We start from the raw sequence: 43824 nt of genomic DNA, 5'->3' as shown, positions 1-43824 counted from the left end.
TGTTCCGGGAGGTTACGGAAGAAACGCAATTTTGCGGAGTAGGCAGCGTAAAAACGAATTTCGGACATTTAATGAGCGCAGCGGGGATAGCGAGTATTATAAAGGTTGCCTTATCCATAAAAAATCAGATGCTCCCGCCGACATTACATTGTAAAACGCCAAATCCGCGTTTTAAATTTGATCAGTCGCCATTCTTTCCGAACACGTCTTTAAAAGAATGGCGTCCCAGAAAAGGGGTTTTGAGAGCCGGAATCAGTTCTTTTGGATTCGGGGGCACGAACGCACATATGATATTGAGCGACAGCCATCTCACATTAGGATATGGAGAGACAAAAAGACACCCGCTTTCTCCGGTTATATTCAATAAGGAACAATGCTGGATCGACAATGGAGAAACTCCAGAAAAGGAAGAGTCAGAATTGCTGATTCCTTTACTTGATTTCAAAGAATTATAAAGAAAAGAAAAGGAATGAGACAGGTGGCCAGTAATCAAAACTATCAGTTCACATTAACAATTAAACATACGGACTATATTGTCAGGGATCACCGAGTGCATGGCACCCGGATTATACCCGGTGTCACATTTTTAGATATGATATACCGTATGGCGCTGAGTAAAGGTTTGCCTATTGAAGAACTCGAGTGTCAGAATATTTTGTATTTGGAACCTGTAGCAACATCGGATACCTTTGACAGAGAAATCCGCATCCGTTTTCAGGGATTGGAACAGGGATGGGAAATCCAGGCGAAGAGCAGAAAGGTAAAAGATGACCGCATTCTGGATGAAAGCTGGGATGAGAATATGAACTGCAGGCTCATGCAGAAATTCCCGGAAAGCATGAGTTCAATTCATATCGATGAAATCAAACATGCCTCCGTCCGTGAAGCCGATATGGAGATATGTTATGACTATTTAAAAAAGGTTGATATAGAGCATTTTGAATTTATGAAGAGTCTGGGGAAGGTTTATGCGTCTGATCATTCTGTACTTGCAGAGTTGTCGCTCAGCCAAATTGCCAAACAATATACCGGCTATTTTCAATTACATCCCACTTTTCTTGATGCGTCTACCATCATATCGATCCTTTATCAGGCATGCCCCGAATATTTTACACAAGGATCTCCGGCAAGCCGGATGAAAACGTATATTCCCATTCATATTGAATCTTTCCGTATGACGAAGCGCCTGGAAGACAGGTGTTATGTGTACATAGAGAAGCAAGACCAACATCATGATTCAGGGGATGTCATCCAAGTCAGTTACGGTTTGTACGATGCACACGGGGAGATGATCGCTTATTTTACGCGGCTGTCTGTGAAACATATTCGCTCAAAAGATTTAATTGAAAACCTGAAGCAGACTCGTTTGGAAACTGAAGCGGCTTCTCAGCCAAAAGACGGCCTGATCAGAAAAGATTCCATCATAGATCGAAGCGAAAGCATTGAGACACACCTTAAAGAATTAATATCCGGGGTTTCAAATCTAGATCTGCGTGACATAAGGACAGACATTGGTTTTTATGAACAAGGCCTGGATTCCGCTTCTTTGCTTGCCATTGTCAAAGAACTTGAAAACAAAACAGGGGAACAGCTGTATCCTACACTCCTGTTTGAGCAGAAAACGATCCGGGAACTCGCCGCGTATATTAAAGAAAATAAAAAAATGTCCGATTATTTCTTAACGCAAAATCAACCGGCTGAACTGCCTGACATGAAAGAAAGTAAGAACGAAAATCTTTCCGCTCTTATAACAGAAGGAGACATTCAGCAGCTGATCGCAGACATCAAAGGGACTGCCCCTGAAACACTCTCTGTGGTAAAAGGTTTTTATGAACAAGGCCTGGATTCCGTAACACTTATGCAAGCCGTAAAAGCATTGGAAGAGAAAACAGGCAGGGAACTGTACCCTACTTTATTGTTTGAGTATCCGACGATTCAAAAACTTGCAAATTATTTTGCGGAGAGCGGCGAAAAGACTTCCGTTGACAAAGACCTCCCTCTTCATCATGGAGAGAATCATACGGCTCTGACCTATTTAACGCCGTATTGGAGACAAAAGGCTGCCGCTTGGGACCCGCATTGCGGAAATAAAAAGAAAAGAACATGTCTGCTGTTTCAATATAACAGAGAGCTTTTTCATTTTATGCGGGAAAATGGATTCGAAAATACACAGATCATTCTCGTTTTATCAGGGAATCGTTTCTCCTATCACGGAGACGGTGTTTATGAGATAGACCACAGGGAGGAAGCTCACTTTGACAGGCTTGCAGCTGATCTGAAAAAAAGGGGGCAAATGCCCGACACTGTGGTGTACGGGTGGCCGGAAGGATCATTTGCCGGCCCGGAAAAAATAAGTGAACAGCTTTCTAAAGGGGCTTACCCGCTATTCTTTTTCAGCCGGGCATTGATGCGCAGCAAGGCGGAAAAAAAGGTTGTATCGCTTTTCCTTTATCCGGCGGATCATAAAAATGATCAGCCGCTTTACGCTTCAGTCCATGGCGCAGGGCAGTCTATTTTGCTTGAGAACCCGAAACTGGCCCTTAAGACAATCGGGATATCAGTTTCAGACATGTCATCGTTGCCGGCTCTTACAGCTGAAATCATCAGATGCGAATCAACTGAAGCGCATCCGGGAGAAACCGATCTTTATTATGAAGGAAATGTGCGCTGGGTCCGTGCCTTACGGGAAGCAGAACCGGCACAAAACTCAAGTTTCTCCTTTAAAGAAAACGGAGTATACATGATTACAGGAGGGGCCGGCGGCTTAGGCCTTATATTTGCAGAACATATCGCAGTGCAAACGAAAGCCAATATTATTTTAGCGGGCCGTTCTGAACTGACGGAAGACAAAAAGAACAAAATCAGCCGAATGAAAGCAGGCGGTTCTTCGGTTCAATATATAAGAGGAGATTTTTCAGATAGCCGCGATGCAGAGCGAATCATAAAAACCATTAAAAGGCAATTCGGAGAAATCAACGGTGTGATACACAGTGCCGGTGTGACGCACGACGCTTTATTGATTCAAAAATCAAAAGATGAAATTCAGGAAGTGATCGCTCCGAAAATAAATGGGACGGTCTTATTGGACAGCTTGCTGCAAACCGAACCTTTGGACTTCTTTGTGATGTTTTCATCAAGCAGCTCGATGTACGGGAATATCGGACAGACGGATTACGCCCTGGCCAATAGGTTCATCGATCTTTTCGCTGAGTGGCGTGAAGGAATGAGGCGGAAAAAAGAACGCTCCGGCGTCTCAGTAGCCATCGGCTGGCCCCTATGGGAAGACGGCGGCATGAAAGTGGATAAACAAACTGAAAAATGGATGAAACAAAAAATCGGTATGGTTCCTCTTAGTAAAACCAATGGGATCAAAGCTTTTCAAGATTCACTCTCTCTGAACGCATCACAGCTGATCGTGTTTGAAGGTGACAAAGAAAAATTGGAATCTGCACTTCAAGATACCTTCATAGAGGATGAAAGCCGTGAGATCCAAATAAATGAAACGGCTGATATAAGGCATCAAGACATTGCCATTATCGGATTAAGCGGAAAGTATCCGATGGCTGAAGACTTACCTGAATTTTGGGAGAATTTAAAGAGCGGAAAAGATTGTATTACAGAAATCCCGCCTGACCGCTGGAATATGGATGATTTCTTCAGCGAAGACAGAGATATGAAAGGGAAGTCTTACAGCAAGTGGGGAGGTTTTATCAGCGGTGCCGATCAATTTGATCCGCTTTTCTTTCATATTTCCCCACGGGAAGCAGAACTTATGGATCCCCAGGAAAGGCTCTTTTTAGAAACGGCCAAAAATTGTTTTGAAGACTCAGGGTACCCGAGAAACATGCTGGAAAAGATGAAAGTCGGTGTATTTGTCGGTGCCATGTGGGGCCAATATCAACTATTTGAAGGAGAAGAAAACGGAGTGGCTTTCTCGCCGGCTTCCGTCTATTCTTCAATTGCCAATCGGGTGTCTTATTACTTTCATTTAAAAGGTCCGAGTTTGGCTCTGGATACAATGTGCTCTTCATCACTGACCTCTATTCATTACGCATGCCAAAGCATACATTGCGGAGAGAGCGATATGGCATTAGCCGGCGGAGTGAATTTGTCAATACATCCGAATAAATATAAGTTCCTCAGCATGGGACAGTTTCTATCAAGTGACGGCAGATGCCGGAGTTTTGGAAAAGACGGAAGCGGTTATGTTCCCGGTGAGGGAGTCGGAGCTGTATTGTTAAAACCATTGAAAAACGCAATAGAAGATCAAGATCAAATATACGGTGTGATTAAGGGAAGCGCCGTTAACCACGGAGGAAAGACGAGCGGGTATTCCATACCGAATCCGGATGCACAGGCGGAGGTCATTTCAGAAGCGCTTCGTAAAGCTGACATTGATCCGAACACCGTCAATTATATTGAAGCGCATGGAACAGGGACGTCATTAGGCGATCCGATTGAAATTCAAGGACTGAAAGATTCCTATCAATTGAACCATCCTTGCGCCATCGGTTCGGTGAAATCAAATATCGGACATTTAGAATCTGCGGCAGGAATCGCTGCGGTAACGAAAGTGCTTCTCCAAATGAAGAATAAGCAGCTTGTTCCCTCTCTGCATTCCGATATTGTTAATCCGTTTATAGATTTTGATCAGGTTCCTTTTCAAGTGCAGCGGAAAGCGGCTGAATGGAATATTCCGCAAAACAGCCATGCTGTTCATCCTTTAAGAGCCGGGGTAAGCGCTTTTGGGGCAGGAGGGACAAACGCGCATCTTATATTGGAAGCGTATGAGCCGCCAAAAGCTTTTGATCATCAAAGCGGCCGAGTGATCTTTGTTTTATCGGCTCAAGACAAACAACGGCTGATAAAATATGCGAAGGTTATGGCTGATTTTCTATCAGAAAATGAATCGAAGGATAACAATCATAAACTGCGTCTTCAGGATATTGCCTATACACTTCAGACGGGACGCGATCATATGGAAGAACGGCTGGCGATAGTGGCAGATTCCGGGCAGGTCATTGCTGAAGAGCTTTCAGCTTATACCAGGGGTGAAAAAAGCAGCTTAAGCTATACCGGTAATACATTCGAATCAGAAGTTCACAATGAAATGCCTCACGTTTGTTCAGATTACGCCGAAGCAGCATCCAAATGGGTAAACGGAAGAAAGATAGATTGGGAGACTTTTGAGGTGAATCGGAATGCCCGCAGGATTTCTATTCCGGGACAACCGCTGATCAAACAGCGGTATTGGATAGCGGAAAAAGGGGAAGCACTTGTTTCAGCGGATGTGAGTAAGACGGGTCACCCTTTCTTGGGGAGTAACACGTCCGATTTTAATCAGTTCAGTTTCACGAAAAAAATCAGCCGTAATCATCCGTTCGCACTAAGTCTGTCTGAAGGAAACGTGTCCTTTTTCCCTTATGCATCTTTGGCTGAAATGGCTATCGTCAATGCAGCGGCGGCATTTGGACAACCAGTTCAAACATTGACCGATTTATTGTGGACCGAAAGCATGAACGGAATGACAGATATACGGGAACTGATGATTACGCTGACGCCTGAGCGTGACTTTGCGCGGTTTGACATATATGCAAACACAAAAAATGAGAATAAAGTACGTCTTGCCAAGGGAAATGCGCATATGGTTAAGCCTGAAAGCGGTATGCTTCCTGAAGCGCTTGATATTGCTGAAGTCAAATCAGAAATGACTGAACATCCGGCTGAAGCGCCTTTTGTCATTGAATCAGCGAAAAACAGTTACGGAATGCTGTCGCTTCATTCAATGCCGGATGAGCTTTATGCAAAAAGAGAAAATTTTACGATTTCTCCTGAAGCGCTTGAGTCCGCGATTCAAGCCAGTGCGTTTTTTGTCAGCGGAGAAACCTTCCCGGAATTGATCGGAATGGGAGCGGCGGATGTCTATCAGCCTCTCGCTCAAAATTTTTACGTTTATACTCAAAAAGTGAACCGGCAGAACAGCCGTGATGTAACGTGTCATATGACATTTACAGATGGAAACGGAAGCATTCTGGCGGAGTGCAGAGATGTGAGATTCAGATATGGTCATGAAAAAGACACTGTTCAGACGGACGATGAACTCATTCGTCTCCTGCGTCAATTGGAAACCAATGATATTGATCAGAAGGCTGTATTGAAACAATTAATGGGGGAAGAATGATGAACGGAAAACGTGAACAAATCAGCGATATTCTTGATCTGATTCAAACAGGACAAATGTCGGCTGACGAAGGCTATGCCCGTGTGACATCCATTCAGAATCAAAAATCACGGGCATCGAACCATCCTCTTTTATATTACAAGCCGGAATGGACAGAATCGTTCATTCCGAGTACGAAGAGCGTACCCTTGACGGGATTGCTCCTGATTTTTGCAGAAAATGAACGGCAAATACAAGAATTGAGCGGTTTGTTTAAGGACTGCACTCTCTTGTTTGTCATCCGCGGAGAAGAATTTGCTGTTTTACATGATGATACGATTTGTATGAACCACGTGAAAAAAGACGATTATCTAAAGCTGTTCCGGTACATTCATGATCATTATCAGCCGCCCGAAAAGATTCTTCACTTGTGGTCTGATTCTCAGGCTGACATGAGTAAGGGAGGTATACAGAAACAATTGGAAAACGGATTGTTTTCTCTTCTGTATATTACACAGACGCTGATTGAATTAAAATGGAAAAAGATAATAAAACTGACGCATATTTTTCAAACTCAGAATAAAGAACAACTGCCGCTGCATCATGCTCTCGGCGGATTGGTGAAAACCGTTCACCAGGAACACCCCAATTTTCACTATCAGATTATCAATATCACTCAATCAGAGGGTGCGGGAGCCGCTCTTCCAGCAATAGCTGATATATATCAGAGAGAGTGTGACGAAAAACGGGATATCCATTTTGAAGTGCGCTATGAAAACGGCAGACGTTTTACGAAAAGCTATAATAAAGCCGGCTCATTCGATTTAACCCAGCCGCTGAAACATCATGGGAATTATCTGATTACAGGAGGCCTGGGCGGTCTCGGTTATATACTGGCAAAACATCTGTCGGAAAAATGGAAAGCGAATCTCATATTGACAGGGCGCTCTGATTTAACTGAAGAGCAGAAAAAAAAGATCGAATATTTAAGAAGCTCAGGTTCAACAATTGAATACATCCGATCTGATGTTTCAAAACAAAGTGATGCTGAACGGATGTTTGCTTTTGCAAAAGAGCAGTTCGGCATCTTACATGGAGTATTTCACAGTGCCGGCGTACTCCGTGACTCTTTTATCTTAAGAAAGACAAAAGAAGAAATCGATCAAGTCACAGGTTCGAAAGTTTATGGCACGCTCTGGCTGGCGGAAGAAATCAAAAAAATGAAAGTTGAATTACTTGTCTTGTTTTCATCTACATCGGCAGTCTTCGGCTCAGCCGGCCAATGTGACTATGCTTTCGCCAATGCCTTTTTGGATCAGTATGCAGCAGTTATGACCGCAAAAGAGTCTGCCGAAAGGGTGGTGTCAGTCAATTGGCCGCTATGGACTTCCGGCGGGATGAATATTGACGATGAAGGAATATCCTACATGAAACAGGAACTCGGCCTTGACCCGCTAGATGACGGTGACGGAATACAGGCTCTGGAGAACAGCTTGTGTCAATCATCTGAACAGCTGATTGCCCTGAAAGGCCGAAAAGAAAAGATTGAGGATGTGCTGAAGCGTGCCGGCACAATCAGCTTACATTCAGACCAGCAGGAAGATGCCGATTTGCAAAGCGATGAATTAAGACAAAATATCATCAGTTATCTAAAAAATATAATGTCAGAGGAATTGAAATTACCGGCCTCACTCATAGATGAAAAACAATACCTGGAGAAATACGGCATTGATTCAGTGATGATCATGCGTCTGACCAAAAAGCTGGAGCAAAGTATCGGCAGATTGTCGAAAACATTATTTTTTGAATATCATTCAATATCGCAGTTAGCCGAATATTTCCTGAGTCATCACAGCGAACGAATGATGAAACTGCTGAACCCGGCCGGCAGATCTGAACTTGTTTCATATCAAAAAAAGCAAAAAAGAAAACCAGTGGAAACAAAAGCGCCGGCACGCTCTGAAGGAGAAGATTCAAAAGAGCACATTGCGGCCGATCCCCTTTCTGCTGATATAGCCATTATCGGTGTCAGCGGCAGATACCCGGGTGCGGAAAACATCAGGGAGTTCCAGAATGTGCTGATGAATGGACGGGATTGCGTAAGCGAAATTCCTGATGACCGGAAGGAAATGCTCGAGGGAAGCTGCTATAAGTGGGGAGGTTTTCTGAAAAATCCAGACCGGTTTGATCCTTTATTTTTCCGGATATCACCGAAAGAAGCGGCTTTTCTTGATCCTCAGGAACGTCTCTTTTTAGAGACAGTGTACAATACCATAGAGGATGCGGGTTATAAACCTTCAGATCTGACCCGCAAAAAGGTCGGAGTATTTGCAGGCGTCACATATGGAAGCTATCAATTTTTCGGCGTTGAAGAATCACTTAAAGGAAATGAACTGGCCGTCGGGTCTCCATTTTCTGCAATAGCAAACAGAATATCGTATTTCTTTAATTTTAAGGGGCCGAGTATGGCGGTGGATACAATGTGTTCATCCTCTCTTAACGCCATTCACTTAGCCTGTGAAAGTATACGAAGAGGAGAGAGCACACTTGCTGTTGCGGGCGGAGTCAATCTTACACTTCATCCGAATAAATATACATTATTAAATCAAAGCCGCTTCTTTGCAAGTGATGGCCGATGCCGTACATTCGGCGAGGGCGGTGACGGTTATGTACCGGGAGAAGGAGTGGGCTCCGTACTTTTAAAGCCGGCGGCGGAAGCGGTAAGGGACGGAGATCATATTTATGCGCTGATTAAAGCGACAGCGGTCAATCACGGAGGGAGAACAAACGGTTTTACGGTTCCTAATCCGAATGGTCAGTCTGAACTGATACAGGACGCGCTTCAGAAAGCTTGTATTGACCCTCGTACAATTAGTTATATTGAAGCTCACGGAACGGGAACTGCTCTGGGAGACCCGATTGAGATCACCGGATTAACAAAAGCGTTTCGGGAATTTACGGAGCACACTCAATATTGTTCAATTGGTTCTGTCAAATCAAATATCGGCCATCTTGAGGCCGCAGCGGGAATTGCCGGTTTGACAAAGGTTCTTTTGCAAATGAAATTGAAAAAACTGTTTCCTTCCATACATGCGGAGACTTTGAATCCAAATATTGATTTTAAAGCATCTCCCTTTTATGTACAGCGGTCATTGCAAGACTGGAAGAAACCGAAACTGCAGGAAAACGGAAAAACAGTAACTGTTCCGAGAAGAGCGGGAATCAGCTCATTCGGAGCCGGGGGAACGAATGTTCATATTATTATAGAAGAATATGAAGAAACAAACGTCTCAACAGAACATGTTGAGAACGAACCGCATATTGTCCTGTTATCTGCCAAAGACAACGAACGTCTTCTTGAGTATGCCGAAAACATGAAAGATTTTATTCAGCGTTCACTAAGTCCTGGAGTAAAGGATAAACAGCCTGATATGAAAGAAAAGGTGAATGAAGTACTCAAACCGTTTGTTTCGGAATTGCTTCATATCCATCCGGAAGAAATTAATATTTCTGATCACCTGAGTGAATTTGGCGTAGGGCCTTTGGAATTAAGCCGGATGGCGGATTTTATTAACGAAATGTTTCATATTGAACTCACGATGTATGAATTAACGGATTGCCCCTCTATTCAAGCGGTTACTGAATACTTACTGAAGGAATATGCCGGAGCGATAAGAGACATGTTCCCGAATGAAGTGATGGAAGGCGGCCAATCGGAAAGCGTCGTTTTACGGGATCTGGCATACACTACACAATCGGGCAGAGAAGCGATGGAGGCCAGAGCGGCGATTACCGGTACCTCTCTTAAAGAAATGAAAGATAAATTATCTGAGTTTTGCCGCGGGGACAAGCAAGTTCCAGGCGTATATGTTAATCAGCAATCAGATGCATTTGCTGAAAAAATGAAGGCGTTAACGGAAGGCAGAGCAGGTGAATTGTTTGTAAAAACCATTATTGAGAACGGTGAAGCGGAAAAGCTGGCTCAATTATGGGTTTGGGGGGCGGATATCGACTGGAAATCCGTTCATCAACATTTACAGCAGCCGGGTAAACGGATCTCAATTCCGACTTATCCGTTTGCAAAAGAACGTTATTGGGTTCCGTTCAGGACTGAGAGGGCAGAGATCCCTCAGCATTCTTTTCAACATCACTTGCAAAAAAAATGGAGGGAGAATCCGTTTGTAAATCCTTCCGAAACAAAAGAGTACGGACTGACAGTTGTATTTGTGAATCAAGACACAGAATCAATTGCCCGCACCATTTGTTCGGATATAGATCAGGAGAATCTGATTGTCATAAAACATCACTCTTCATTTATAAAACACTCTGATCAAATGTTTGAGTGTTCTTTATTAGATGAAAACCACGCATACGACGTTATCTGTGAGGTCTTTTCGGGCGGTGAGCGGCAGGTCGAAAATATATTTGATTTCTCAGATATCGGAAACCAGAGTGAAAATCAGAACGGCATCCCATATGGTAAATTCTTATTTATACAAGAAATAATTAAGCGGAGTAAAAAGGAAACACCATTATCCATTTTACAACTAACCAATGGCTTGCAGGTATTTAAAGCGGAAAAACCAAAGCTGACGGGTGCAGAATCAGCTGCTTTTCTGAAAGCCCTTTCTGCGGAATACGGCTTTGTTCATGTGAAAACAATAGATATAGACAGCATGAAAGAAACGCATAAGCTGAAACAAATCTTTGAGATTGAAAGGGCGCAATGTACCGGAGAGAATGAAGTATGCTACCGCAGCGGCGTCAGGTATGTTCCGTATTTTGAAGAAGAAAGAATCCATACCGGCGGGCCGGTTTCATTTCCTGCGGATAAAGCCATCGTCATTACCGGCGGGACAGGGGGCATTGGCAGAGCAATAGCTGAAGATTTGGTGAAACGGGGAGTGAAAAAACTCGTGCTGACGGGTACGCGTCCATTACCTTTGCGAAGTGAATGGGATCATTTGCTGAAAGAGGGCAGACAGGACGAAAAGACAGTCAGCAATATAAAACTGTTTCAAAGTTTTGAAGAGAAAGGTGTCGACTATCTGTATTACAGCGGTTCTCTCACAAATGAAGAGAAGCTTCGTTCATTCTTTCACCAAGTAAGCCTTGAATTTAAAGATATTAGCGGTGTCATACACTGTGCAGGACTGCACAGCGGCGGAAATCCGGCCTTTATTCATAAAAGAATGAGTGAATTTAAGACGGTGTACGGGCCGAAAGTCACTGGACTTCAGAATTTGGAGCGGATTTTTAATAATAGGCCGCTGGATTTCTTTATTCTGTTTTCATCAATTGCAGCACAGTCACCCAAACTGTCGAAAGGAATGACTGATTACGCGTCTGCAAACGCATATATGGACTATTTCGCGGCTTATCATTTTCAAAAGAGGAGAACGTATTTCACGTCCATCAATTGGCCGAGCTGGAAAGAAGTCGGAATGGGGACTGTGACGAGTCCTTTATATGATGAATTGGGATTGGACTCTCTTTCCACGCGGGAAGGACTGGCGATTTTGTATCATGCACTGGAGAAAAAATCGGCCAATATCATTCCTATCGTGAAAAAAGGAACAGTGTTTCATGCAGATAGTCTCCTGAACATCAATAAAACCGGCAAGGCTTCATTTCCGGCCCGAAGACAGGAGACTCCCGGCACTTTTGATCGTTCAGAAGGGCTTGTCAGTGAACTTTCTGCCGTATTTGCCGAGGAATTGAGCATACCCCTTGAAAAGCTTAACCCAAATACGGATTTTCAGGAATACGGTGTGGATTCTATACTTCTTGTCAGCATTATACATCGTATAGAAGCAATGATTCAGAAAAAAATCGACCCTACTGTGCTTCTTGAACACAACACGATTCTTGGTCTTGCGGAATATATCGGTAAGACGGCGCCGCCGTTGAAAAAACAAATCGAACAGACTGATTCTCAAAGCAGTAATCAGCATGATATACAGTCTGTGACGAGCCGAAATACAGAACCGCAGACGGCTTCCTCTGCAAAGATAGCTGTTATCGGAATCGGATGTAAGTTTCCGGGCGCGGCTGATAAAGAGGAATTTTGGGACAATCTGAGAAAAGGGAAGAACCATATTAAAGAAGTACCTGATTCCCGGTGGAATATAGAAGAAAATTACTCTCCGGTGCAGCAAAAGGGAAAAAGCATCAGCAAATGGGGAGGATTTATCAATGGAATCGGCAGCTTCGATCCGGAGTATTTCCGTATGGAAGAGGAGAAAGCCATCCAAACGGATCCGCTGATAAGACATTTCTTAGAAACGAGTGTACAGACTGTACGGGATGCCGGTTATGAAGAAACAGAATTATCGGGAAAAAAAGTCGGCGTATTTGTCGGTTCCAGAATGGCCGGCTACGGTCACAAACTGCCGAAAGAAAGCAGCAGCCACATCGTCGGGCTTAGTCAAAACTTTATTGCTTCACATGTGTCGCATTTCTTTAATTTTCACGGTCCAAGCATGGTGTCTGATACCGCTTGTTCTTCTTCATTAGTCAGCATTCATTTAGCCTGCCAAAGCATAAAAAACGGTGATTCAGAAATGGCGCTGGCAGGAGGGGCGGATCTGCTTTTGGATGAAATTCCTTACCTGATGTTAACAGAAGGAGGAGCTCTTTCGCCGGACGGCCAGTGTTTTACTTTTGATGAAAGGGCAAACGGCTTTGTACCCGGAGAGGGTTTTGGCGCTGTTCTGTTAAAACCGCTGGAGAAAGCAAAAGCTGACGGAGATCGGATATACGGTATCATTGAAGCATCAGCTATTAATAACGACGGTGCGACAATGGGAATTACGACTCCGAATCCTAAGCTTCAAGAGCAGGTTATTCAAGATGCATTTGAAAAAGCCGATATCACTCCCGGATCAGTCAGCTACGTCGAAACTCACGGCACAGGCACGATGATTGGAGATCCGATTGAGCTTCAGGCTCTGACAAAAGTATTCCGAAGAGACACAAACAAAACGCAATTTTGCGGAGTAGGAAGTGTAAAAACCAATATCGGACACTTATTAAGCGCCGCCGGAGCGGCAAGTTTCATTAAAGTGATTTTATCAATATGGCATAAGGAAATTCCGCCTACATTGAATTGTGAAACGCCAAATCCCCGCTTTGAATTTGAAAAGTCGCCTTTTTATCCGAATACAGAACTGAGAAGCTGGAAGGATGGAAAACGGAGGGCGGGCATCAGCGCTTTCGGTTTTGGCGGAACAAACGCCCACCTTTTGGTAAGCGGCCTGGATGATTCATATCATTCCGTCAGAACTCCGCTGCCGCCTGCCGAGTTTGTCAGAAAAGAGTACTGGCCGGATTCAAATCGGAAAAAACAAATCAAACAGAATAAAAAACGGCTTCTTGAAATTATTGATGAAACAGAGTAGCACCTGCTCTGTTTCTTTACTTTGTAAAAGAAGAAAGGTTGTCGAGTTGCATGAGGTTCAGCGTATTAGTCAAACATGACGATTATATTGTTTCAGACCATGTCCTTCATCAAGTGCGTACGATACCCGGCGTAACGTATCTGGATTTAATAACACGATTTTTAGCTGATAAAGGGATATCACCCCGAAGTTTTGAAATCAAACATGTTTTATTCCGTGAACCTGTTGCCACGTCAGTCCATTTTGATAAGAAAGTCACCTTCCAGTTTACGGAACAAGAAAACGGCTGGCTTGTTGAAACAACAAGCAGGAAATGGGTCGCTGAAAAGGCGGAAGGTGAAGCGTCAGTCAACTTGCAGGCGGAAATCATAAGAAAAAATGCGATAAACGAAAAGACAATTTCAATCGAAGCATTAAAGAAAGGGGCCGTCCGGACTTCGGATGCTGAAGCCGCCTATCGTAATTTGCGCAGGGGCGGCCTGATTCATAAAGATTTTATGAAATTGGAAGGTACGGTATATGAAGGTGAAAATTATATTCTGGGAGAGGTCAGTTTAAGCGGACTTTCAAAAGAATATACAGATGACTTTTACATGCATCCCGCATTTTTGGATGGATCTCTCAGCCTGTTGGGAATCCTTACATCAGACTTGCCGGATGAAGGAACAAATGCGTTTATCCCTATATATATTGAGACATTCCGGGCACTGCATAAAACAACCGGGTCTTGTTTTGTGTATATTGATAAAAACAGTATAACGCAGCCGCCTTCTAAAGACATTTTATATGCGGACATAGAAGTATACAGGCCTGATGGAGAGCTTGCTTTTTATTATGAGCGATTCGGTGTGAAAAGAGTCAGAAATGAAAAATCAATACAAAGGCTGGAGCATTCCCAAAAAGCTAAAGAGGTCGGCAGCGTAACGAACAATAAAGAAATGATCAGAAATAATTTGATCCAAGAGATAGCCGGCATGATTGAAAAGCCTGCTGAAACGGTGAAGAATGATATTTCCTTTTACGAGATGGGCTTGGATTCTAAACAGTTATTAGACTTATCCAAAAAATTAGAACTGATGTTAGGTTCAAAGCTGTACCCGACTTTATTATTTGATTACTCCACAATCGGTGAATTGACGGAATATCTGCAGGAGAAATACGGAGCTCGCGTTACAGACTCTATCTCTGATACAGTTCAGCACCAAGACAGTCAAAAAACATTAACAGATGAGCTGTCATCCATTATTGGAGATGTTACAAACACGCCGCCAAATAAAGCGGACAAACATCAATCTTTTTACGAACTGGGTCTTGACTCAAAACAGCTGCTGCATATATCGAAAATGCTCGAGGAAAGATTAGATACACAACTGTATCCGACATTGCTTTTTGATTATAACAATATTCATGATTTAGCGGCTTATTTAGAAGAAAAATATGCTGTGCGTAATACGCCGGCCGCAGCTTTTAAAGAAAAAACGCAAACGAAAGAGCCGTCTGAAAAGCCGGTGCTTGAATCTTTATATTTACAAAAAGAATGGATAGAATCGCCATTAAAATCCGGAGAAGTGCCTAAGGAAAATACATTGATTTTCGATTTCGACAGTTCATTGAGTGATGAAATCCGAAAGTACATCGGCAGTGAAAATGTTATTTATGCGGAAGCCGCTGCTGAATATGAAATGGTAAATGAAAAGCATTATAAATTTAATCCGGAGCAGTCTGCTCATTACACCAGACTGTTAGATGATATGAAAAAGTCCGGAGCGTTTCCGGCGTCAATCATTCATTACCTGTCAAAAAAAGCTTATACTGAGGCAGCGTTAGATTTGACTCACAGCTTTTATTCAATCCTTTATTTAAGCAAAGCGTTGATCCGTCAAAAAATAAAAGATAACATCAACCTTTTGTACGTACATGACAAGGATCAATATACAAATCCGGTTTACGCCGCGATTGGAGGCTTTTTTAAAACGCTGAATGCGGAGCAGCCGAATATAAAGTGTAAAACGGTTGAGATTTCTTCAAGACAGACCATTGAAAAAGCACCTTTGCTTCTCAATGAATTAAGTGCCGGACATCATGAGACTGTGAAATATGACGGCGATCAAAAAAGGCGGGTGACAGCATACAAAGATGCTTCGCTGCAACCAGGGCAAAAGGCCGCAAAGTTTGTAAAAAACGGAGTGTATCTCATCATCGGAGGGTTAAGCGGCATCGGCTGGATTATTTCAGCGTTTATTTATGCAAATCACGGAGCCAGCGTTATCATTGCCGGGCGATCGAAAATGACAGCAGAAATGGAAGAAAAATTAGACAGCATCCGATATGACGGGGCAAGCATTTCTTACATCCAGGCTGACATGTCAGATAAACAGCAGGTCATCAAGTTAGCGGAAAAAATTCATGCTGATTATTCCGAAATCAACGGGGTCATTTACAGTGCAGGCGTGTTGAAAGACTCTTTCATTATGAATAAAACAGACGCGGAAGCCCAGGCGGTGCTGCAATCAAAGGTCAATGGTGTGATTCATTTGGATGAAGCGCTCAGAAATATGCCTTTAGACTTTTTTGTTTTGTTTTCTTCCATCTCATCAGAAATCGGAAGTCTGGGTCAAGCCGATTACGCCTACGCCAATCGTTTTCTGGAGCATTTTGCCGAGTGGAGGGAATGTATGAAAAAGGAGGGGGGGAGATCAGGAAAAACCATCGCTGTAAATTGGCCTTTCTGGAAGGACGGAGGCATGTCAGTTGATCCCGGCATTCAAGACATTATGAAAACCGAGTACGGACTTCACCCATTAGAAAATACTGCCGGAATCAAAGCTTTTGAACACTCGCTTCTCGGCCAAGGCCACCAGCTGATCGTGTTATACGGAGAAAAAGAAAAAATACAAAATGATTTCAATCCGTTATCCGCCCGTTCAGCACCGCCTCTAGTAAGAGATTCAGCGATTGCAGCCGATTTTGATGCTTCGTCAATCGTTACGGAAGAAGCTGAAAGTCCATTCCGAATACTCGGCACAGCTTCCAATCGTCATCTCGACGATTATTTGCATTATTGGAGCAGACTGAAGAAAGGAGCCCTTCAGCACGATCAAAGCGATGCCGCAAAAAAACTCATCGCTTTTTACCAGACAGAAGAAACGGAAACGGTTCATTTTCTGGCAAACACAGAAAATGCCCGGCATATGGAAATATTGATGAGCGGTAAGGGTGAAACAATTTTACTGATTTGCGGTTTTGCTACCACTGCTTACATGTGGAAAGAACAAATGAAGGAGTGGGCAGACCAATTTAATGTAATTGTCATCCACACACCGGGTTACGGGCTGAGTGAGGGGAGCGCCGATTTTACACTTAGCGGGCTGGCTCAGACTTTTATCGAAGTGCTGAACGAGATAGGGGTTGCTTGGCCGATCCACATTGCGGCAGCTTCTTGGGGAGGCATGATAGGGCAGAGGATAGCCTATGAATACCCTGAAAAAGTAAAAACACTCATTCTTTCCGGAAGTTACACCGAATACGAAGAAGACCCTGAAAGCAGTGTTGAGGAAAAACTGAAAAATGATTTTATAGCTATAGGAAAATCGCATGAATATGAAAGTTTATACAGGAATCAATTCTTAAATGCTTCTATTGAACGTTTTATGAAGATACATCAACAAGAAGGCTATTCTACGATCGGCTTTTTAAAAGACATTCATACAAGAACGCTTATCCTTACGGGTGAGAAGGAAAGCGTAGTTGATCAGAAAGAAACAAAAAGGCTGCAGAAACTGCTGAGCAATGCAGAATTAAAGAAAATTAAGGGAGCGGGGCATCTTCCGAACTTCACACATCCGGAAGAATTTAATAAAGCGGTGTCAGAATTCATCAAGAAATCAGTAAGTAAGGGATGAAAACGATACATACAGTACAGGGGGAGAAAACAATGAAACAAACAATAAGCAATCCGGCATTTGATATGAAACAAATTAACGCTCTTAACAGCCATTATCAGACGATGATAGACAATGGAGATCTGCAATGTGCGAGTTATATGATGTCAAGAGGAGGCGAGGTTTTTGCAGCTGAGTCGTTAGGGGAATTTACCGGCGGACAAAAAGAAAAGCAAACATTTCAGCTTGATACAATCAGAGAAATCGGTTCTTTGACAAAAGTGTTTACCGCTGTAGCCGTCATGCAGCTCGTCGAAAAAGGTCTGCTCGATCTGAAAATGCCGGTCAAGCTCATTTTGCCTGCGTTTGATAAACCGGGTTTCGGAGACATTAAAATTTTACACCTTTTGACTCATACGGCGGGATTAAGTTTTGAGCTGGATATTCAAAAGGCTGAAGGCATTGACTTAACGAATGAGGAAGAATGGATAAACTATCTGATCAATACGCCTTTAGAGTACGGAGTGGATGAAGCATGGAACTATTCCAGAACCGGCTTTGTTATACTTGGCATCATTATTTCCAAAGTAACAGGCGTGTCCTACGAACAGTATGTAACAAAGCATATTATTGAAGCGCTCGGATTAGAAAGAACGTTTTTTTATGTGCCTGATGCTTTAAAAGAAGAAGTTTGTGTGATCAATGAGCACGAGTGCGTACAGCTGGAAAAAAGTCATCACCCGTATTTTCCGAATAAAGCGACAAGCGGTCTGTACTCTTCGCTGGAAGATATTTGGAAGTTAGCTGAAATGTTTAGAAATAAAGGCAGATTGAAAGATAAGAAGCTGCTTGGAAGAAAAACAGTCGAGGCCATGCTGAGAAATCAAATAAAGCCCGGTCTTCCATTTTACTTCTTCGGAGCGCCCAGAGAGGAGGGCGGCTTTGGTTTAGGCATTAATTTGTGGCCGGCCGGTGACCATTATTTCATGACAGAAGGCACCTTCTCACATCTTGGAATGGGTTGGTGCGGCATGTTTTCTGATCCAGCCGAAGATTTTACGTATGTATTTTTCACTCCGATTTCCGAGTTTCATCCTCATGCCGTGCTGACGCCGCTGAATATCGTGTGGGCGGGTATTGAATAATTAGACAAAAGCATCGTCCCGCCTGTCCGGCAGGCGGAACGATTGCTAACTGCCCGTTTTTATCCCGCGGCATCTTCTCAAAGCCCGCCCTCGAAGTTAAATAACTTAATTTACTCTTTGTAATTTTTTTTAATTATAGTACAGTAGAGCCTTTTTATAATACAGTTTAAAGTCTTTTATAGTACAGTTTGGCGCAGTATGATCTTAAGTTTTATAAGCGGTTTCAAAATAAGGTTATAAATAATTGACGGCTTTGTTTAATTACTGTAAACTATGGTTGTTGATCATATTGTACTAATAAAAAATCTTTTTTTATTAGTACAGTTTAAACGTCATTATCTTTGCTTAAGCGCTATGTGAATTTCTGAATGATTAATTTTAGAATTGCAGAGCATGATAAGACTGTTTTTAATACGGATGGCTAAACGGTATCCTAACCCTGTTAAATCAAAAGAAGAGGTGGTTTAAAAAATGGCTGCAAAGACAAAAACTTCAATTGTTGATAGCAAAAAACAATTTGATGCTATTAATAAGCAGTTTGAAACGTTCCAAATTTTAAATGCTGAAGGAGAAGTCGTAAATAAAGACGCAATGCCTGATCTTTCAGATGATCAGTTAAAAGAATTAATGAGAAGAATGGTGTATATCCGCATTTTAGACCAGCGTTCAATTTCTCTTTCCCGTCAAGGACGTTTAGGTTTCTATGCACCGACAGCGGGCCAGGAAGCTTCTCAAATTGCATCACACTTCGCGCTTGAACAGGACGACTTTATCCTTCCGGGTTATCGTGACGTTCCTCAGCTGATTTGGCACGGGCTTCCTTTACATCAGGCATTCCTTTTCTCAAGAGGCCATTTTAAAGGTAATCAGATGCCTGAGGGAGTAAATGCTTTATCACCTCAAATTATTATCGGTGCTCAAATTATTCAAACCGCAGGTGTAGCTTTAGGTCTTAAAAAGCGCGGTAAAAAAGCGGTTGCTATTACTTACACTGGTGACGGCGGAGCTTCTCAAGGTGACTTCTATGAAGGAATGAACTTTGCCGGAGCATTTAAAGCGCCAGCGATCTTCGTTGTTCAGAATAACCGCTATGCGATTTCAACTCCTGTAGAAAAGCAATCATCCGCACAGACAATTGCCCAAAAAGCAGTTGCCGTCGGTATTACAGGTGTTCAAGTAGACGGAATGGACGCACTAGCCGTTTACGCTGCAACTGCAGAAGCACGCCAGCGCGCAATTAACGGTGAAGGTCCGACTCTGATTGAAACTCTTACATTCCGTTACGGACCTCATACAATGTCCGGTGACGATCCGACTAAATACCGTACGAAAGAAATAGAAAATGAATGGGAGCAAAAAGACCCGCTCGTACGTTTCCGCAAGTTCTTGGAAAACAAAGGACTATGGTCTGAAGAAGAAGAGAACAAAGTGATTGAACAGGCCAAAGAAGAAATCAAACAAGCTATCAAAAAGGCTGACGGCGAATCAAAACCGAAAGTAACAGAGCTGATTGAGAATATGTTTGAAGAGCCGACGTTCAACTTGAAAGAACAACTTGAAATTTACAAAGCGAAGGAGTCGAAGTAAGCCATGGCGCAAATGACAATGATTCAAGCGATCACTGATGCGTTACGCACAGAACTGAAAAACAATGAAAACGTTCTGCTTTTCGGGGAAGATGTAGGCGTTGCCGGAGGCGTATTCCGTGCAACTGAAGGCCTTCAAAAAGAATTCGGTGAGGACCGCGTATTTGACACGCCGCTTGCTGAATCCGGTATCGGCGGTCTCGCTCTCGGTTTAGGCCTGCAAGATTACCGTCCTGTTATGGAAATCCAATTCTTCGGATTCGTATATGAAGTAATGGATTCAATCTCAGGACAAATGGCTCGTCTCCGCTACCGTTCCGGCGGACGCTGGACTTCTCCGGTGACAATCCGTTCTCCATTCGGCGGAGGGGTTCATACACCTGAACTTCACGCTGACAGTTTGGAAGGCCTTATCGCTCAGCAGCCGGGTATTAAAGTTGTTATCCCTTCCACTCCTTACGATGCAAAAGGACTGCTGATTGCCTCTATCAGAGACAATGATCCGGTTGTTTTCTTAGAGCATATGAAACTTTACCGTTCTTTCCGTCAGGAAGTTCCTGAAGAGGAATACACAATCGAGCTTGGCAAAGCTGATGTGAAACGCGAAGGTACTGACCTTTCTATCATCACATACGGCGCGATGGTTCATGAGTCGCTTAAGGCTGCTGAAGAGCTTGAAAAAGAAGGCGTTTCTGCTGAAGTTATCGACCTTCGCACTGTAAGTCCGCTTGATATTGATACGATTATTGCTTCTGTTGAAAAAACAGGCCGCGCAATTGTCGTGCAGGAAGCTCAAAAACAAGCCGGCATCGCTGCCAACGTTGTAGCTGAAATCAATGACCGCGCGATTCTGAGCCTGGAAGCTCCGGTTCTGCGTGTTGCGGCGCCTGATACAGTATTTCCTTTCTCGCTTGCTGAGAGCGTATGGCTTCCAAACCATAAAGACGTTCTTGAAACTGCGAAAAAAGTTCTTGAATTTTAATCAGGCATCATAAAAGACGGTAAAGAGAGTCCTTTTCTCTTATGATGAAGGAGTCTGTTTACTAGGTTCAATGCTTGCGTATGCATAACTAAAATTTGCTTAATCAACTAGGAGGTCGAAAACTGTGGCATTTGAATTTAAACTTCCGGATATCGGGGAAGGTATCCACGAAGGCGAAATCGTAAAATGGTTTGTTAAGCCGAACGACGAGGTAGAAGAAGACGATGTTCTGGCTGAAGTGCAAAATGATAAAGCAGTGGTAGAAATTCCTTCACCTGTTAAAGGAAAAGTATTAGAATTAAAAGTTGAAGAGGGAACAGTTGCAACTGTTGGACAAACGATTATTACGTTTGACGCACCTGGTTACGAAGATCTTCAATTTAAAGGAAGCCATGATTCAGGAGAGGCGAAAACTGAGGCTCAAGTTCAGTCGTCTGCTGAAGCAGGGCAGGATATCTCTAAAGAAGAGACTCCTAAAGAGCCTGCAAAAGAAACCGGCGCAGGACAGCAGGACCAAGCGGAAGCTGATCCGAACAAACGCGTGATCGCGATGCCTTCCGTACGCAAATATGCCCGTGAAAAAGGCGTGGATATCCGTAAAGTAACAGGTTCAGGCAATAACGGACGTGTTGTAAAAGAAGATATCGACAGCTTTGCAAATGGAGGAGCGGCTCAAGAAGCGGCACCGCAAGAAACAGCTGCACCTCAGGAAACAGCTAAACCTGCAGCGGCTCAGGCTCCTGAAGGCGAATTCCCTGAAACACGCGAAAAAATGAGCGGTATCCGTAAAGCGATCGCGAAAGCAATGGTGAACTCTAAGCATACTGCACCGCACGTAACTCTTATGGATGAAGTTGACGTAACAAATCTTGTTGCTCACCGCAAACAGTTCAAACAAGTTGCTGCTGATCAAGGCATCAAGCTGACTTATCTGCCTTACGTCGTCAAAGCATTAACATCCGCTTTGAAAAAATTCCCTGTTTTAAACACATCGATTGATGATAAAACAGATGAAGTGATCCAAAAACATTACTTCAACATCGGAATTGCAGCGGATACCGAAAAAGGCCTGCTTGTGCCGGTAGTGAAAAATGCCGACCGTAAAGCCGTTTTCGAAATCTCTGATGAAATCAACAGCCTTGCTACAAAAGCGCGTGAAGGCAAGCTTGCACCTGCGGAAATGAAAGGCGCTTCTTGCACGATCACAAATATCGGTTCTGCCGGAGGCCAATGGTTCACACCGGTTATCAACCACCCAGAGGTTGCGATTCTCGGTATCGGCCGTATTGCTGAAAAAGCGATCGTCCGTGACGGTGAAATTGTAGCTGCTCCTGTCTTAGCTCTTTCTCTCAGCTTTGACCACCGTATGATTGACGGAGCAACTGCACAAAATGCGTTAAACCACATCAAGCGTTTACTGAACGATCCACAACTTATTTTAATGGAGGCGTAATGTTATGGTAGTAGGAGATTTCCCTATTGAAACAGATACTCTTGTGATTGGTGCGGGACCAGGCGGCTATGTAGCTGCCATCCGCGCTGCTCAGCTTGGACAAAAAGTAACAGTCGTTGAAAAAGCAACGCTTGGAGGCGTTTGTCTGAACGTCGGCTGTATTCCTTCAAAAGCGCTCATCAATGCAGGCCATCGTTACGAGAATGCAAAACATTCAGATGACATGGGAATCACTGCTGAGAACGTAACGGTTGACTTTACAAAAGTCCAAGAATGGAAAGCTTCTGTTGTAAATAAGCTTACCGGCGGTGTTGCAGGTCTTTTAAAAGGAAATAAAGTGGACGTTGTAAAAGGGGAAGCTTATTTCGTAGACAGCAACTCTGTCCGCGTAATGGATGAGAACTCTGCGCAAACATACACATTTAAAAACGCAATCATTGCTACTGGTTCTCGCCCTATCGAATTGCCAAACTTCAAATATAGCGAACGCGTTCTGAACTCTACAGGCGCACTTGCGCTTAAAGAAATTCCGAAAAAGCTCGTTGTTATCGGCGGCGGATATATCGGTACTGAGCTTGGAACAGCGTATGCGAACTTCGGAACTGAATTGGTTATTTTAGAAGGCGGAGATGAAATTCTTCCTGGCTTCGAAAAACAAATGAGTTCCCTTGTTACCCGCAGACTGAAGAAAAAAGGCAACGTTGAAATCCATACAAGCGCCATGGCTAAAGGCGTTGAGGAAAGACCTGACGGCGTAACAGTTACATTCGAAGTAAAAGGCGAAGAAAAGACGGTTGATGCTGATTACGTATTAATCACTGTCGGACGCCGTCCGAACACTGATGAGCTCGGCCTTGAGCAAGTCGGTATCGAAATGACTGACCGCGGTGTCATTAAAACAGACAAGCAGTGCCGCACGAACGTACCGAACATTTACGCAATCGGTGACATCATTGACGGACCTCCATTGGCTCACAAAGCGTCTTACGAAGGTAAAATCGCTGCGGAAGCTATTTCAGGAGAGCCGGCTGAAATCGATTACCTCGGTATTCCGGCGGTTGTATTCTCTGAGCCTGAACTGGCTTCTGTCGGTTACACTGAAGCACAGGCGAAAGAAGAAGGCATTGAAGTCGTTGCAGCTAAGTTCCCGTTTGCAGCAAACGGACGTGCGCTGTCTCTTAACGAAACTGACGGCTTCATGAAGCTGATCACCCGTAAAGAAGACGGTCTTGTAATCGGTGCGCAAATTGCCGGCGCAAGCGCTTCTGACATGATTTCTGAATTGAGCCTGGCGATCGAAGGCGGAATGACTGCTGAAGATATCGCGATGACAATTCACGCTCATCCGACATTGGGCGAAATCACTATGGAAGCTGCCGAAGTAGCAATCGGAAGCCCGATCCACATCGTAAAATAATGATGTAACAAAGAAACAGCCCCCGTTTGTAAAAGCGGGGGCTGTTTTTATTGTGCAAGCACATGCTGCATAGGTTTGATGATATCCTCTTTTTTCTTTACGGATCCCTCAATCTTCATGACCACATGCCGATGATTGATCACCATCAGCGCAGGGAACGTGTTGATTTCCTCTTCCCATCCCTTTCTGTTGTCATAAACCTTCATTTGATCGACATGATGGGGATATTTCTTTTCTAAATCAAGAATCGCATCGTAATAAGGAACTTCTTTATCTATATGATTTTCATCGGAAAAAAACAAGATTTGAGTGTGATGAATGCTGTCGATCCGGTTATTTTTGAATGGAATGACAGTAGAAACCGAACAGCTTGACAGAACGAACAGCATCAAAAAAAAGGGAATCACCGTACGGTAGCGCATCTATCTTACTCCTCTGTTTTATATAATATATTGGTTCATCCATTTATAAGGACTATATTAAGTGTATCACGAGAGGTGAAAAACCTAAGGCTTGTTACTGAATTGTTATATAATTGAAACCGTTTTTAATGAAGAAATAATACGTGTGACAACTTGTACAGCCGATGTGTAAAAAAGGCACATTGTTTTTCGTGAGAGCGCTGTTTTTTCGTTATACTGGGGGCAAAACCATATCAGGAGGGATTGTCATGTATAAAGCCGCTGCAGCCGTCATATGTATGTGCTTACTCGCCGGCTGCCAATCAAATGAAAAGATGCAAACAAACAAACCCTATTCTCAAGCCGCGGCCAATCATGCCAAACGGGAAAACCATCATACAAAAGAGAAAAAACAGAAGGCGGAGCCCCGTTACTATATCAATCCGAAAACCTTTTCTGTGGAAAAAATGGATGAACAGAAAGAAAAAAAACCGATCGCATTGGTAACGATCGATGACGCGCCTGATCAGCATGCCGCTGAGATTGCGGACAAACTGCATGATCTCAATGCGTCAGCGATCTTTTTTGTAAACGGACATTTTTTGAAAAAAGATGAAAATAAGAAAGCGCTTAAGCATATTCATGAGTTAGGCTTTATGATCGGAAATCATACAATGACTCATCAAAACTTAAAAGATCTTTCCGAACAAAAACAACGGGAGGAAATCATTGGCGTCAATAAAGCGGTTGAAAAGGTAATAGGAGAGAAACCCGCATTTTTCAGGGCGCCTTTCGGAAGCAATACGGACTACAGTGACAGACTTATAAAAAAAGAAGGTATGGTGAAAATGAACTGGACCTTCGGGTATGATTGGGATCAGAAATATCAATCCAAAAAAGCGCTTACCGATATCACACTGAACAGTCCTTACCTGCGGGACGGCGCCAACATATTGATGCATGACCGGAAATGGACGGCTGAAGCCATGCCGGACATTGTAAAAGGATTGCGTCATAAAGGATATACCGTGATTGACCCTCGAGCTATAAAAAGACCGTAAAAAATAAATGTGTTATACAATTTATCAGTTGACATATTAAATGTGACATAATAATATAATAACAACAAGTAAAAATTAAGCGTTTTCAAATTCTGAGAAATGGGGAATGACAGATGGGTACAATTGTTTGCCAAGACTGTAACGAAGCGATTCATTACTTTGAGGATGAGAAGGTCACGACGTTATACGGAACATGCTGCGGACAATGCCAGTGTCATCTTGAAGAAGAGTAAAAAGCGTAAAAAGGCCCGGAACGATTTCGTTTCGGGCTTCTTTATGTTTATTGGATGGCTTTTTGCTCTTTGATGACTCTGATCATTTCAAGCGTGGCATCTTCGGGACCCTGCACAGGAAGGCCGGCGTCCAAGTTTTTAAAAATGTAGCTGATATTTTCTTCAGTAATGATCTCACCCGGAATAAAGATCGGAATTCCCGGCGGGTACACCATGACAAACTCTGCAATGATCCGTCCCGCGGATTCTGTTAACGGAATGACTTCCGTATTTGCGTAAAACGCGTCTCTTGGCGTCATCGCTAACAGAGGAATCTCAGGAAGCAGAACTTCCGCTTGCTGATGAGCATAGTCATTTGCGGAAGCCTGCTTTGAAATGTCTGTAAGCGCGCTTACAAGACGGTCGGCATCTCCTGCTCTGTCTCCGGGGGTGAAAATACATAAAATATTATACAAATCGGACAGCTCGACTTCGATATTAAATGATTCGCGGAGCCATTTTTCAACGTCATGACCCGTCAGGCCGAGGTTTTTGACCGAAATGATTAATTTAGTCGGATCATAACTGAAAGCAGCTTTTGACCCAGTGATTTCTTCGCCGACACAGCGGATGCCTTCAATTTGATTGAGGCGTTCCCGTGTCTGATCCGCCAGCAGAATCGTTTCTTCAAGAAGATCGCGGCCTTCTGTAGCGAGGCGTTTTCTTGCGACATCCAGTGAAGCGAGAAGCAGATAGGATGTTGACGTTGTCGTCAGCATGCTTAAAATTGACTGTACTCTTTCTTTGGAAACAAGGCCTTCTCTCACATTTAAAATGGAGCTCTGCGTCAGGGAGCCTCCCAATTTGTGCACGCTTGTGGCTGCCATATCAGCGCCCGCCTGCATGGCGGACAGAGGAAGCTTATCATGAAAATGAATATGCACGCCGTGCGCTTCATCGACAAGAACAGGCACATCGAAAGAATGCGCGAGCTTTACAATGCTGCTCAAGTCAGCTGCCACACCGAAGTACGTCGGATTGATGACAAGCAGGCCTTTTGCGTCAGGGTGCTCCGTCAAAGCCCGCTCGGCGGACTCAAGCGTAATGCCGTGAGAAATTCCGAGCTCAGCGTCAATTTCCGGGTGTATAAAAATCGGCACCGCTCCGGAAAATACAATGGCCGACATAATGGATTTATGAACGTTTCTCGGGATGATGATTTTATCTCCGGGTCCGCATACGGCCATGACCATCGTCATAATGGCGCCGCTCGTCCCTTGTACGGAAAAGAAGGTATGGTCTGCGCCGAATGCTTCCGCGGCCAGATCCTGGGCTTCTTTAATGATGCCCTTTGGCGCATGTAAATCATCCAGAGGTTCGATATTAATTAAATCTATGCTTAACGCGTTTTCTCCGATAAATTGTCTGAATTCCGGGTCCATTCCCGCGCCTTTTTTATGGCCCGGAATGTGGAATTGGACAGGCTGTCTGTCCGCGTGCTTTTTCAGTCCGCTGTACAGGGGTGTTTCATGTTGCGGCAATTGTTTTCCCACCTTTATCATAATACCTACGGATTAGTTTGTATTACATTCAGTTTTATTACCCGTTTTTTAAACGTAAAACAAATGAATTATATTATGAACTTGAAAGAAAGTAAAGAACAATTTATGATCTATGGAAGATGCTTATTTTGAGCATGATGATAAAGGAGTGAAGACATTTGGAATATCAATATCCGATGAATGAGGACTGGACGACAGAGGAGGCCGTGGACGTCATTGCTTTTTTTCAGCAGGTGGAAAACGCCTATGAAAAAGGAGCTGACCGAGACAGACTTCTGAATGCGTACCGCCGCTTTAAAGAAATCGTTCCCGGGAAAGCGGAAGAAAAGAAAATCTGCAGCCAATTTGAAGCTGACAGCACCTATTCCCCGTATCGGACTGTGAAACAGGCGAAACAATCAGATCAAGCGATTATCAAAATGTAGACAAAAGCGAGCCGGCAATCGGCCCGCTTTTTATGTTATGAGACTTTCTGAGTCAGTGTGTATAAAAAGGAAAGCTTCCTAAAAGCATCTTCAATGGTTTGCAGGAATTCATTGTTGTTCATGTTGATCACGTCTTCTTTTTGCAGCTGAATGCCGCATAAAAGCTCTGCTTTTTTCACTGTCTGCAGGCGTTCAAATAATGTTTTCAGCTGCTCCTGATCCATGTCGGACTGCTTGTACGCACCTGGCTTCGTATGATCCGGCGACCATACAAAATGACCGGGAATCTGTTTTGTGATTTCCTCCTGCTTCGCTTCCAGCAATCTGCCGTATTCCTCTTTTATCGGAGATTCATAAATGATGGCAAACCATACAAACATATGGGTGTCCCATAAACCGATCTGAAAGTGAGGGAGTTTCTTATAGCCGCGTTTGCTGTTGGCAAAGGCAACCCAGCTGTCAGCCGGCGGGTTGACAGATCTTCTCGCGTGCTTGGCGACATGCGGGAACATTTCATCTCCTGTCAATGCTGACAATGTCGGTGCGAAATGCTCTCCTAACAAGGTCAGCTTCGGACGGACTTGTTCTTTTAACACCTCCATGCGCGGATCTAAGCCTTCTATTGTAAATGTATCGAAGTCTTCTTTTGTAAAACGCATCTGAGTCATCTTTTTCCTCCTTAACGTAAGTATTCATATTTTACCACAGCCGCCGCCGGCCGCAAAAACATTGAGAACGTTTGAGCCGAGAGGAATGGTGGTAAAAAACGAATAGGTAAACACACAATTTTAAGAATGTTGTTACAGCCGAATATAAGTTTCCATACGATATAAGAAGTATCATTAATGAATTGGAAAAATGGGATGCTTTTTTAACAAATGATCTCTGGAAGGGGCGAAAGACAATGAGGCAAGTGGTGAAGGAAGGATTCAGGGAGGAAAAAAATAACCGTGTAGCTGTCTGGAGACTAGAGGTTGATTATGAATTGGCAACCCTGTATGAGGCCATGCAAAAAGAGAATGAAGATCAAATCGATCTCAGCAAAAGAAAACTGGAACGTCTCAGAAAAGAATGGATTCGGCTTAACGGATAAAGAATAGTAAAAACGAACCGCAGGAAATGGTTCGTTTTTACGTGAGAAGGCATTTTTTTCATTTTCCTTGCTTTTTCATCGCCTTTATCAGTATGCTATAGAATAAGCTATACATAGAAAAGAGGTACACGGTATGACAAATTGGACGGAAATTGATGATATCGCAAAACAATGGGTAAAAGAAGCCGGAACGAGAATCAGACAATCCATGCAGGAAAGCTTGACGATTGAAACAAAATCAAATCCGAATGATTTAGTCACAAATATTGATAAAGAGACGGAGCGCTTTTTCATTGACCGTATACAAGGAACTTTTCCCGGACACCGGATTCTCGGAGAAGAAGGGCAGGGGGATAAACTCCGCTCCCTTGACGGAATCGTCTGGATCATTGATCCGATTGACGGGACGATGAATTTTGTCCATCAAAAGCGGCATTTCGCGATCTCCATCGGCATCTTTGAAGACGGAAAAGGCAAAATCGGCTTAATTTATGATGTGATGCAGGACGAACTGTATCACGCATTCAGCGGAAAAGGGGCTTATCTGAACGATGCGCCGCTTGCTCCTTTAAAAGAAGCTTCCATTGAAGAAGCCATTATTGCAATCAATGCCACATGGGTGACGGAAAACAGAAGGATTGACCCGAGTATTTTGGCGCCGCTCGTAAAACGGGTCAGAGGAACGCGTTCCTACGGTTCGGCGGCACTTGAGCTGGCCAGTGTTGCGGCCGGCCGCATTGACGCATATATTACGATGAGGCTCGCGCCGTGGGATTACGCTGCCGGCTGCGTGCTGCTGAACGAAGTCGGGGGCATTTACACGACCACAGACGGCGAGCCGTTCACGTTTTTAGACAACCACAGCGTGCTTGCGGGGAATCCGGCTATACATAAAATTATCTTTGACGACTATTTACATGCTGACAGGTAGAGATTTTGAAGAAGAAGATCTCGGGTTTCTGGAGCAGCTGGCGGCATCCCACCCGGTGTGGAAAAACGAAGAGTTCGGAACAAAAAATGCGGCGGAGTTTATGCTTGCATACTCCATGTACAATGGAACGTGGCTCGTATGGGAGATTGACGGCGCTCCTGCCGCCGTCAGTTTTCATTTGGAATGGGCCCCTTCAAACGGAAAACCGTGGCTCGGAACCGTGGCCGTCGCTCCGGAGGCAAAAGAGAAAGGAATCGGACGCGCGGTCATTGAAGAGATTGCGGGCCGGCTGAGAGGAGAGCATAAAGCGATGTTTTCAGCCGTTCCCCTGGACAGGCAGGAATGGGTTTTGTTTTTAAGTCAATGCGGCTTTGAACAGCTTAAGCTTGAAAAAGACGATCGGGAAAAGACATATATGATCATGGTGAAGCCATTGTGAAATGTTCAGATATAAAAAAGAGACCGGATTTCTCCGGTCTCTTTTCTTGTTTACAAGCCGACCGCATTCCAGGCCGCTTCTACGCTTGCAGCGTCTTGAGAGCCGTAAAGGTCCCGCGCTGATTGAATCAAAGCTGCTTTTGCATCTTTAAAGCTTGATGACGGAGTGAGATATACCGTCAGTGCGCGATAGTAAATCTGCTCCGCTTTTTTCACGCCGATTTTTGTAATCGTGTTGTAAGCGGCTTTGTTCGGAATTCCGCTGTTTGTATGCACGCCGCCGTAGTCGCCGGCATCAGTGTTCGGAAGGTTTTGATAATTTTTGTAATGGTCTGGCTGTCCGTATTTTGTCGGATTGGATAAGCTGCGGAGAGCCGGCTGGCTGACCGTAATATCCTCACCGATATCCCAGTCCTCAGTATCGGTGAAGTACCCGAATACATCAGAGAAGGATTCGTTTAAAGCGCCCGGCTGATTTTCATAGTTCAGGTTGGCTGTTTCCTGTGTAACGCCGTGTGTCATTTCATGGGCCGTGACGTCCATTGAACCGGAAAGAGGCGAGAAGAATGAGCCGTCACCGTCACCGTAAATCATTTGGTCGCCGATCCAGGCCGCGTTATTGTATTTGCTGCCGTAATGAACGGAAGATACGATTTTGCCGCCTCTATTGTCGTAGCTGTTGCGTTTAAACGTCTGATAGAAATAATCATACACTTTGCCGAGATTGTAATGCGCATCAACCGCAGCGCGCTGAGAAGAAGTTGTGAACTGGTTTGTAGTGCTAGATACGAGCGTGCCCGGCAGGTTATATTGTCGGTTTTGCAGATCGTACGTAATAATTTGTGTTCCGGTAGGCTTCGAAAGATCGCGCATTACATATTTGCCGTTTTCAGAAGAAATATTTAATGAGACCGTTTTTCCTTTAAGAGTCGTACCTGTTCCGGTTGCAGCGGCATGCTCCACTTTGTTTTGCTTTTTCAGGACTTTCCCTGTTTCCGCATCAACGGTTACTTCCCAGTTAGCTGGTTCCGGTTCGATGTAGCGGATGGTTACATCATAGGCGAGGCGGTATTTACCGTCTTTTGTGGCCGCTGCTTTCAGCTCGGCTTTGTTTTTGTTTGCAACGTTGCCGTTAGAGACGGCTTCAGGTGATTTGCCGATTGCTTTAAAAGCATGATCCAGCGCCTGATTTGCAGATAATTTTTTGCTGTTTGCCGTTTTGGCAGAAGCATCGTTGTTTAATTCACCGTTAATCGCATAGACATTGTTGGATTTATCGACGTGAATAATGACTTGCGAGTCTTTCACAGGCACACCGTTAACGACAGGCACATAACGGAAGTGCTTGTAGCCGAGATCATCGGTCGTGTGGTCAATCAGCTTCAGTCTCTCAGAAGGGTTGCCTTTGAAGACTTTGCCGTTTTGTTTCAAGTATTGCTTGATTGCTTTGTCACTGACTGAAGGCAATTCAGATTGCACCAAAGAATGCTTCGGCACAAAGTTCGTCAGGTTTTCTTTAAGCTGAGGATTCTCAGCGGCCTGAACACCCGGAAGACTGATGGTTAAACTCATAAAGGAAGCGGCGACAGCAACAGACAATTTCTTACCTAAACCCACAATAAATCCCCCTTTTTGAAAATAATGAAAACCTATATTGTTATAATAAACCAGCATTCTCTCATTCTGCAATATAAAACTAGACTCCGCTGATGAATTGATAGAATCGTCCCGTAAAGGCTTCCGGCGGGCAGCGTCAGGGGATAAGCCGAGAGGCACGTGTTGAATCAGACATGAGTCGAATGATGCGATTTATTCTGAAAAAAATGACAAATGAAGTCGGGAAAAATGATAGGGGAAAAATGTTCCGATCTGTAAAACTTTTTTTATAGCCGTTTGTCTAAACAGGTGAGGCCTTAATAAACGAAAAGGATTGTTTCAGATGTCAGAGATTTTCAGTCATTTTATTCTGCATTTCGACAGATATTTCAAGAGTGTCTTACGAAGAGATTGCTGATGTTTTGGACTGGAGTCTTTCGAAGGTGAAGAGCACCCTGTACAGGGCGAGAATGCAGCTGAAACAGCACTTGGCGGAAAAAAGGAAGGACGGACAGATATGACTTGCTGTTTAGTGAGAGATTTACTCCCTTTATATATTGAAGGCGATTGTGAAACAGAAACGGAGCGGTTTATTTCCCGCCATCTTGAATCATGCGGTAAGTGCGGGAGTTTATATCATATGATGAAGGCGCCGCTTGACCTCGGCATCCCTGAGATGAAGGCGCCCCCCTGTTATGCAGAAGAAGAAAGGCGGTTTAAGGAACGGTATTACGGGAAGCTGCTGATAAAAGCAGCCGGTTTGTTCGGCGCTGTTTTCTTTATCATGCTGATCCTTAAACTGCTGATTTAAAAAAACGCCCGGCTGAATGACCGGGCGTTTTATCCGTTTACTCAGCCGGATGAAAGGCTGTATAAATGCCTTCAAGCAATTCCTGCGGCAGTGAATTAAAGAATCCGGCACACAGCTTTGCTTCTTTTTTTCCTGCTCCTGCTTTTTCAGCAAGGTCCTGATCAAACGTATACACACCGTCTTCTTCAATCAGCGCAGATTGAAGGATATGAAGACTTTGGGAAAAAGCGGTGAACAGCTGATCAACGATAAGGGCCTCTTTTTCCGTAAATCCGAGCTCCACCGCTTTTTCTTTATTAAATGTATATTCGCCGTCCGTTTTCTCGATACATTGAGAAAGAACGGTTAAAAATTCGGTTGAACTGTCCCACAGCTTTTGAATGGTCTGTGCGGTTTCTTTATCTAATCCCAATTCAACCGCTTTTTCACCGTCAAAATAATAGACGCCGTCTTTTTCGTAAATGGATTGGCTGATGATGTCAATGAGTTTTGCCGCGTCTTCCGGTGTTTTCTCTCCGGAAGCCTGCAGGGCATGTGGTTCATTTGCCTGGATCGTTTTTGCGCCGGCAGAATCAAGCGGACTGAATGCAAGCAAGGCGGCTGAGGCGGTTGCGGCGGCAGTTACAGCGGTTTTCTTCAAAAAAGATGTTTTCATTTCATTCTCTCCTTGTCATGTGTATTTGCTTACAGTCACAAGTATAAAAAGACAATGATGGAATTGATATAGGAGGTATGGTATTTTCTGCATAACGATGCCGGACTATTTCAGACTGTATATTCTGAGGGAATCTGCTGATGTAACTAGAATGGGGGCCGTCATTTCCGGCTTCCTGACTAGGCTGCGGGGGAGATAAGCCTTACATCTGGAGCCTGTTTTGAGGATATAAAAAAGCCTGAATCTTTGATTCAGGCTTCATAAGATATTGTCTTTCCATGTTTACGGAATTTTGCAAAGGGTCATGCTTTTAATCAAGCAGTCCCTGTTCGCGCATTTTTTTCTTTGCGGTGAAACCGCTTCCCATCATGGCGATAACGAGAACAATGCTTCCGATGATGCCCCATGCGCTTTTCTCAGCGATTGATACGCCGATCAGCATCATGCTGAAGACTGCTGCGAATGCAAATAATAATAAGAGCCAATTCAATTTTTTCATATTTCCATCCCCTTTAACGTCATACTTTCAGTTTACAGAAAAACGTAACGCTTTTAAAGAGGATGTGTGGTATAATATGAAAGTTATCTAATTTTTTTAGGAGATGAAAATGTGAAACTTCGAAACGATCTTCGCAACATCGCGATTATTGCCCACGTTGACCATGGGAAAACGACTTTGGTAGACCAATTGCTTCACCAAGCCGGAACATTCCGTGCCAACGAAAATATTGCCGAACGCGCAATGGATTCAAACGATCTTGAACGTGAACGCGGTATTACAATTCTTGCGAAAAATACTGCGATTAACTATAAAGATACACGCATTAATATTTTGGACACTCCGGGACACGCCGACTTCGGCGGAGAGGTAGAACGGATTATGAAAATGGTTGACGGCGTTCTGTTAGTCGTTGACGCATATGAAGGCTGCATGCCGCAAACCCGTTTCGTACTGAAAAAAGCCCTTGAGCAGAACTTAAATCCGGTTGTCGTCGTAAACAAAATCGACCGTGATTTCGCCCGCCCGGAAGAAGTCATTGATGAAGTGCTTGATTTGTTCATCGAGCTTGACGCAAACGAAGAACAGCTTGAGTTCCCTGTCGTCTACGCTTCTGCGATTAACGGAACGGCAAGTCTGGATCCGAAAAAGCAGGACGAAAACATGGAATCACTGTATGAAACGATTCTTGAACATGTCCCTGCCCCGGTAGATAACGCCGAAGAGCCTCTTCAATTCCAAGTGGCGCTGCTTGATTACAATGATTATGTCGGCCGTATCGGTATCGGACGCGTTTTCCGCGGCACGATGAAAGTGGGTCAGCAGGTTTCATTGATGAAACTTGACGGAACGGTTAAATCATTCCGTGTAACGAAAATCTTCGGTTTCCAAGGATTGAAACGCGTGGAAATTGAAGAAGCGAGAGCGGGAGACCTTGTTGCCGTTTCGGGCATGGAAGACATCAACGTCGGTGAAACGGTTTGTCCGGCTGACCACCATGAGCCGCTGCCGGTTCTGCGCATTGATGAGCCTACGCTTCAAATGACATTTGTCGTAAACAACAGCCCGTTTGCAGGCCGTGAAGGCAAATATGTCACAGCCCGCAAAATTGAAGAGCGTCTGAACGCGCAGCTTCAAACAGACGTCAGTCTTCGTGTCGAACCGACTGCATCACCAGACGCATGGGTTGTTTCAGGACGGGGTGAGCTTCACCTGTCCATTTTAATTGAAAACATGCGCCGTGAAGGCTATGAGCTTCAAGTGTCTAAACCTGAAGTTATCATTAAGGAAATCGACGGCGTCAGCTGCGAGCCTGTTGAGCGCGTGCAGATTGACGTGCCTGAAGAGCATACCGGTTCTGTTATGGAATCAATGGGTGCGAGAAAAGGCGAAATGCTTGATATGATTAATAACGGAAACGGCCAGGTCCGCCTGATCTTTACCGTACCTTCACGCGGACTCATCGGCTATTCTACTGAGTTTCTGTCACTGACACGCGGTTTCGGTATCCTGAACCACACGTTTGACAGCTATCAGCCGATGCAAAAAGGCCAAGTCGGAGGCAGACGTCAAGGTGTGCTCGTTTCCATGGAAAACGGAAAAGCGACATCTTACGGAATTCAAGGTATTGAAGACCGCGGCGTCATCTTCGTTGAGCCCGGAACAGAAGTATATGAAGGCATGATTGTCGGCGAACATAACCGTGACAATGACCTTGTCGTCAATGTCAGCAAAATGAAACAGCAGACAAACGTCCGTTCCGCTACGAAGGATCAAACGACTACGATTAAGAAAGCGCGCATTATGTCGCTTGAAGAATCACTCGAGTACTTAAACGAGGATGAATACTGCGAAGTAACGCCGGAATCCATCCGTTTAAGAAAGAAAATCCTGAATAAAAACGAACGTGAAAAAGCGGCGAAAAAGAAAAAAACAGCAGGAATGTCTTAATCACTTGCAGAATTTGAAAAGGTAGAACCCGAACGGAAAAGGGGAGGGGGATCTTTTTGAATGAAGTAAGTGAACGGCTGTCGTTCTTTGCGGCTCTTTACCAAGTGGATGAGCATCCGCTGGCGGGAATGTGGCTGTTATACGGAACGATCGTCGTGCTTTCGATGATTGTATTTAAACTCGGCTTTGCCAAACGGCTGCCGGTGTTGAAGGCTGCGGCAGTTTATCTCTTTCTCGTGCTCGGCTGCACCGTGCTGACTTTTTTCGGTGTGTTTCTGCCGGTCGGAGAAGGGCTTGTTGTCGCCGCCTTGATTTTGATCATTTACAAAATCCGTCTGCACCAGTCTAAAAAAAGCCAGTCAGCTAAACCGCAATAAAAAAATGACCTTGCCTTCCGGCGGGTCATTTTTTATTCGGTTTATTTTTTCAGTTTATCTTTTTTCGCTTTTTGTCCGGGATGAAAGGAAAAGTGTCCGGTATTCAGCCGCGCCTCCGTTTTGATTTTGATTCGGTCATGGCATTCCCGGCACATATATGTATGAATCGGACGATTGCGGAGGCGTTTGGCTGTCAGTGTTTCATCATCAATTTGTTCGATTTTGTCGCAAATGGAACATTTTACTCTCATTGATTTTCACCTCTTTCACTATGACAAGCATTATATCATGGATGCCCCTCCTGCCAAAGGGAAAGAAAGCAGCGCCCTTCCTTTGGAGCGGGCGCTGCTTTTTACTGGCGGTTTTTCATATGATGATCCGATTGATCGTTCTGTTCGTTCTGCAGCTTGTTCTGGTCTCTTTGGTTCAGCTGATCATCATTCGATTGAGTCGGTGATTCTTTTTCATTGTCGGTCACATCATTCGGGACTTCCGGCATGACACGACCGACGATGGCGGCAAGTTCGTCCAAAATGCCTGAAACGGGGCGGCCGGCTTTAATGTCGCTGCCCATGCCTCTCAGACGGGAAACCGTATCAGGATCAGCCACGACAACGGCATTGGCGCCGTAAGGATCGTTTTTTAACGCCTGGGCAACCGTGTATTTAATGCTCTCCACTTTGCTTCTTTCTAAATTGTCATCCACATCGATTCCGACAACGGAGTATCTTCCGAGTACAACCGCGGTGGCATCTGAAATGCCGGGGATTTTTTCGGTTACTTCGACGAGATGCTTAGCGATGTCTGTCCGGCCGGGATTTTCAGCTGTCTCAGGAGCCGTATTTTTCACATGAATCGGTTTTGCATCACGCTGATCGGTTGATTCGTTCTGGATATTGCGGCCGCGGCCGTCCTGTACAGCAGTGCAGCCGGTCAGGATAAACAAGGCTTGTATGATAATGAAAAGAATTCGCACGTCAGATTCCCTCCTTGAATGCTTTCATTTATTTTATTGTTGAATTAACCTTCTATCTTTATTCACCAAATCATATATTTTAGCAGGCATCCCCGTTTTTCGCGGAAAGAGAAGCACACGATGGGCTTTGATCCTTATTTCAGGAGGCTGAGACTTGAGTAAAATTTATGTGTTAGATACGAATGTACTTTTGCAGGATCCTAACGCCATTTTTTCCTTTGAAGAAAACGAAGTTGTCATCCCCGCCGTCGTGCTGGAAGAGGTCGATTCAAAAAAGCGGTATATGGACGAGGTCGGGAGAAATGCGAGGCACGTATCTAAGCTGATAGACGGGCTCAGGGAGAAAGGAAGGCTGCACGAGAAAGTTCCGCTTGAAAGCGGAGGAACGCTCAGAATTGAACTGAACCACCGGTCATTTCATCAGCTCCAAGAAATTTTTATCGAAAAAACGAATGATAACCGCATTTTGGCGGTGGCAAAAAATTTAAGCCTTGAGGAGGAAACGAAAGAAAACGGCCGCCTCGTCATCCTGGTCAGCAAAGATGTGCTTGTCAGGGTAAAGGCGGATGCCATCGGGCTTTTGGCGGAGGATTTTTTAAACGACAGAGTCGTTGACCATGATGAAATATATAGCGGGTACAAAGATATATTTATGAATAAAGAGCGGTTTGCCTCGTTTTATAAAAACAAACAAATTCCAGTCAAGGAGCTTCAGCAGCATCAGGTTTATCCGAATCAATTTGTGCTGATGAAAGATGAATTAGGAGGATCTTCGTCTGCGGTCGGCATGGCGGATAAGAAAGGCGAGACCGTAAAAAGACTCGTTTTCGATGATGAGCACGTATGGGGTATCAGGCCGAAGAACGTCCAGCAGACAATGGCGCTCGAACTTCTGCTGAGGGAAGATATCCCGCTTGTCACCCTGATCGGAAAAGCGGGAACGGGAAAAACCTTGCTTGCTCTCGCGGCAGGGCTTCTGCAGACGGAGGATCTCGGTATTTATAAAAAGCTGATCGTCGCGCGTCCCATCGTCCCGGTGGGAAAGGATATCGGATATTTGCCGGGCGAAAAAGAGGAAAAGCTCAAGCCGTGGATGCAGCCGATCTTTGATAATCTTGAATTTTTATTCAATGCGAAAAAGCCGGGTGAACTTGAAGCGATTTTGGCAGGAATCGGATCGATTCAGGTGGAGGCGCTGACATACATTCGGGGAAGAAGCATTCCGGATCAGTTTATTATTATTGATGAGGCTCAGAATCTGACGAGGCACGAGGTCAAAACGCTTTTGACAAGGGTGGGAGAGGGAAGCAAAATTGTCCTGATGGGCGATCCGGAGCAAATAGATCACCCATACTTAGACAGTTTAAACAACGGACTTGCTTATGTTGTAGAGCGGTTTAAAGGACAAACCGTCTCCGGCAGCGTGAAGCTTGTGAAAGGTGAGAGATCCGGCCTTGCACAGCTTGCCGCCGATTTGTTATAAAACTTCGATTTCTGTGACGCCCGTTATCGGTTTTTCAAAGTCTCCGTCCACGTAAAAATGGACCGGACCGCCGTCTTGAAGCGGTTTTCCCGCATCGCTGAAATGCGCGATTGCGTCCATCGCCTTTTCGAGCGGCACTTCGGTTCTTTCTGATTTTGAAATAAATGCGCACAGGACAGCGCTTTCTTTCGGCTCGGCATTTGCTAAAACAGCGCCGAGCTTCATGGCGAAGCTGCCGTTCATCAGTCTTTCTTTTTCATAACGTTTTTCACTTTTTAAAGTCGGCGGCGAAATGCGCCCTTCTCTGATCACCCGTTCAGGATCAAGCGTATGCTCCTGGGTTTCTGCAGAGCCGTCCGGATGAACAGGCTGATTGTTTTCAAACGGAAATTTGCGGTCATCGAAAATCCAGACACTCGGATCAATTGTAATCGGGTATGTAACATTGCCTTTTACTTGAATAACGCTCATGTTGAAGCCCCCCTTTACTTAAAGTATAAAAGTTTTCGCATGAATTGTCACTTTGCGTCGCAAATTAGATGTATACAATGGCAGCGAAGTGAGGATGATCGACATGGTATGCCGGCATTACCAAGAGCTGGACGCATTAGTTCAGGAAGCGAAAAAAAGGACCGAAGAAGGCAAAGTGGCAGACTATATTCCGGCTCTGGCTGAATCCGAACAAGACAGCCTTTCGGTCACGATTTATCATGCGGAAAATACATGTCTGACGGCAGGAGACGCCGACCGGACATTTACGCTGCAGAGCATTTCGAAAGTGCTTTCTCTGGCGCTCGTACTGATGGATTACGGAAAGGAAAAGGTGTTCAGCTGCGTGGGTCAGGAGCCGACCGGCGACCCGTTTAACTCCATGATTAAGCTTGAAACAGTGAATCCGGGCAAGCCTTTAAATCCGATGATTAATGCGGGAGCTCTCATCGTTACGGCTTTAATTAAAGGGCATTCGCCGAAAGACCGCCTGGATTACCTGCTCGGATTCATCAGAAGACTTGCGAACAATCAGGACATTACATATTGCAGACATGTCGCGGAATCGGAATTCAAATCTTCCATGATTAATCGGGCCATGTGTTATTACATGAAGCAGTATGACATTTTTAAAGGCGATGTTGAAGAGGTCATGGATTTGTATACAAAACAGTGCGCGATTAAGATGAGCAGTCTGGATTTAGCCAAAATCGGCTGTGTATTCGCCCTTGACGGGAAGCATCCGGAAACCGGGGAACAGGTCATTAAAAAAGATGTGGCGAGAATCTGCAAGACGTTTATGGTGACATGCGGCATGTACAATGCGAGCGGGGAATTCGCAATAAAGGTCGGCATTCCCGCTAAAAGCGGCGTTTCGGGAGGAATCATGGGCATTTCGCCGTACAACTTCGGAATCGGTATATTCGGCCCGGCGCTTGATGAAAAAGGCAACAGCATCGCGGGTGTGAAGCTTTTGGAAATCATGTCTGAGAAATACAGGCTGAGTATTTTTTGAAACATTTTTTATCATAACATCTGCTTAAATCCTCTTGCAATTTCATCTGATACCCTTTATGATAAATAGAAGAATTAGGTACTCGCCTGGGGAACGGAGGGATACTTTTGGCTTCAGAGATTATAGTTGACCATCAGCAGAAAGCATTCGAGCTGTTGAAGTTAGATGCTGAGAAGATTTTGAAGCTGATCCGAGTACAAATGGATAACTTAACGATGCCTCAATGTCCTCTGTATGAAGAGGTCTTGGATACTCAGATGTTCGGACTGTCGAGGGAAATCGATTTTGCTGTCCGCCTGGGATTAGTTGACGAAAACGACGGCAAAGAGCTGCTGGACAGACTTGAAAGAGAACTGTCTGCTTTGCATGACGCGTTTACAGGAAAATAAATGATCAAACTCAAACTATTCAACGGTTTGGGTTTTTTTATAACCGTAAACCGTTTTTTTTGCATCTTCTTTTCGTAAGACGGTCTCTTAATCTGCATTTCATCCGAAAAACTATAAAGAAACTGCGTAAATTGTTTATGAATTATAGTAAAATATAATACGCAATAGGTATTAAACGTAAGCTTTAAGCAGGAAAGAGGATGTTATGTTTAAAAGAATGTTAAAATCTTACGATTATTCATTGATATGCGCTATCATTCTGCTGTGCAGTTTCGGGTTGGTAATGGTATACAGCTCAAGCATGATTACCGCCGTTATGCGTTACGGCGTGAGCAGCGACTATTTCTTTAAACGGCAGCTGTTCGCCGTCATCGCGGGGTTTGTGCTGTTTATTATCGCGGCCGTTTTTCCGTACAAAGTGTTCGCCCATCAAAAGATTCAGAAAATCATACTGCTTGCGTCAGTGGCTGCGCTTTGCGCGCTGTTTGTTTTCGGACATGTTGCCGGAAATGCGCAAAGCTGGTTTAAAATCGGCGGAATGGCCATTCAGCCGGGGGAATTTGTCAAGCTGACCCTGATACTGTATCTTGCCGCGGTGTACGCAAAGAAACAAAGCTACATCGATCAGCTTTTGACGGGGGTTGCGCCGCCGGTGATCGTCACCGTAGTCATTTGTGCGCTTATCGCTATTCAGCCCGACTTCGGAACGGCGATGATTATCGGTCTGATCGCGTTTTGCGTCATTATGTGTTCGGGATTCAGCGGAAGGACCCTGCTCAGGCTGGTTCTCATGGCGGGAATCGTATTACTCCTTGTCAGCCCGATCATCTATCTGAAATGGGACGATATTTTGACACCCGGGCGTATGAGCCGGTTTGAAAGCCTTGAAAATCCATTTAAATACGCCAGCACATCAGGCCTGCAGATTATAAATTCGTATTATGCGATCGGCTCAGGCGGTTTTTTCGGTCTCGGTCTTGGAGAAAGCATTCAAAAATACGGTTATCTGCCTGAATCGCATACAGACTTTATTATGGCGGTTATTTCAGAGGAGCTCGGCATTTTCGGCGTCCTGTTTGTCATTGTGCTGCTGGCTTTTGTCGTGTTAAAAGGTTTTTATATTGCGAGAAAATGTGAAGATCCGTTCGGAAGCCTTTTGGCAATCGGGATATCCAGCATGATTGCGATTCAGACCTTTATCAATCTCGGCGGTGTCAGCGGTTTAATTCCGATCACAGGTGTTCCGCTGCCGTTTATCAGCTACGGGGGATCATCAATGTTTTTGTTATTAACGAGCGCCGGTATATTGGTGAATGTCAGCATGCATGTCAAGTACTCAGAAAAGAAGAAAAAGAGGGAGCCCGTTCCGTCTAAGGGGGTAAAAAGACGGCAGACGGAAAAATCTGTGTATCTCTAAAAAACAAGTGTATACACAGGGCGGATATTCCTTTATTATAAACTACATATTTATTAGGCCAAGGGGGAGAAAAGTTTGTCACAACAATCCATCCAAAAAGTGTTAGTAGCAAACAGGGGAGAAATTGCGATCCGGATTTTCCGGGCGTGCACAGAATTGAACATCAGAACGGTAGCCGTTTATTCAAAAGAAGATTCGGGCTCCTATCATCGCTATAAAGCGGATGAAGCTTATCTTGTGGGCGAAGGCAAAAAACCGATTGACGCGTATCTTGATATTGAAGGGATTATTGAGATCGCAAAAAGAAACGGCGTTGATGCCATTCATCCGGGCTACGGATTTCTCTCTGAAAATATCCAATTTGCGAGACGCTGTGAAGAAGAGGGTATCGTATTTATCGGACCGACGTCAGCGCATTTGGATATGTTCGGAGATAAGGTAAAGGCGAGGGAGCAGGCGGAAAAAGCCGGTATCCCCGTTATTCCGGGGAGTGACGGACCGGCTGAAACAATAAAAGATGTCGAACAATTCGCAAAAGTCCACGGATTTCCGTTTATTATTAAAGCATCGCTCGGAGGCGGAGGCCGCGGAATGAGAATCGTCCGAAGCGAAAGCGAATTGAAAGAATCGTTTGAGCGGGCCAAATCAGAAGCGAAAGCCGCATTCGGAAACGATGAAGTGTATGTTGAAAAACTGATCGAAAATCCTAAGCATATTGAAGTTCAGGTGATCGGAGATAAAGAAGGCAATGTCGTCCATCTGTATGAGCGGGACTGTTCCGTTCAGAGACGCCATCAAAAGGTCATTGAGGTGGCGCCGAGTGTATCTTTGCAGCCTGAATTAAGGGACGAAATCTGCGAAGCGGCTGTGGCGCTTGCGAAAAATGTCGGCTATATCAACGCGGGGACCGTGGAATTTCTCGTAGCGGGCGGTGAATTTTACTTTATTGAAGTGAACCCGCGCGTACAAGTAGAGCATACGATTACGGAAATGATAACGGGGGTTGATATCGTTCAGACGCAGATCCTCGTCGCGCAGGGCCACGGACTGCACAGCCGTGCCGTCAATATCCCAGAGCAGAAAGACATTTTTACAAACGGGTATGCGATACAATCACGTGTGACCACTGAAGATCCGCTGAATGACTTTATGCCTGACACGGGTAAAATTATGGCTTACCGCTCAGGCGGCGGTTTCGGCGTCCGCCTTGATACGGGAAACAGCTTCCAGGGCGCCGTCATCACGCCTTATTATGATTCACTGCTCGTCAAGCTGTCGACATGGGCGCTGACGTTTGAACAGGCATCAGCGAAAATGGTCCGCAACCTGCAGGAATTCAGGATCAGGGGCATTAAGACCAATATTCCGTTTCTTGAAAACGTGGCAAAGCATGAAAAATTCCTGACGGGCCAATACGACACATCGTTTATCGACACAACGCCTGAGCTGTTTGTTTTCCCAAAACAGAAGGACCGCGGAACAAAAATGCTTTCCTATATCGGCAATGTCACGGTGAACGGTTTTCCGGGAATCGGGAAAAAAGAAAAACCTGCATTTGATAAGCCTCAGACCGTTACGTTAGATATCGGGGAAAAGCCGGCAAACGGTACGAAACAGATCCTTGATGAAAGAGGCGCCGAGGGGCTTGCAGACTGGGTGAAAGAGCAAAAATCCGTGCTCCTGACCGATACAACGTTCAGGGATGCCCATCAGTCCCTGCTCGCAACACGGATCAGATCCAATGATTTGAAAAAAATCGCGAATCCTACGGCTGCCCTGTGGCCTGAACTGTTCAGCCTTGAAATGTGGGGAGGCGCGACATTTGATGTAGCGTACCGTTTCTTAAAAGAAGACCCTTGGAAACGCCTTGAAGATCTCCGTAAGGAAGTGCCGAACACATTGTTCCAGATGCTCCTTCGTTCATCAAATGCCGTCGGTTATACAAACTATCCGGACAATGTCATCCAAAAATTTGTCCGGCAGTCAGCGGAGTCCGGTATTGACGTATTCCGGATCTTTG

33 protein-coding genes (1 of these 33 running past the window's edge) are annotated in these 43824 nt (G+C 44.5%); 24 read left to right on the top strand and 9 right to left on the bottom strand.

Annotated features, from left to right (window positions below; genetic code table 11):
- The 9 genes from ACWJJ4_RS16815 to lpdA form a co-directional block, all read left to right on the top strand.
- Positions 1-455: ketoacyl-synthetase C-terminal extension domain-containing protein (locus tag ACWJJ4_RS16815; RefSeq protein WP_454021819.1), on the top strand; the 455-nt coding region annotated here is incomplete at its 5' end.
- Positions 456-478: 23 nt separating this feature from the next.
- Positions 479-6181, top strand: a complete 5703-nt coding sequence (locus ACWJJ4_RS16810; RefSeq protein ID WP_454021818.1) for a type I polyketide synthase — start codon at positions 479-481, stop codon at positions 6179-6181.
- Entirely contained in the window at positions 6181-13560 is a 7380-nt protein-coding gene (locus ACWJJ4_RS16805; RefSeq protein ID WP_454021817.1) for an SDR family NAD(P)-dependent oxidoreductase, read from the top strand. Before ACWJJ4_RS16810 ends, ACWJJ4_RS16805 begins: the two co-directional genes overlap by 1 nt.
- 50 nt (positions 13561-13610) lie before the next feature.
- Positions 13611-17462, top strand: coding sequence for an alpha/beta fold hydrolase (locus ACWJJ4_RS16800; protein ID WP_454021816.1), 3852 nt, complete (start codon positions 13611-13613; stop codon positions 17460-17462).
- 32 nt (positions 17463-17494) lie between these two features.
- Positions 17495-18586, top strand: a complete 1092-nt coding sequence (locus ACWJJ4_RS16795; RefSeq protein WP_229154040.1) for a serine hydrolase domain-containing protein — start codon at positions 17495-17497, stop codon at positions 18584-18586.
- 471 nt (positions 18587-19057) lie between these two features.
- Entirely contained in the window at positions 19058-20173 is a 1116-nt protein-coding gene (pdhA, locus tag ACWJJ4_RS16790; RefSeq protein WP_003154530.1) for a pyruvate dehydrogenase (acetyl-transferring) E1 component subunit alpha, read from the top strand.
- A gap of 3 nt (positions 20174-20176) precedes the next feature.
- Complete coding sequence (gene pdhB / locus ACWJJ4_RS16785) at positions 20177-21154, top strand: pyruvate dehydrogenase complex E1 component subunit beta (protein WP_003154528.1); 978 nt, start codon at positions 20177-20179, stop codon at positions 21152-21154.
- 124 nt (positions 21155-21278) lie between these two features.
- Entirely contained in the window at positions 21279-22607 is a 1329-nt protein-coding gene (gene pdhC, locus ACWJJ4_RS16780; protein WP_003154526.1) for a pyruvate dehydrogenase complex dihydrolipoyllysine-residue acetyltransferase, read from the top strand.
- 4 nt (positions 22608-22611) lie between these two features.
- On the top strand, positions 22612-24024 hold the full coding sequence (lpdA, locus tag ACWJJ4_RS16775; RefSeq protein ID WP_033574600.1) for a dihydrolipoyl dehydrogenase: 1413 nt from the start codon (positions 22612-22614) through the stop codon (positions 24022-24024).
- 47 nt (positions 24025-24071) lie between these two features.
- Here the strand turns inward: lpdA and ACWJJ4_RS16770 are convergent, their stop codons facing one another.
- On the bottom strand, positions 24072-24446 hold the full coding sequence (locus tag ACWJJ4_RS16770; RefSeq protein ID WP_014304946.1) for a hypothetical protein: 375 nt from the start codon (positions 24444-24446) through the stop codon (positions 24072-24074).
- A gap of 248 nt (positions 24447-24694) precedes the next feature.
- Here ACWJJ4_RS16770 and ACWJJ4_RS16765 point away from each other — a divergent pair, with 248 nt between their 5' ends.
- Positions 24695-25486: a polysaccharide deacetylase family protein gene (locus ACWJJ4_RS16765; protein WP_138092261.1), complete on the top strand. Its 792-nt coding sequence runs from the start codon at positions 24695-24697 to the stop codon at positions 25484-25486.
- A 113-nt stretch (positions 25487-25599) separates the two neighbouring features.
- Positions 25600-25719 carry a GapA-binding peptide SR1P gene (locus ACWJJ4_RS16760; protein WP_003154518.1) on the top strand — a complete coding sequence of 40 codons (120 nt, stop codon included), beginning with the start codon at positions 25600-25602 and terminating at the stop codon, positions 25717-25719.
- A 47-nt stretch (positions 25720-25766) separates the two neighbouring features.
- Here ACWJJ4_RS16760 and ACWJJ4_RS16755 read toward each other — a convergent pair whose 3' ends face one another.
- The gene (locus ACWJJ4_RS16755) at positions 25767-27239 is read right to left on the bottom strand and encodes an aminotransferase class I/II-fold pyridoxal phosphate-dependent enzyme (RefSeq protein ID WP_128574609.1); all 1473 of its coding nucleotides are present in this window, start codon (positions 27237-27239) and stop codon (positions 25767-25769) included.
- Between the two features lie 179 nt (positions 27240-27418).
- On the opposite strand from ACWJJ4_RS16755, the gene ACWJJ4_RS16750 reads away from it, so the two are divergent.
- Positions 27419-27685 carry a UPF0223 family protein gene (locus tag ACWJJ4_RS16750; protein WP_007409667.1) on the top strand — a complete coding sequence of 89 codons (267 nt, stop codon included), beginning with the start codon at positions 27419-27421 and terminating at the stop codon, positions 27683-27685.
- A 35-nt stretch (positions 27686-27720) separates the two neighbouring features.
- Here ACWJJ4_RS16750 and ACWJJ4_RS16745 read toward each other — a convergent pair whose 3' ends face one another.
- The gene (locus tag ACWJJ4_RS16745) at positions 27721-28353 is read right to left on the bottom strand and encodes a DUF1054 domain-containing protein (protein ID WP_014470447.1); all 633 of its coding nucleotides are present in this window, start codon (positions 28351-28353) and stop codon (positions 27721-27723) included.
- Positions 28354-28589: 236 nt separating this feature from the next.
- Here ACWJJ4_RS16745 and ACWJJ4_RS16740 point away from each other — a divergent pair, with 236 nt between their 5' ends.
- From ACWJJ4_RS16740 to ACWJJ4_RS16730, 3 genes are all read left to right on the top strand, one after another.
- A complete protein-coding gene (locus tag ACWJJ4_RS16740; protein ID WP_003154513.1) occupies positions 28590-28778 on the top strand; it encodes a hypothetical protein in 189 nt (62 codons plus the stop codon).
- Between the two features lie 133 nt (positions 28779-28911).
- Positions 28912-29709 (top strand): inositol-1-monophosphatase, encoded by a 798-nt coding sequence (gene suhB, locus ACWJJ4_RS16735; RefSeq protein WP_070081769.1) that lies wholly within the window; start codon positions 28912-28914, stop codon positions 29707-29709.
- Positions 29696-30148, top strand: coding sequence for a GNAT family N-acetyltransferase (locus ACWJJ4_RS16730; RefSeq protein WP_003154511.1), 453 nt, complete (start codon positions 29696-29698; stop codon positions 30146-30148). The genes suhB and ACWJJ4_RS16730 overlap by 14 nt, the downstream gene beginning before the upstream one ends.
- A 50-nt stretch (positions 30149-30198) precedes the next feature.
- Here the strand turns inward: ACWJJ4_RS16730 and ACWJJ4_RS16725 are convergent, their stop codons facing one another.
- A complete protein-coding gene (locus ACWJJ4_RS16725; protein WP_069473399.1) occupies positions 30199-31764 on the bottom strand; it encodes a M4 family metallopeptidase in 1566 nt (521 codons plus the stop codon).
- Between the two features lie 374 nt (positions 31765-32138).
- On the opposite strand from ACWJJ4_RS16725, the gene ACWJJ4_RS16720 reads away from it, so the two are divergent.
- Both ACWJJ4_RS16720 and ACWJJ4_RS16715 read left to right on the top strand, forming a co-directional pair.
- Positions 32139-32264, top strand: coding sequence for an RNA polymerase sigma factor (locus ACWJJ4_RS16720; protein WP_072589054.1), 126 nt, complete (start codon positions 32139-32141; stop codon positions 32262-32264).
- On the top strand, positions 32261-32554 hold the full coding sequence (locus tag ACWJJ4_RS16715; protein ID WP_146276706.1) for an anti-sigma factor family protein: 294 nt from the start codon (positions 32261-32263) through the stop codon (positions 32552-32554). The genes ACWJJ4_RS16720 and ACWJJ4_RS16715 overlap by 4 nt, the downstream gene beginning before the upstream one ends.
- Before the next feature lie 37 nt (positions 32555-32591).
- Here the strand turns inward: ACWJJ4_RS16715 and ACWJJ4_RS16710 are convergent, their stop codons facing one another.
- Together ACWJJ4_RS16710 and ACWJJ4_RS16705 are read right to left on the bottom strand one after the other, a co-directional pair.
- On the bottom strand, positions 32592-33209 hold the full coding sequence (locus ACWJJ4_RS16710; protein WP_017417716.1) for a hypothetical protein: 618 nt from the start codon (positions 33207-33209) through the stop codon (positions 32592-32594).
- Between the two features lie 310 nt (positions 33210-33519).
- Positions 33520-33708, bottom strand: a complete 189-nt coding sequence (locus ACWJJ4_RS16705; RefSeq protein WP_454021815.1) for a YlaF family protein — start codon at positions 33706-33708, stop codon at positions 33520-33522.
- Between the two features lie 111 nt (positions 33709-33819).
- On the opposite strand from ACWJJ4_RS16705, the gene typA reads away from it, so the two are divergent.
- Positions 33820-35658, top strand: coding sequence for a translational GTPase TypA (gene typA, locus ACWJJ4_RS16700; protein WP_003154502.1), 1839 nt, complete (start codon positions 33820-33822; stop codon positions 35656-35658).
- A gap of 56 nt (positions 35659-35714) precedes the next feature.
- Entirely contained in the window at positions 35715-36035 is a 321-nt protein-coding gene (locus tag ACWJJ4_RS16695) for a YlaH-like family protein (RefSeq protein ID WP_454021814.1), read from the top strand.
- A gap of 41 nt (positions 36036-36076) precedes the next feature.
- On the opposite strand, the gene ACWJJ4_RS16690 is transcribed toward ACWJJ4_RS16695, so the two are convergent.
- Positions 36077-36286: a YlaI family protein gene (locus tag ACWJJ4_RS16690; RefSeq protein WP_003154499.1), complete on the bottom strand. Its 210-nt coding sequence runs from the start codon at positions 36284-36286 to the stop codon at positions 36077-36079.
- 101 nt (positions 36287-36387) lie between these two features.
- Entirely contained in the window at positions 36388-37011 is a 624-nt protein-coding gene (locus tag ACWJJ4_RS16685; RefSeq protein ID WP_003154498.1) for a YhcN/YlaJ family sporulation lipoprotein, read from the bottom strand.
- 154 nt (positions 37012-37165) lie between these two features.
- Between ACWJJ4_RS16685 and ACWJJ4_RS16680 the strand changes: the two genes are divergently transcribed.
- Positions 37166-38494, top strand: coding sequence for a PhoH family protein (locus ACWJJ4_RS16680; RefSeq protein WP_003154497.1), 1329 nt, complete (start codon positions 37166-37168; stop codon positions 38492-38494).
- On the opposite strand, the gene ACWJJ4_RS16675 is transcribed toward ACWJJ4_RS16680, so the two are convergent.
- Positions 38489-38965: a hypothetical protein gene (locus ACWJJ4_RS16675; protein ID WP_003154496.1), complete on the bottom strand. Its 477-nt coding sequence runs from the start codon at positions 38963-38965 to the stop codon at positions 38489-38491. The genes ACWJJ4_RS16680 and ACWJJ4_RS16675 overlap by 6 nt on opposite strands.
- 103 nt (positions 38966-39068) lie before the next feature.
- Between ACWJJ4_RS16675 and glsA the strand changes: the two genes are divergently transcribed.
- From glsA to pyc, 4 genes are all read left to right on the top strand, one after another.
- Positions 39069-39998 (top strand): glutaminase A, encoded by a 930-nt coding sequence (glsA, locus tag ACWJJ4_RS16670; protein WP_094246964.1) that lies wholly within the window; start codon positions 39069-39071, stop codon positions 39996-39998.
- A 107-nt stretch (positions 39999-40105) separates the two neighbouring features.
- On the top strand, positions 40106-40387 hold the full coding sequence (locus tag ACWJJ4_RS16665; RefSeq protein ID WP_003154494.1) for a YlaN family protein: 282 nt from the start codon (positions 40106-40108) through the stop codon (positions 40385-40387).
- Between the two features lie 205 nt (positions 40388-40592).
- Entirely contained in the window at positions 40593-41804 is a 1212-nt protein-coding gene (locus tag ACWJJ4_RS16660; protein ID WP_003154492.1) for an FtsW/RodA/SpoVE family cell cycle protein, read from the top strand.
- Positions 41805-41879: 75 nt separating this feature from the next.
- On the top strand, positions 41880-43824 hold the 5' portion of the coding sequence (gene pyc, locus ACWJJ4_RS16655; protein ID WP_102422440.1) for a pyruvate carboxylase. Its footprint extends 1502 nt past the window's final position; the window shows 1945 of its 3447 coding nt (coding positions 1-1945); it begins with the start codon at positions 41880-41882; its stop codon lies off the right edge, out of view.

Source organism: Bacillus sp. JK62, from assembly GCF_053663455.1.
Note: the sequence above shows the minus strand (reverse complement) of the source record. Positions and strands in the feature narration are given on the sequence as shown.

What these genes read in the sequence shown, in the direction of transcription:
- ACWJJ4_RS16740 (WP_003154513.1), top strand. Translation starts at nt 28,590, where the DNA reads ATGAGGCAAGTGGTGAAGGAAGGATTCAGGGAGGAAAAAAATAACCGT.
- ACWJJ4_RS16730 (WP_003154511.1), top strand. Translation starts at nt 29,696, where the DNA reads ATGCTGACAGGTAGAGATTTTGAAGAAGAAGATCTCGGGTTTCTGGAG.
- ACWJJ4_RS16690 (WP_003154499.1), bottom strand. Translation starts at nt 36,286, where the DNA reads ATGAGAGTAAAATGTTCCATTTGCGACAAAATCGAACAAATTGATGAT.
- ACWJJ4_RS16805 (WP_454021817.1), top strand. Translation starts at nt 6,181, where the DNA reads ATGAACGGAAAACGTGAACAAATCAGCGATATTCTTGATCTGATTCAA.
- ACWJJ4_RS16795 (WP_229154040.1), top strand. Translation starts at nt 17,495, where the DNA reads ATGAAACAAACAATAAGCAATCCGGCATTTGATATGAAACAAATTAAC.
- ACWJJ4_RS16715 (WP_146276706.1), top strand. Translation starts at nt 32,261, where the DNA reads ATGACTTGCTGTTTAGTGAGAGATTTACTCCCTTTATATATTGAAGGC.
- ACWJJ4_RS16760 (WP_003154518.1), top strand. Translation starts at nt 25,600, where the DNA reads ATGGGTACAATTGTTTGCCAAGACTGTAACGAAGCGATTCATTACTTT.
- suhB (WP_070081769.1), top strand. Translation starts at nt 28,912, where the DNA reads ATGACAAATTGGACGGAAATTGATGATATCGCAAAACAATGGGTAAAA.
- ACWJJ4_RS16800 (WP_454021816.1), top strand. Translation starts at nt 13,611, where the DNA reads ATGAGGTTCAGCGTATTAGTCAAACATGACGATTATATTGTTTCAGAC.
- ACWJJ4_RS16705 (WP_454021815.1), bottom strand. Translation starts at nt 33,708, where the DNA reads ATGAAAAAATTGAATTGGCTCTTATTATTATTTGCATTCGCAGCAGTC.
- lpdA (WP_033574600.1), top strand. Translation starts at nt 22,612, where the DNA reads ATGGTAGTAGGAGATTTCCCTATTGAAACAGATACTCTTGTGATTGGT.
- ACWJJ4_RS16745 (WP_014470447.1), bottom strand. Translation starts at nt 28,353, where the DNA reads ATGACTCAGATGCGTTTTACAAAAGAAGACTTCGATACATTTACAATA.
- ACWJJ4_RS16675 (WP_003154496.1), bottom strand. Translation starts at nt 38,965, where the DNA reads ATGAGCGTTATTCAAGTAAAAGGCAATGTTACATACCCGATTACAATT.
- pdhB (WP_003154528.1), top strand. Translation starts at nt 20,177, where the DNA reads ATGGCGCAAATGACAATGATTCAAGCGATCACTGATGCGTTACGCACA.
- ACWJJ4_RS16765 (WP_138092261.1), top strand. Translation starts at nt 24,695, where the DNA reads ATGTATAAAGCCGCTGCAGCCGTCATATGTATGTGCTTACTCGCCGGC.
- glsA (WP_094246964.1), top strand. Translation starts at nt 39,069, where the DNA reads ATGGTATGCCGGCATTACCAAGAGCTGGACGCATTAGTTCAGGAAGCG.
- ACWJJ4_RS16660 (WP_003154492.1), top strand. Translation starts at nt 40,593, where the DNA reads ATGTTTAAAAGAATGTTAAAATCTTACGATTATTCATTGATATGCGCT.
- ACWJJ4_RS16770 (WP_014304946.1), bottom strand. Translation starts at nt 24,446, where the DNA reads ATGCGCTACCGTACGGTGATTCCCTTTTTTTTGATGCTGTTCGTTCTG.
- ACWJJ4_RS16710 (WP_017417716.1), bottom strand. Translation starts at nt 33,209, where the DNA reads ATGAAAACATCTTTTTTGAAGAAAACCGCTGTAACTGCCGCCGCAACC.
- pdhA (WP_003154530.1), top strand. Translation starts at nt 19,058, where the DNA reads ATGGCTGCAAAGACAAAAACTTCAATTGTTGATAGCAAAAAACAATTT.